The following is a 54,709-nucleotide window of genomic DNA, read 5'->3' on the forward strand; positions in this document are numbered from 1 at the left end:
CATCGCGTGGCCCGGGCGTCCACCACAGCGCTGACGGTCCTCCGTCCAGCCAGATCCTCAGGGGGACGGATGCCCCGCGTCCATGTGTCCCTGTTCGCGGCTGTGGCTGTGCTGCGGACCGGCCCGGGCGCCGGAGCGGCCGTGACGTGGAACAGTGGAGAGGGAGGAGACACCGCGCCCTGGAGGGTGCGGGCCGGACGAAGGAGGCCCGGATGCGTCCCCCTGTTCTGGCGGGCATCGACGGATCCGAGGGCGCGGCGGCAGCGGCCGAGTGGGCGGCGCGGGAGGCCGCTCTGCGCGGTGTTCCGCTACGGCTGCTGCAGGTGGCTCCGCGGCTCTCCGGACCCACTGTTCCGGACCCGGCGCTGAAACGCCTGCACCTGATGGGCGCCCGGGTGGTTCAGCGGACGATCGAGGACCTCGCCGCCCGCTACCCGGCCCTCGAAGTGACGGGCGAGCAGGCGGACGAGCCGCCCGCCGTCGCTCTCCTCGGCGCGGCACGCGATGCCGGACTCCTCGTCGTGGGCACGCGCGGAACAGGCGGTTTCCAGGATCTGGTGGTCGGCTCGGTCGCCCTGCGGACGGCGGCAGCGGCCCCCTGCCCCGTCGTGCTGGTCCCCCGCCCTGCCGGCGCCTTCACCGACGGAGCGGCTGCGCCTCGCGGTACCGGAAGCGTCGTGCTGGGCTTCGACGCTCACCGGCCGGCCGGTGAGGCGGCCGACTTCGCCTTCAGGGCCGCCGACGCCCGCACGGCCCGCCTGCGCGTGGTGCAGGCCTGGGCCCTCCCCGCGGAATCGGTCTCCCCGCGCACCTTCGTGGTGACCGAGGAGGACCGCGCCACCTGGGAAGACCAGGAGGTCCTTGGGCTCTCCGACGCACTGCGTCCATGGCAGGAGAAGTACCCGCGGGTGACCGTGTCCACCGATCTCATGCTGCTGCACGCCGCGGAAGCGCTCCTGAACGCCTCCCGGCGATCGGACCTGCTCGTTGTGGGGCGCCGGACCGACCCGAGGGCGGCCGAGGGCCGGCTGGGCCCGGTCGCACACGCCGTGCTGCACCATGCCCGCTGTCCGGTCGCGGTCGTACCGCACGGAGACTGACGGCTCAGCCGAAGAACACCTCGAACTCGTCGTACAGCGACGGCTCCACCACCTTGTTCTCCGCCGTGGCGTCCGCCAGGGGCACACGGACGATGCGTGTGCTCTCGAGAGCGACCATGCAGCCGAAGTCCCCGTCCTTGACGGCCTCGATCGCGTGCAGCCCGAAGCGGGTGGCCAGCCATCGGTCGAAGGCACTCGGGGTGCCACCGCGCTGGATGTGCCCCAGCACGGTGGTACGGGCGTCCTTCTCGGTGCGTGCCGAGATCTCCTGGGCCAGCCATTCACCGATGCCGGAGAGGCGTACATGACCGAACTCGTCCAGCGACTGGTCCTTGAGGATCATCTGCCCTTCCTTCGGGACGGCGCCTTCGGCCACGACGACGATCGGCGCGTAGTTGATCTGGAACCGGCTCTTCACCTGCTCACAGACCTGTTCGATGTCGAAGGGCCGCTCCGGGATGAGGATCACGTTGGCGCCGCCTGCGATGCCGGCGTGCAGGGCGATCCAACCGGAGTGCCGTCCCATCACTTCCACGACAAGGGCTCGCATGTGCGACTCGGCGGTGGTGTGGAGGCGGTCGATGGCCTCGGTCGCGATGCCGACGGCGGTGTCGAAGCCGAAGGTGTAGTCGGTGCCCGTGACGTCGTTGTCGATGGTCTTCGGCACGCCGACCAGATCGATCCCCTGTCGGCTGAGCTCCATGGCCGCCCCCAGCGTGTCCTCTCCGCCGATGACGACGAGTGCGTCCACTTCGTGCGCGGCGAGAGTCTCCCGCACACGCTGCATCCCGTTCTCGTGCTTGAACGGGTTCGTTCGGGACGAGCCGAGGATGGTCCCGCCGCGGGGAAGGATCCCCCGGACGCTGGAGATGTCCAGGGGGACCACATTGTTCTTGAGCAGACCGAGCCAGCCGTCGCGCACCCCGACGAAGTCGAACGAGTAGTCCTGGACGCCCTTGCGCACGACACTGCGGATCACCGCATTGAGGCCGGGGCAGTCACCGCCACCGGTCAGCACTCCGACCTTCATGGGTCTTCTTCCCTCCGCCGCGCACCCCTGTGTGCCGGCAGCCCTCGTGCCGACCGAGACGCGCAGCCGGGCACAGGAACCGCCGCTTCGCTTACAGCGTCCCTCTGTTCCGTCCACGATGGCCACTCGAAGGCCGACCGTCCGGAAGGCGAGGCTGCACTTGCCCTTCCCGGCCTCGTGAACCGGGACGTCCCGATGTCGCGAAGTCGCGGTGCGGTGAGGGGCGTGCTGTCCTGATGTAGTACGCAGGGAGTGCACCGATGCGGCATCTCCGGACTTCCGTCCTCGTCTCCGCGCGGTCGCCCGCACCCACCGGGTCGGGCGGTGGGTTGCTGCCGGTGCGGGAGCTCGCGGTCGCCTGGTCGCTGGTCGTCCTGGTCACGGTGCCCGCCTGGGTGCTGACAGTGGGGCAGGCCCGGGGCATGGGCGTCGAGCCGGGCACGATGGGGCTGGCGCTGCCACTGTTCCTTCTGCTCTGGGTGGCGATGATGGCGGCCATGATGCTGCCGTCCATCGCGCCGGTGGCCCTCACCTGGGTCCGGGGGCTCGGGCGCCGGTCGTCCGGGTGGAGCCGGGCGGGGCATACCGTTGAGTTCATGGGCGGGTATCTGCTGGTGTGGACGGCCTTCGGGCTGCTCGCCTACGTCGCTCTGGACTTCACCGGTGACGTGGTGGCCGATCATCCGACGGCGGGACGCTGGATCGGAGCGGTGGCCTTTGTGCTGGCGGGCCTGTACCAGCTGGGTCCTCTCAAGAACGTCTGTCTGCGGCACTGCCGCGACCCCATGAGCCAGCTGGTGCGCTACGCCGGGTTCCGGCAGCCGGCCCGCGATCTGCGGGTGGGCCTCCACCACGGCGGCTACTGCGTCGGTTGCTGCGCGGGGCTGATGGTCGTCCTCGTACCGCTCGGCGTGATGAACGTGGCGGCGATGGCCGGGCTGGCGGTGGTGATCTTCGTGGAGAAGCTGTGGTCGCGGGGGCCCTTGCTCGCAGGAGTGGTGGGTGTGGTCTTCCTGGTTCTCGCCGTGCTTGCGCCGTTCCAGGACTGGCTGCTGCCCGGGCTGCAGGAATCCATCCCGTCGATGAGCGACATGTGAGCACCTGCGGCAAGCTGGAGGAGAGGCCGTCTCGCGATCCGCGTGCGGGCTCGGGACGTGCGCTCTCGCCACTCCGATGGAGCTCCCTCGGGCTCGACGGGAGGGATGCGAGATGACGGAACAGGTCAGCGACGGGACCGGCTGGCATCTGGTGGGCGACTGGTTCGACGTGTGCAAGTGCGCCATACCGTGCCCGTGCACGTTCGCGCAGCCTCCGACCTACGGTGACTGCGAAGGGGTGCTGGTCTGGCACATTCGTGAGGGCACCTACGGCGACGTACGCCTGGACGATCTCAACGTCCTGATGCTGGGCGTCTTCGTGGGCAACGTCTGGGCCGGCGAGCACAGCGAGGCGTACGCCGCGGTCTTCCTCGACGAACGCGCCGACGACCGGCAGCGCGCCGCACTCGGGGCCGTCTTCGGCGGCGAGGCAGGAGGCTGGCCGGCACGGTTCGGGGAGATGCTCCGGCCCGAGATGCGCGGCATGGACTTCGCACCGATCCATGTGGAGATCGACGAGGACCTCGCCACGTGGAGAGCCGAGATCCCGGGCCGGGTCACGGCCACCGCCGAGGCACTCGCCGGCCCGACGACACCGGAGGGCGCCCGCGTCCAGGTCCACAACGCCCCGGGAGCCGAGGTGGGGCCTGGCCAGGTCGCCACCTGGGGACGGGCCACCGCGGACCGCGCCGACGCATTCGGCTTCTCCTGGGAACGCTCTGGCAAGTCGAGCAAGTACTTCCCGTTCGACTGGACGGGGCCCGACTGAGCGCGAATGCGGCGGGAAGCCCGGTTCACGGTTCACCCCACCAGCTTCCCGACGAGGCGTGATCATCCGGTCTGAGCACTGGTCCCACGCACGACCAGGAGTTCATCGAGTCCCAGGAGGCAGTGGGCGCGACCGTCATGGGACAGTTCCGGGAACTGGACGACCCGGACCGCTTCGTCTGGCTTCGCGGCTTCGACGACATGGCGCGCCGAGCCGAAGCGCTGGAGAGCTTCTACGGCGGACCGGTCTGGCGGGCACACCGCGACGAGGCGAACGCGACGATGATCGACTCCGACGACGTGCTGCTGCTGCGGCCGGCTTCGGCGCGCGGCGGTTTCCCCGTGCCGGAAGGTGCCCGGCCGGCTTCCGGTGAGCCGGCGTCATCGCCACCCTCGCTCGTCCTCGCGACGATCTGGTACGGCCACGGCCCGTTCGACGCACCCTTCGTCGAGTTCTTCGAGCAGCGCGTATTCCCCGTGCTGGCCGAGACCGGCGGCGCGCCACTGGCGTACCTGCGGTCGGAACACGCCCCGAACACCTTCCCGGCGCTGCCCGTGCGGACCGGCGAGGAGGCCTTCGTATGGTTTGCGCGTTTCACCGACGAAGGCCACATCGACGACTACCGGAATCGCTTGCAGCACGCGGAACCTTGGCGCGAGGAGGTGCTGCCGGCTCTTTCGAAACGGTGGGCAAGGGCCCCGCAACAGCTGCGGCTGGCACCCACCGAGCGGTCGATGCTGCGGTGAGTGCTAGGGCACCAGGCGCGGTGTTGATCAGGCCGCCGACCCTGAGGACGGTCACTTCGAGCACGGGGCGGTGTGTGCCCCGTACAGTTGAGTGGCGGGAGCATCTCCCCCAGGTGAGTGACGGGAGCCTCTCCCTCCGCGCGCCCATCCTTTCGGGAGCACTCATGCACCACCCGTCGGGCAGCCCGGACGACGACCCCGACGCGCTGTTCGGGCTCGACGCCCTCTCCCCCGGCCCCGCCGTCCCCGACCGGCCCTCCGCGTTCCAGGCGTCGGCCGCGGTCCGCCGGCTGCTGCCCGTGCGGGAGATCTACGCCGAGCCCGCGGCTGCCGCGTCCCCGCGCGGGAGGCAGATCAGCGCCCGGTTCCCCGACGCCCGGATGACCATGGTCGACTCGCACTGGCGCATCCCCGGGCTGCACGGCAACCGGGGCAACATCGAGCGCTGGGTGCGCATCAAGGGCGAGACCCTGGTCCTGGGTGAGAAGAAGAGCCTCACCACTCGCCCCAACGGCCGGTCCGCGGACTGGATCGCTCCCGGTACCTCCAACGGTTGCGCCATGGCCTGCGCCTACTGCTACGTGCCGCGGCGCAAGGGATACGCCAACCCCATCACCGTCTTCACCAACATCGACAGGATCATCGCCCACCTCGCCCGGCACGTGGCACGGCAAGGGCCCAAGCCCGAGCCGAACCAGTGCGACCCCGAGGCCTGGGTGTACGACATCGGGGAGAACGGCGACTGCTCCGTGGATGCGCTGATCTGCGGCAACACGGCGGACCTGGTGCAAGCCTTCCGGCAGTGGCCCACGGCGAAGGCGTCCTTCGCCACCAAGTTCGTCAACCCCGACCTGCTGTCCCTCGACCCGCGTGGCCGCACGCGCATCCGGTTCTCACTGATGCCGCCGGACGACGCCCGGCTGCTCGATGTGCGCACCTCACCCGTCGCCGAGCGGATCGGCGCCGCCGCGGACTTCCTGGACGCGGGGTACGAGGTGCACTTCAACCTCTCCCCCGTGGTCGTCCGCCCCGGGTGGCAGGACGCCTGGGCCGAGCTGCTCACCCACCTCGACGACGTCCTGCCCCGGCGGGTGAAACAGCAGGCCGCCGCGGAGGTGATCATGCTGACCCACAACCAGGAGCTGCACGAGGTCAACCTCGGCTGGCACCCCCGCGCCGAGGAGTCCCTGTGGCGGCCGGAACTCCAGCAGGCCAAGCGCTCCGAGAACGGCGCACTGAACGTGCGCTACCGCAACAGCGTCAAGAGCGAGGCCGTACGCACACTGCGTACCCTGATCGACCACCACGCGCCGTGGCTGCGGGTGCGGTACGCCTTCTGAGCGGCGAGCCGGGCCCGCCTCGGCCGGCTGTCACCGGCCTTTCCCCTCGTTCGACTGTCCGAGCTCGGCCACGAGAGCCGCAGCATGGTCCGGCCTCAAGGACACCGACGCAGTGGAGGTCCTGGTCGTTCGGTCGATGTCCGGGCGCCTCGGGGGGCCGGGGCCTGTGCGGACGGCCCCGGCCCCGCGCGGTCGGGCTCACACGCGGTCGGCCGCGATCAGGACGTACTGGAAGGAGCCGTCCCGGTAGGACTCGATGAACGCCTCCTCGATCCCGGTGACCAGCGAGGACGTGGCCCGCAGCTCCCAGTAGGGCAGCGTGTCCGGGGTGAGGTCGACGATGGTCTGCGGCACGAGCCGGTTGTCGGCCATGGCGCGCAGATACTCACGGCGGGAGTGGATGTTGCACTCGAAGTGGGCGTTGATCTGGGAGACCCACTTCGACGGCTGGCCGTAGCGGGGGTTCCAGCAGCCGGTGATCGTCACGTACCGGCCGCCCACCTTGAGGAAGCGGGAGTGCTCGGCGAAGAGGTCGTGCAGGTCGACGTACATCGTCGACTCGTTGTTCCAGGAGGCGGTGACGCTGCCCTTGTCGAAGGGCGTGTCGAGCATGTTGCACACGCGGGAGCGGACGTGGTCCTCGATCCGCAGTTCGCGCGCGCGCCGGTTGCCGAAGTCGGCCTGGGTGGCGGACAGGGTGACGCCCTCCACCTTGCAGCCGAAGCGGCGGTGGGCCATGACCATGGACCCGCCGCGCCCGCAGCCGGCGTCGACGAGGGTGTCCTCGGGCCCGACCGTGCCGAGGTGGTCCATGAGGAACTCTGCCTGTGCCGACTCCAGCCGGTGCAGCTCCGCGATGAGCTTCTTCTCGTACTCGCTGTGGGCCGGGTCGCCGAGCGCGGCGTGGTCCACGGCGCCGATGCCGTAGTGGTGGTGGTAGAGCCCGTCCACGTCACCGAGACGGAGGTTGACCGGCCGCGCCTCGTTGTTCCAGTAGCGGGCGATGTCCCCTTGGTACGGCGTCGCCGGGGCCGGGATCTTCGCGGAGAGGGTGGGGGTCGTTTCAGTGGTCACAGAGGTGTCCGTTCCTTACCAGAAGTCGGGCAGGGTGTAGCGGTAGGTGTTGGTGCGGTGCCAGTCGTGGTTGCCGTCGACCCACGCGGCCACGCCCTTGAGGAAACGCAGCACGGGGGGCAGGGGGCAGGCCTCCGCGAGGTCGGCCGCGGCGGCCTCGAAGGCGTGCTGGAGTTCGTTGTGAACCTCGACGGCCTTCAGGTAGGCGTCGCGTTCGGAGAGCTGCTCGCGTTCGGCGATCACCACGGGCAGGTTCAGGTGTCGCCCAGGGCTGTTGAGTTCCTTCGTGTACGAGTAGAGGTCGTTGACGATGGTGGTCGCGTTGCCGGCGAGGGCGATGACCCGCTGCAGGTCCGGCCGGGCATGCAGGTCCGCGGGCAGTTCGTAGCCACCGACGGTGTCGGTGATCGTGGGGCAGGGGCGGAAGTTGTTGAACTGGCGCATCGCCAGGTACTCCCACACCTCCGGGACGTGCTCGGTCTGTGCCCAGGCGGCCTCGGCGAGGTAACCCATGTGCAGCCGGGCCATGTCGTGCCGGAAGCGGTCGGCCTGGGAGTCCGTGGCCGCGCGGACGAAGTAGTCCATCGCGCTGCGGTAGGCCCGGCGCGGGGCGTCCGAGGTGAGCGACTCGTGCCACGCCGGCGTGTACTCCGCGGTGGTGTGGAAGTGGTCGAGCGCAGTGTGCGCGAGCAGGAGGCGCCCGCCGAGTCCGACGGGTGACCCGCCGTGGTCCTCGCAGTAGCAGTCGTCCACCGCGTTCTCCGCGACCATCAGCCGCGTGGCGAGCATCAGGTGGTCGACCGTCGGTGCGTCGGGGTGGCAGGCGACCATGTACCTGCCGACCGAGAAGCCGTCGAACTGCCCCTCCCACTCCTCGGGGTAGAGCTGGACCTCGTCCTCGGCCCAGGCCTTGATCCGGCGGCTCACCTCCTCGACGCGTGCGGGGTCCGGCTCCGGGACGGGGTGGTAGTAGAGGCCTGGCACGGCTTGCCCCGCGGCGGGCTCGGCGGCGGCCGGGGGCACCGGATCCGGGCGCGTGCGGGTGTACCTGCTCGCCGAGGAGAGCGAGCTCGTGCCCGGTCCGGTCGGGCCGTGCAGGACTTGCCGGAGTGCGGATCCGACCGCGGCCGCGTCGGGCGTGTCCGGTACGGCGGAGGGGGCCGTCGAGGTCGGTGGCGCCGGCGGGCCGGGGATCGTCACCGGCGGATGCAGCGCGGCCAGGAAGTGCCGGGCGCTCGGCGTGATCCGACGGTCGGGCTCCGTCGCGGTGGGAGCGTTGGGCAGGGCGGTGGGCGATGTCGGATGGTGCTCAGGTGGGGGTGTTCCGAGGGGCCCGGAGTCGGGCATGGGCGGCTCCTTGCTGCGGTGGGGTGGGCGCTCCATGGCAGGCGGGGGCGACAGGCGTGCCCCTGCCGCGGACGCGGACGCGGACGCGGACTTGGACTCAGCGTGGCCTGGGCGCGATCTGCACGTTCTCCATCACACCGAGGGCGTCGGGCAGGAGCACCGCGGCGGAGTAGTAGGTGCTGACGAGGTAGGAGATGATCGCCTGTTCGTTGATGCCCATGAACCGTACGGACAGGCCCGGTTCGTACTCGTCCGGCAGTCCGGTCTGCCACAGGCCGATGACGCCCTGGTTCTTCTCGCCCGTGCGCATCGCGATGATGGAGCTGGTCTGCTCCTTGCTGATCGGGATCTTGTTGCACGGCAGGATGGGGACACCACGCCAGGCGGGGACGGATTGCCCGCCGAGGTCGACGTGGTCGGGGTAGAGACCGCAGGCGTTGAAGCCGCGTCCGATGGCGGCGATGGTCCTGGGGTGGGCGAGGAACATCTTGGTGCCACGCCGGCGGCAGAGCAGATCGTCCATGTCGTCCGGGGTCGGCGGGCCGGAGCGGGGCTGGATGCGCTGCTTGAAGTCGGCGTTGTGCAGAAGCCCGAAGTCGCGGTTGTTGATCAGCTCGTGTTCCTGGCGTTCGCGCAACGCCTCGACGGTGAGCCGGAGTTGCTCCTCGCTCTGGTTCATCGGGCCGTTGTAGAGGTCGGCGACCCGGGTGTGGATCCTCAGGACGGTCTGTGCGACGGAGAGCTCGTACTCGCGCGGCTGCAGTTCGTAGTCGACGAAGGTGCCGGGCAGTTCGGCTTCGCCGACGTGGCCGGCCGACAGGGCGATCTCGGCCTCGCCGTGCTTGTTCTGCCGCAGTCGCTTGCGGGAGCTGAACTCGTCGATGTGGGCCTGGAGGCTCGGGGCGGAGGCGAGAACGGCGCTGAAGTCGGAGCGGGTGAGGGTGAGGAGGGTGCCGGAGGTCTCGGCGGTGGCCGTGCAGTCGTGACGGGCGTCGGAGTCCAGCAGGGCGCTCTCACCGAAGTGGTCGCCGTCGGCGAGCACCCCGTCGGCGATCTCTCCGCCGTACATGCCCTCGGAGGTCCGGCTGACCCTGCCGTGGGCGATGAGGTGGAGCCGGTCTGCGGGGCTGCCGCGTTCGGCGAGGACTTCCCCCGCCTCGAAGTCGCGCTGCGTGCAGCGGTCGGCGAGGGCCCTGAGGACGCCTGTGTCCTCGAAGCCGCGCAGCAGGGCCAGTTCCCCGAGCTCCCTGGGGATCACCCGGACCGTGGCGCCTTCCTGGACGAACTCGATGTGCCCGTCACCGAGGGTGTGGCGCAGCCGCCGGTTGACCCGGTAGGCGCCGCCGCCGGCCTCGACCCAGGGCAGCATCCGCAGCAGCCAGCGGGAGGTGATCTCCTGCATCTGCGGGGCGGACTTGGTGGTGGTGGCGAGGTTGCGGGCGGCGGCCGTACTCAGGGACTGCTGCGGCGGGTCGGACGTGGTCCGGGCTTCCGGGATGCTGTCGACGGTCATCGAGGGGAGGTGCTCCTTGCACGACGGGTCGTCCGGTGCACACGGGTGCGCCGACCGGGAGACGGGGAGGGGTGGGCAACGAGCGGGAAGGATCACGGGAATCCGTCCACCTGCAGAAAGCTAGCCGCTGAGGGGCTCACAGCCACCGGCGAGAGGAGATGCTTACCTCGAAGCAGTGACAATCACTTGAATGCGGTTTATCGGTCCGCCACGTGATATCACCCGGTACCGCTCGGGATGTTCATTCCGTCCCGGGCAGCCGAACCATGACGAGGAGGCCACCGGCGGGGCGGGCGACGAGGTCGAGGGTCCCGTCGTGAGCGCGGACGACGCTGTGCACGATGGCGAGGCCGAGGCCGACACCGGCATGCTCGTCGGTGCGCCGGCGTTGCGTTCCGCGCTGGAAGGGCTCGGTGAGCGTCGGCAGTAGTTCCGCCGGCACCTTGGGGCCCGTGTTCTCGACCCGCAGCAGGCTCGTGTCCTGCCGGGTCTCGGTGTGGACCGTCACGGTGCCTCCCGTGGGGAGGTTGTGGACGATCGCGTTCTGGAGGAGATTCGTCGCCATCCTCAGCAGGAGCTCGGCGGAGCCGCTGGTGCGTGCCGCCCGGCCGGTGACGTCGAGCGTGATGCCGCGCTGTTCGGCGAGGCCGAGCAGGGTTTCCGCGGCCTCTTCGGCGACCAGGGAGAGGTCGACGCTCTCGCGGGCGAGGTTCCCGCGGTCGCTGCGGCTGAGCAGCAGGAGGGCTTCGGTGAGGGCGATCGCACGGGTGTTGACGGCCTGCAGGCGGTCGAAGAGTTCGTTCCCCTTCCGCCGCGCCGGGTCCTTACGGGCGAGGTCGAGCAGCGTTTGTGAGATGGCCAGTGGGGTGCGCAGTTCGTGGGAGGCGTTCGCGGCGAACCTCCGCTGCTCGGCGACGTGCGACTCGAGTTGTCCGAGCATGGTGTCGAACGCGTCGGCGAGTTCGCGGAACTCGTCCTGGCGGCCTTCCATGCGGATCCGGTGGGACAGCGATCCACTCCCGGCCGTCCGTGCGGCGGTCGTGATCCGGGTGAGCGGTGCGAGCATCCGGCCGGCGAGGATCCATCCCCCGACGAGCCCGAACACCAGCAGGAAGCACATGGCGAGGGCCGCGGCGGGGGCGAAGGTACGCACCAGGAGGTAGCGGTTGGGCGAGATGCCCAGCAGACCTCGGGAGTTGTCGGGGACGTAGCGCAGGATGAACCCCCACACCACGGCCAGCAGGAGCGCCCCGGCGACGGCGAGGAATCCGGCGTAGCTGAGGGTGAGTTTCAGTCGGACGCTGAGGCCCGGACGTCTAGGCATGCGGACTGTCCGGGCGTGCGTTGGGTGTGTCGGTACCGGTGTCGATGCGGTAGCCCACGCCGGGCACCGTGGCGATGAGCCATGGTTCGCCGAGCCGCTTGCGCAGGGCGGAGACGGTGATGCGGACGGCGTTCGTGAAGGGGTCGGCGTTCTCGTCCCAGGCCCGCTCCAGGAGTTCTTCGCTGCTGACGACACCGCCCTCGGCGGAGACGAGGACCTCGAGTACGGCGAACTGTTTGCGGGTGAGGGCGACGTAGCGTCCGTCGCGGAAGACCTCCCGGCGGAAGGGGTCCAGACGCAGGCCCGCGATCTCGCGCACCGGGGGCCGGACGTACGCGCGCCTGCGGTCGAGCGCCCGCAGCCGCAGGACCAGCTCCCGCAGTTCGAACGGCTTGGTGAGGTAGTCGTCGGCGCCGAGTTCGAACCCGGACGCCTTGTCGTCGATCCGGTCGGCGGCGGTGAGCATGAGGATCGGGATGCCGCTGCCGGAGGCGACGATGCACCGGGCGACCTCGTCGCCCGAGGGGCCGGGGACGTCGCGATCGAGGATCGCGAGGTCGTACGTGTTGACGCTCAGCAGGTGCAGCGCCGAGTCACCGTCGCCGGCGATGTCGGCGGCGATCGCCTCGAGCCGCAGGCCGTCCCGGACGGCTTCGGCCAGGTACGGCTCGTCCTCCACGATCAGTACGCGCATGTCCGAAGCCTAGGCAGCACCGCATACCGCCGGCGTATGCAAAGACGTCCACGCACCGGGACGGGCGGGCCGCATCTCAGCCGACCGGTGCCGGGGCCGGGCCGGGCCGGGCCGACCGCGCTTGTGCTCTGGTGCGCCACCAGCGGCGCGACGCCAGGGCGGCCAACGCGGCACCGACGGCGTTGACCAGTACGTCGTCCACGGAGGACACCCGGTCCAGCCGCAGTACGTACTGCGCCGTTTCGACCAGGACCGAACAGCCCGCTCCGAGCGCCAGCACCCGCGGCACGGATGCCAGGGCCGCGCAGCGCATCGGGCCGAAGAAGCCCAACGCCGCGAAGACCAGCAGATTGCCGGCGATCCCGAAGGGGCCCATGGTGATCAGGTCCCGCAGCGGTATCAGGCTCACCCGGCCGGGGACGGTTCCGGCCCCTGCACCCGGCATGAGGACCATCCAGACGAACGGCACCGTCCCGTGGACCATGCCCACCTCGGCCAGCGACATCCGCCATGCGCCCTCGACGCCGGCGGCACGCCGGTGCCGTGCCAGAGCCCACGCCACCAGTGCGGCGGGCGGCAGCGTGACCAGAGTCATGAGCACGACGCCGTTGAAGGTGTCGAGGCAGCCGTGCCACCGACCCGCCATACATGTCGGAGCAGCCATCATGAGCGGCCGCCGCACGACGTCCACGGCACCCGCCAAGGCGAGAATCCCGAGGACGGACAACGCGATCCCGCCAGTGCGGCGGGGCGGTGGGGGCGGGAATGCGTTTCGGGTCATGTCCCCATTGCAGAAGGAGGGTCGTTGCGGTGGCGTATCCGCTTTTCGATACGTCGGCGATACCACCATGGCGCGAGGAGCCCGCCTCTCTCCCAGTGACCGGGAACTGTGCCGTCGCGGCAGGCGGAACGCCAGTGTCGGACGGTGAGCGTATGGCTCAACGGCACTCATGGCGCAGGCAAGACGACGACCAGTGCACTCGTGCAGAAGCTGATCCCGGACTCACGGGTGTTCGATGCCGAAAAGGTCGGCGAGACGTATATGGACATCACGCCGACGCTGCCCGGACCCGGCACGGACAACCGCGCCCTACGCCGAGGCGGCCCGCACGTGGCTGCACAACGCGGCCGAGGTCGTCGACACCACGCACCTCACGCCCGCACAGGCCGCCCTGCGCATCGCAGAGGCCGTCGGGACGCAACGCCCCTGATCGATTGTCCCTGTTCGTCGGCCAGTAGCCTGCGTCACCATGATGCGCGTGTGGATCCTGCCCATGCTGCTCGTACTCTGCGGCTCGGCCGCCGCGACCGGACTGGTCTTCGCGGGGAGCCCGGGCACGGCGGCCGCGCTGCTGGTGGTGTTCCTGCTGCTCGCCGGCGTGAACTCGCCACTGGTCTTCCCCAGATCGATCGGTGCGCGCGAGGCACGACAACGCAGTACGGTCGACGGCCGGCCGGTCGTCTTCTGGCGGCCGGGCTGCGCGTACTGCCTGCGCCTGCGTATCCGGTTGGGGTGGAGCGCTCGCCGGTTGTACTGGGTGAACATCTGGCGTGACCCGGCCGGAGCCGCGGCGGTCAGGGAGGTCAACGACGGCAACGAGACCGTGCCGACTGTCGTCGTGGACGGCCGCTCACACACCAATCCCGATCCGGCGTGGGTCCGCGGCCGGCTCTCCCCGTCCCGGTGACGCGGAGTCACGGTCATCGCCGGCGACCGTGACCGGACAACGACCGCGCCGCTCGACCGCATCGCCTTGCCCAGCGCTGCCATGAGCCCGTCAGGCTTCTCCGGCCGGTGCACCGCCTGGTAGGTGCCGCTGGGGCGAGTCGTCCGAGGGCGTGGTGGCCGGCCGGGGAGACGCCGCTACGTCGTGCGCCGTGCGAGGCGGGCGCAGATCCGGGTCGATTCGCCCTGTGGGAGCCGTCGTCATGGCAGGTTCGGAGGCAGCGGAGGCCGTCGAGGCGCTGCGGGCACCGGAGGGTTCGGTCAGGGCGATGCGGGCCGTGATGCGCTTGCCGACCGCCTCCCGTTCGACGGACAGGCCCTCCGAAACGGCCTTGACGATCTCCAGGCCGTGGCCGCCGATCCTGCCCGGATCCGCGGCCCGGGCGGCCGGGACCTCGGGGTGGCTGTCCCAAACGGACACTTCCACGGCGCCGGCGGTCAGCCCCAGCTCCACCAGGACGGGGCCCGGTGCGTACTTGCAGGCGTTGGTGACCAGTTCGCTCACCACGAGCTGGGTGAGGTCCCTCGCGCGCGCGGTCACCAGCAGGCCGTACTCCTCGCCCGCCTGATCGAGAAACGCCGCCGCATGCTGGCGTGCGTCCGCGATACAGCCGTGGTCGCCGCCCAGGGCGAAGCCGACGCGCACCAAGTGCTCGTCGCGTGCTGCACAGCCGTCACCGTCGGTATCATCTGCCACTGGCCTCGCCTCACTCCCCCGTTTCGCGCGCGACTACCCCCCTGGCCGGCATGCATGCCGCTCGGGTGATGTTCGAAACAATCCCGTGGGTGCATCCGGGCGGTCGGTGGGGCAGAATCAACCGCGCACGTCCTGAACCGGTGACAAGCCTAAATCGCAGTCGAGGAGACCGTGGCCCACATCGAACCAGCGGACCGGCCAGAACGGCTCTCCGTCGAACACCGCATGGTCGAGGGCATCCGTGTCGTGACACTGCGGGGCGAAATCGACCATGACGTCCAGGATGTGCTGAGGCAGGCCCTGCAGGCCGAGGGCGAGGCGGGGCCGCCGCGGATAGTCGCCGATCTCAACGCGGTGACGTTCATGGACTCCAGCGGCATCAACGTCTTCGTCGCGGCCTACCAGCAGCTGAGCGAGGCAGACGGTTGGGTGCGCATCGCCGGGGCCCAGGACTCCGTCCTGCGCGTCCTGCAACTGGTCGGCGTCGACACGCTCATCCCCTGCCACCCCACGACCGAGCAAGCCCTGACCGCCTGACCGCTTCCTGCGGACGGGCCGCCGGGCGGCCCGGTGAGGCGCAAGGCACTGGCACGGCCGTGCCGGGCCCTGCTGCCGGTTCCGGCTCAGGCGAGTACCTGCGCTGCGTAGAGTGCGCCGATCGTGGCGGCGAGGGTGCCCGGCAGGAGGCGGAGAAATCGTTCCGGCGGGGCTTCATCAGCGGCGCCCAGGCCCAAGGCGTCACCTCGGGCGGCTGGGGCAACTGCGCCGACGGCGGCGAGACGTGGCATCAGCCGGTCAACGAGATCCTCAACCGCACGGGCTACGCTGCATACGGCCCTGACCCTCATCAGCACGCCGAGCGGGACCCGGCCCCGAGCGGTCACCGCAGCCCGCTCGGACCGCCCGGCGTCGTCCAGCGGTCTGCGGCTCGGTCAAAGGCGTTCGATGACGGTCACATTGGCCTGGCCGCCGCCTTCGCACATCGTCTGCAGCCCGTAGCGGCCGCCGGTGCGTTCCAGCTCGTGCAGCAGGGTGGTCGTCAGCCGGGTTCCGGTGGCTCCGAGCGGGTGGCCGAGAGCGATGGCACCGCCGTTGGCGTTGACCTTCTCCGGGTCGGCGCCGGTCTCCTTCAGCCAGGCCAGCACCACCGAGGCGAAGGCCTCGTTGATCTCGACCAGGTCGATCTCGTCGAGCGTCATCCCGGATTTCTTCAGGGCGTACGCGGTGGCCGGGATGGGAGCGGTCAGCATGCGGATCGGGTCCTCGCCGCGCACCGAGAGGTGGTGGACGCGGGCCCTGGGGGTCAGGCCGTGCTCCCGCACGGCCCGCTCCGACGCGATGAGCACGGCCGAGGCACCGTCGGAGATCTGGGACGACAGGGCGGCCGTGAGCCGGCCGCCCTCCACCAGTGGCTGCAGGCCCGCCATCTTCTCCCGGCTGGTGTCGCGGCGCGGTCCCTCGTCGTGGACGACATCGCCGTACACGACGGTCTCGCGGTCGAAGCGGCCCTCGTCGATGGCGCGGATCGCCCGCTGGTGGGAGCGGAACGCGAACTCCTCCATGGCCTCCCGGGTGATGTCCCACTTGCGGGCGATCTCCTCGGCGCCGAGGAACTGGTTGACCGGGCGGTCGCCGTAGCGGGCCCGCCAGCCCGCCGAGCCGGCGAACGGGCCCTCGGTCAGGCCCAGCGGGGCGGCGGCCTGCCGGGTGGCGAAGGCGATGGGGATCTGCGACATGTTCTGCACGCCGCCGGCGACGACCAGGTCCTGGGTACCGGAGAGGACGCCCTGCGCGGCGAAGTGCAGGGCCTGCTGCGAGGAGCCGCACTGGCGGTCGACCGTCACGCCGGGTACCTCTTCGGGCAGTCCCGCGGCCAGCCAGCAGGTGCGTGCTATGTCACCGGCCTGCGGGCCGACGGTGTCGAGGCAGCCGAACACCACGTCCTCGACGGCGGCCGGGTCGGCGCCGGAGCGCTCCATCAGCGTGGTCAGCACGTGTGCACCGAGGTCGGCCGGGTGGACGGCGGACAGCCCGCCGCCCCTTCGGCCGACCGGGGTCCGCACCGCTTCGACGATGTAGGCCTCGGCCATGGCGTCTCCTTGTCTGGGCCTGCGGATGCAGGACTGCCTATGAGTCGTGCAGGGCGATGCCCTCCAGCACCATCGACAGGTACTGGCGGGCGATCTCCTCGGGGCTGTGCCGGCCGCCCGGCCGGTACCAGGACGCGGCGACCCAGACCGTGTCGCGGACGAAGCGGTAGGTGAGCCGTACGTCCAGGTCGGGTCGGAAGACCTTGGCGGCCACTCCGCGCTCCAGCGTGCCCAGCCACGCCTTCTCGAACTTCTGCTGCGACTCGACGAGGTAGGCGAAGTGCGGCCGGGTCCCGAGGTGCCTGGACTCCTTCTGGTAGATGGCGACCGCGTCCAGGTGCCGGTCGATCTCCCGGAAGGACTCGGTGACGAGGGCCTCCAGGGTTTCCCTCGGGCCGAGCCCGGCGCCGAGCACGGCGTCGTACCGCGCCCAGAGCTCGTCCAGGAAGCCGGAGAGGATCTCGTCCAGCATCGACTCCTTGGAGTCGAAGTGGTAGTAGAGGCTGCCCGCCAGCATCCCCGCCGCGTCCGCGATCTTGCGGACGGTCGTGGCGTTGTAGCCCTGCGCGGCGAACACCCGAGCCGCGATGGCCAGGAGTTCCTCGCGCCGCTCGGGCGGGCTCACCGTGGACTTCTTGTGGTCGCTGTTGCTGCTTTTCGGCACGGGCCCATTCTCGCCTCATGGGTGCTGGCTGCTGACCGACAGGACCTCGCCGGTCAGGTACGACGAGTAGCCGGAGGCCAGGAACACGATCACGTTGGCCACCTCCCACGGTTCGGCGCAGCGCCCGAAGGCCTCCCGGCCGGTCAGTTCCTCCAGCAGTTCGGGGGTGGTGACCTTGGCGAGGTGCGGGTGCATGGCCAGGCTCGGGGAGACGGCGTTCACCCGCACTCCGTAGGCGGCGGCCTCGACCGCGGCACAGCGGGTGAGGGCCATGACACCGGCTTTCGCAGTGGCGTAGTGGGCCTGACCCCGCTGTGCGCGCCAGCCGACCACGGAGGCGTTGTTGACGACCGCGCCGCCGGTGCCCGCTGCCTTCATCCGGCGCAGTGCGGCGCGGGTGCAGCGGAACGTGCCGTTGAGGGTGACGTCGAGGACTCTGTTCCACTGTTCGTCGGTCATGTCGACGACGTCGGCGGTGCCGCCGAGGCCCGCGTTGTTGACCAGGATGTCGAGGCTGCCGTGGTGTTGCTCGGCGTGGTCGAACAGCGCGGTGACCTGGTCCTCGTCCGTGACGTCGCAGCGCAGTGCGCTGACGCGGTCGGCGCCGAACTCGGCGGCCAGTACCGCCTCAAACTCCTTCAGGCGGCGGCCGTGGGCGTCGGAGATCACGACCCGGGCGCCCTCCTCCAGCAGCCGGCGGGCGGTCGCGCCGCCGATGCCTGCGCCCGCGGCGGCGGTGACGACGGCCGTGCGGCCGGTGAGCAGGTGATGGCCGGGCAGGTACGGCGGTGGGGTCGCGGTCATGGCCTACCTCCTCGGGCAGCGTGCCTCCGACGCCGCTGTCCGTTTCCTCGGCTGTGGCGCTGGGGCGACTCTCGACGGCCGAAGACCCGTACGTTAACCTACCAAACACTTGTTAGGGAAGGAGGAGGCGATGTCCGCTGCCCGCACCGCACCCCCGGACCCCGTCCGCTACGAGCGCCGCGGCGCCGTCGCCCTGGTGACGATGGACCGGCCCGAGTACCGCAACGCCCAGAACTCCGCGATGACCTACGCCCTGGATCGGGCTTTCTACCGAGCGGCGGACGACGACGCGGTGAAGGTCGTGGTCCTCGCCGGAGCGGGGCGGCACTTCTCCGCCGGCCATGACATCGGCACCCCCGAGCGGGACGCGCACCTGCCGTTCGACCGCACAGCGGGACTGTGGTGGGACCACTCGCAGAAGGCGGGGGCCGAGAGCCGCTTCGCCCGCGAGTCCGAGGTGTACCTGGGCATGTGCCGGCGCTGGCGCGAACTGCCCAAGCCGGTCATCGCCGCCGTGCAGGGCGCGTGCGTGGCCGGCGGGCTGATGCTGGCATGGGTGTGCGATCTGATCGTCGCCTCCGAGGACGCCTTCTTCGCCGACCCGGTGGTACGCATGGGGATCCCGGGCGTCGAGTACTTCGCCCACCCGTGGGTGATGCCGCCGCGGATCGCCAAGGAGTTCCTCTACACCGGCGACCGGATGAGCGCGCGGCGCGCCTACGAGGTCGGCATGGTCAACCGGGTCGTGCCCCGCGAGGAACTGACCGAGCACACCATGGAACTGGCCGAGCGGATCGGGGCGATGCCCCGGATGGGGCTGGCACTGACGAAGCGGGCGGTCAACCAGGCCGAGGACCTCCAAGGACTGCACGCGGGGCTGGACTCCGTCTTCGGGCTGCACCACCTCGCCCACGCGCACAACGCCGAGACCGGCGGCGACTCGCTCGGCGGGATGGACGTGCGCGCGATGAAGGAGACGCGCCCCTGATGGATCTCGACTTCACCGCCGCCGAGGACGCCTTCCGGGCCCGGGCGCGGGACTGGCTCGCCGCCCGTGTGCCGTCCGTCCCGCTGCCGTCGCTGGAGACCGCCGAGGGCTTCGCCGCCCACCGGGACTGGGAGGGCACGCTGTTCGCCGACCGGTGGTCGGTGGTCTCCTGGCCCGAGGAGTTCGGCGGCCGCGGGTCCTCCCTGCTGGAGTGGCTGATCTTCGAGGAGGAGTACTACCGGGCCGGCGCGCCCGGCCGGGTCTCCCAGAACGGCATCAGCCTCCTCGCCCCCACCCTCTTCGACCACGGCACCGCAGAGCAGCGTGCGCGGGTGCTGCCGTCCATGGCGAGCGGCGAGGTGATCTGGGCGCAGGCCTGGTCCGAGCCGGAGGCGGGGTCCGACCTGGCCGCGCTGCGGTCCACCGCCGAGCGGACGGAGGGCGGCTGGCGCATCAGCGGGCAGAAGACGTGGTCGTCCCGGGCGGCCTTCGCCGATCGCGCGTTCGGCCTGTTCCGCAGCCATCCGGACGCGGACCGGCCGCACCGGGGTCTGACGTATCTCATGTTTCCACTGGACGCGGACGGTGTGACCGTACGGCCCATCGGGCGGCTGGACGGCAAGCCCGCCTTCGCCGAGTTGTTCCTCGACGACGTCTTCGTGCCGGACGAGGACGTCATCGGGGAGCCGGGACAGGGCTGGCGGGTCGCGATGAGTACCAGCGGCAACGAGCGCGGGCTGACCCTGCGCAGCCCCGGCCGTTTCACCGCCGCGGCCGACCGGCTGGCGGCGCTGTGGCGCTCCACCACGGAGCGCGACTCCACAGCGGTCCTCACCTGCTCCGGCTCCGGCTCCGGCTCCGGCTCCGGCTCCGGCTCCGGCTCCGGCCATGGACCCGGCCTCAGCTCCTGCTCCCACGACCTCGCGTTGCGCGACCGGGTCGCCGACGCGGTGATCGGCGCTCGGGCCTACCAGTTGTTCACCTATGCCCATGCGTCACGCATCGCCGCCGGTGGATCCATCGGTGCCGAGTCCAGCCTCAACAAGGTCTTCTGGTCCGAGCTGGACATCGCCCTGCACGAGACCGCCCTCGACCTGCTCGGTCCCTGGGGCGAGTTGACCGACGGGTCCACCGAGGCTCCCGCGCACGGCTGTTGGGCCGAGGGGTACACCTTCTCCCTGGCCGGGCCGATCTACGCCGGCACCAACGAGATCCAGCGCGACATCATCGCCGAGCGGCTGCTCGGCCTGCCGAAGGGACGCCGGTGATGCGGTGATGCGGTTCCTCCTCGACGACGAGCAGCGGGAGTTCGCCCGCACGCTGGACCGCATGCTGGGCTCCGCCGGAACACCCGGCGTCGTACGGTCCTGGGCGGCAGGCGACCACGGGCCCGGACGCGCCCTGTGGGCCAGGCTCGCGGAGGCCGGCGTCTTCGCCCTCGCCGTTCCGCAGGAGCACGAGGGTCTGGGACCGCTGCCCGTCGAACTGACCGCCGCCTTCGGTGAACTGGGCGGTCACGCCGTGCCCGGTCCGCTGGCCGAGACGGTCGCCGCGAGTGCCCTGCTGGGCCGGCTCGGGGGCGACGCGGCGCATGCCTGGCTCCCACAGTTCGCGTCGGGCACGGCAATGGCGTCCCTGTGCGTCCTGTCGCCCGGGGGCAGCCCGTACGCGCTGGACGCCGACGCCGCCGACACGGTGCTCGTCGTGGACGGCGACACCCTGCGGCTCGCGGCCGCGCACGGTCCGGTGCAGTCGTCGGCCGACCCGGCGCGGCGGCTGGCCCGACCGCGGGGTGGAGTCGTGCTCGCGCAGGGCCCCGAGGTGACGGCGGCGGCCGCGTACGCCACCGATGTCGCGGCGCTGGTCACGGCAGCGCAGGCCCTCGGGCTGGGAAGGTCGCTGCTGGACCGCACGGTGGGGTACGTGCGGCAGCGCACCCAGTTCGGGGTGACCGTCGGCTCGTTCCAGGCGGTCAAGCACCGCCTGGCCGACACTCTCATCGCCCTGGAGTTCGCGCAGCCTCTGGTCCACGCCGCCGCCGTGGCCCTGGCGGCGGATGATCCGGCGGCAGGCCGGGAGGTCGCCGCCGCGAAGGTGTCGGCCTGCGAGGCGGCGTACGGGGCGGCGCGTACCGCCCTGCAACTCCACGGCGCCGTCGGCTACACCGAGGAACTGGACCTGTCCCTGTGGATCCGCAAGGCCCGCCCGTTGCGCACCGCCTGGGGTACTCCGGCCGCATGCCGAGCACGGGTGCTGGCGGACGGGCCGGTGGGGTGAGACCGGAGCGAATCGGGCTCGGCTGAAGGGTCGCTGTCCGTCTCCCTCATACGACGGCCGACAGCCTGCCGAGCGTGGCCTGTGCCTCCGCCATGATCCTGTCGACGAGTTCGGCGCAGGACGGCAGGTCCTCTATCAGACCCCCGACCTGGCCGCAGGCCATCACGCCGAGGTCCGTGCGGCCGTCGACCATCGCGGCCTTGAGGAGCATCGGGGTGTTGGCGGCCAGGAGGACCTGGCTCCAGGTCAGGTCCTTGCCGTGTTTCAGGGCCAGGCCGTCGCGTACCAGGCCGGCCCAGCTCATACCGGAGTCCCGTTTGAAGGCGGCGGCGTGCCGCAGGGCGCGCAGCAGGGAGGTCGTACGGCCGGAGCGCTCCAGCGCGTCCACCAGGTCGGTGCGCAGCATCCGGTGGGGAAGGCCGTCGATCTTGTCGGTGACGGTGACGTCCTGGACGCCCGCCGCGAGGTAGCGGGCCTTGACCGCGTCGGGGACGGTGCTGTCGGAGGTGAGCAGGAAGCGCGTGCCCATGGCGATGCCGGCGGCGCCGTAGGCCAGGGCCGCGACCAGTCCGCGTCCGTCCCGGAAGCCGCCGGCGGCGATCACGGGGATGTCGACGGCGTCCACGACCTGCGGCAGCAGCACGCTGGTGGCGACGCTGCCGGTGTGTCCGCCGCCCTCGCCGCCCTGCACGAGCACGGCGTCGGCGCCCCAGTCCGCGACCTTCTCGGCGTGCCGCCGGGCGCCCACGGAGGGGATGACGACCACCCCCGCGTCCTTCAGACGGGCGATCAGTTCCGGCCGGGGCGCGAGAGCGAACGAGGCGACCTTCACGCCCTCGTCGAGGATGATCCGCACCCTCTCCCCCGCGTCCGAGGCGTCGGCCCGCAGGTTGACCCCGAAGGGCGCGTCGGTGCGGGACCTGACCTCGCGCACGGCCGAGCGGAGCTGTTGTGGGGTCATGGTGGCGGACGCGAGGATGCCCAGGGCTCCCGCGTCGGCGGCGGCGGAGACCAGGCGGGGTCCGGCCACCCACCCCATGCCGGTCTGGACGATGGGGGTGCGCACTCCGACGAGTTCGGTGAGGGCCGTGGCGATCGCGGTGTCGCTCATGCGGGCACCTCACGGCCACGGGCGCCCTCCGGGTCGATGACCTCGCGGACGAGGCGCAGTTCTTCGGTGGTGGGCTCCCGGGTGTATGGCACTTCGTCCGGGACGGTGAGGGCGAAACCGGTGGCCGCGAGGACCTGTTCGACCGTCACCCCCGGGTGCAGCGAGCGCAGCCGCATCGAGTGGTCCGGGGTGGCGAAGTCGAAGACGCCCAGGTTGCTGACCACTTCCGGTAGGTGGTGGAAGCGGGTGGCCGACGGGCCGGCCTCGGCCGCACGGTCGTAGCCGACTCCGCACACCATGTCGACCTGCTCCACGAAGACGCGCCGGGAGTGGTTCGGCACCCAGTAACTGGTCGGGTTGTTCAGGGTGTTGACGGGGGCGCCCCGGACGCCCAGCAACTGCCGGGCAGGGCGGGCCCAGTCGCCGATGCAGGAGATGTTCTGGTTGCCGTGGCGGTCGATCTGGGCGGCGCCCATCATCACGTGCCGCCGTCCCGTGGCCACGAGAGCCAGGTGCTGCCGGTACGGCAGCCAGCCCTCCACCACCTGCGCCCGGGCACCGAGCGCCGGGACGTCGCCGATCAGCAGCGCCTCGCCGTCGGTGAGCATCAGGTCGGGCGCGAACGTCAGCTTCGCCAGCCGGGCGCCGATGGTGGGGACGGTGCCCATGGGGCTGGCCAGGACCTCCCCCGCGTGACGCCAGGCCTCCGCGCAGGCCACCACGCAGTACTCGGCGCGCGTCGCCTTCGTCGTCGTGGGACTGCTCACGCCCGCTCCTCGTGGAATGCGGCGACCGCGGTTTGGTACGTCTCCTCGTCCGCCGACAGAAAGCGATCCGTGAAGGCCTGCCAGGCCTCCGGGTCGCGGGCGGCCTCGGCATAGGCGCGTTGGAAGGCCTCGTCGCGGCCGTGGTCGGGGGCGCAGGAAGTGAAGTGCGCGCCGTGGGGTGTCTGGACGACCCCGGTCACGAATGCCCGCTTGACGAGCAGCGTCTGCGGGGCCGCGTCCTTGAGCAGGTCGGCCGTGTCGACGAGCTGCTCGCAGGAGACGTACGCGGCGTCGGCCGCCTGGCAGAAGAGGTCGTCGAAGTAAGGGTCGGGCCCCAGGTACTGGGCGTTGCCCTGTGCGTCCGCCCGGTTGAGGTGCACCAGCGCCGCGTCCAGGCGCAGCGCCGGGACCGCGACGAACTCCTCGCCGTCCGCGTAGGGCGATACCACCGTGCGCAGGTGCGGGTTGACCTTCATCACGTCGGAGCCGAGAGCGGCCCGGACGGGCAGGAAGGGCAGCCGCTGCGCTGCGGCGGTCAGACCCCACATGAACATCGCCTCGTCCAGTTCCACCAGGTCGAAGGCCCCGCGCTGCCGGGCGGCGGTGAAGTGCGGCTCCAGCGGGACGGAGTCCAGGGTGGCGAACGGGGCCACCAGGGTGCGGATCCGGTCGGCCGCGGCGAGCAGGCCGACGTCGGGACCGCCGTAGGACACCACCGTCAGGTCGGTGATGTCGGAGCGCAGCAGGGCCCGGATCAGGGCCATCGGCTTGCGGCGCGACCCCCAGCCGCCGATGCCCAGGGTCATGCCGGTGCGGAGTCGGCCGACCACCTGCTCGGCGGTCATCGTCTTGTCGCTCAACGCGCCTCCCCTTCTGACGACTTGGATGCCTTCGACGGCGACCGGGACGAGACGAAGGCCTCGCGGTACCGGTCCGACACGCCGCTGAGGTTGGCCTCGAACGTGAAGCCCTGCTCGAAGCGGTAGCTGCGGCGGACGTCCACGGGGTCGATACCGTTGATCGAGGCCTTGGCGAAGCGGATGAGGAGCCCGTCCTTGGCGGCGATCTGTCTGGCCAGTTCCATGGCCGCGGGGTGCAGCTGTGCGCGTGGGACGACCCGCCACACCGAGCCGTGGCGGTGGAGTTCCTCGGCCGTCACGGTGCGCGAGGTGTAGTAGAGCGTCCGCATCAGGTGCTGAGGAACCAGCCGGGCCAGGTGGGTGGCGGCGCCGAGCGCGCCCCGGTCCAGCTCGGGCAGCCCGAAGGTCGCGTCGTCGCTGGCCACGATCGAGTCGGCGTTGCCGACCAGGCCGATACCGCCGCCCATGCAGAAGCCCTGCACCGCGGCGATCACGGGGACCTCGCAGTCGTAGACCGCGTTGAACGCCTCGTAGCAGCCGCGGTTGGTGCCGACGAGCGCCGTGTGTCCCTCGGTGCGCTGCATCTCCTTGATGTCGGCGCCGGCGTTGAACCCGCGCCCTGTCGCGGTGAGGACGACGCAGCGCACGGCGGGGTCGGAACCGGCCTCACGCACCGCGGCGGCCAGGTCGTACCAGCCCTGCACGGGGACGGCGTTGACCGGTGGGAAGTCGACGGTGATGACGGCGATGCCCTCTTCGGGGCTTGTGGTGGAGACACCCATGGGCGGATCAGCTACCTTTCCACCAAACGTTTGTTAGGTGTGAAGGTAGCAGCGGAGTACGCCTCGCGGGAGGTTCCCCATGGCAACGATCACCGATCTGAGCGGACGGGTGGCGGTGGTCACCGGCGGAACCAGGGGCGTGGGCGCGGGCATCACCGGGGCCCTGCTGGAGGCCGGGGCCGAGGTGGTGACCTGCGCCCGGCGCCCCGCGGACCGGCCTGTCGAGGCGGCCGGGCGCAGGGCCCGGTTCCTCCCTCTCGACCTGCGCGACGCGGACGCCGTCGGTGCCTTCTTCGCCCAGGTGAGGGGCGAGTACGGCGGACTGGACGTCCTCGTCAACAACGCAGGGGGCACGCCGTACCGGATGCTCGAGGAGGGCGGCGCCGAACGGCACTGCCGGGTCGTCGAGTTGAATCTGCTCGCTCCCCTGACCGCCTCCCTCGCCGCGTACGAGCAGATGCGCGCCCAGCCCGGCGGCGGGTCGATCGTCATGATCGGCAGTGTCAGCGGCAGCCGTCCGTCACCGGGCTCGGCGGCCTACGGCGCGGCCAAGGCGGGGCTGGAGCAGCTGGCCCGCAGCATGGCCGTGGAGTGGGGCCCGAAGGTACGGGTCAACACCCTGGTCCTCGGCATGGTGCGCACCGAACTGTCGTATCTGCACTACGGCGACGAGGACGGCGTCGCGGCCGTCGGCCGCACCGTGCCCCTCGGCCGGCTCGCCGACCCGGCGGAGGTGGGCGACGCCTGTGTCTTCCTCGCCTCCGAGCGCGCCGCGTACATCAGCGGTGCGAGTCTGCTCGTCCACGGTGGGGGCGAACGCCCGGCCTACCTCGACGCCGCCACCGCCGGCAACTGACCCACCGAGCACCCGTTCCCGACCTTCCAGACCTCTCAGTGAAGGAACCCGCAGCATGTCCGGACTGTGCAGCGAACGTGTCGCGATCGTCACCGGGGCGGGGCGCGGACTCGGCCGGGCGCATGCCCTCGCGCTCGCCGCCGAGGGCGCGAAGGTCGTGGTGAACGACCTCGGTGTCGGCCCCGACGGGTTGGGTACCGAGGCGGGGCCCGCCCGGCTCGTCGTGGACGAGATCGTCGCCCGCGGGGGGCAGGCGGTCGCCCACGGCGGGGACATCGCCACGACGGAGGGCGCGGCCTCATTGATCCGCACCGCAGTCGAGACCTACGGCCGCCTCGACACGCTGGTGAACAACGCCGGATTCCTGCGCGACCGCATGCTGGTGAACCTCGACGAGGACGACTGGGACGCCGTCATGCGCGTCCATCTCAAGGGGCACTTCCTGCCGCTGAAGTTCGCGGCGGCCCACTGGCGCGCGGAGGCCAAGGCGGGCCGTGTCCCGGCGGCCCGGGTCGTCAACACCAGCAGCGGCGCTGGGCTGTCGGGCAGCGTCGGCCAGGGAAACTACTCCGCGGCCAAGGCCGGGATCGTCGGGCTGACCCTGGTCGCCGCCGCCGAGATGGGCCGCTACGGCGTCCTGGTCAACGCCATCGCCCCCGCGGCCCGCACCCGGATGACCGAGGCCACGTTCGCCGCGACGATGGCGGCCCCCGACAGCGGCTTCGACGCCATGGCCCCGGAGAACGTCTCCCCGCTCGTCGTGTGGCTGGGCTCCGCGGCCTGCGCCGGGGTGACGGGGCGGGTCTTCGAGGCGGCGGGCGGTCGCATCACGGTCATGGAGGGGTGGCGCCCCGGCCCTACGGCGGACAAGGGCGCCCGTTGGTCCCCGTCCGAGGCCGGGGAGGCCGCACTGAAACTCCTTGCGGAAGCGGCGACCCCCCAACCGGTGTACGGAGCGGGGTGAATACCGGGCGGTGTGTGTGGGTTCTGCCCGGGCAGAGCGGCCACTCGGGGAAGGGGTGGACCTCAGCAGCCGGACCTCGGCGATGTCGGCCCTGCCCTCTTGCTCGTCGAGCACCCTGAATGCCTTCACCCGGCCGTCTTGGGCAGGGCGAAGGTCGTGAACGTGGACTGACAGCTCACCGACACAGGTGGGTCCGGAAACTGAAGGAGCCGAGGAACCCTGCGGGGCGGAGCCGGCGGAGCAGCAGGCTCCGCCCCACAGGCATCCGAGGACCGTCAGCAGGTCGTCCGGGCTTCGCAGCGGCTGGTGGAGGCCATGGCGAGGGTGGCGTTGCCGGTGGCCGCGATCAATCCCGGTGGAGGGCCACGTCGTGGTCGTTGAGCCGTTCCACGTCGTCACGAGGGACTGGGGGACATCGTCAGCGGCCATCAGTGCCCGCGCTGTTCAGGCCCCGTCCCGGGACGAGTCGAAGGAGAAGGAGGAGAGGCGGAAGTCGCCGTGCAGGATCAGGCGCAGGTCGTGGACGCCGTCGACGGGTGCCGTCACGTCGGCCGCCACGGTGGTCCAGATGTAGGGGCCCCCGGTGACCGGTACGGCGAGTTCGGCCACCGGCCGGTCTGCGGCCAGGATCTCCAGCCGTGCCTCTCCCCCGCCGGCGTCCACCCGCGCGACCTGTGCCTCGAACCGGGCCGCGCCGGTCAGATCGGCGCGACGGAACAACAGGGTGGCGGGTCGGGTGGGGCCGGCCGGGGCGACGGCGTCGCCCTCGGCGCGGTCGGCGTCGACCAGGGCGAGGGCGGTGTAATCGTCGAAGTCGACCGCCAGGCTGCGCCGGCCGACCACCGTGCGGGGTGCGGGGGGCGCGCCGGTCACCGTCAACGGCGCGGTCAGGACAACGTCTTCGGCGGACCGTGCGACGAGGACCTCGTAGGCGCCGGGGTCCACGGCGAAGGCGCCGGTGGCGACGTCCCAGTGCGCGAACCGGTCCGCGGGCAGCCGGAAGACCAGCTCCCGCCTCGCCCCGGGTTCGAGCCTTACCTTGCGGAAGTCGGCGAGCCGCAGCCTCGGCGCCTCGTAGCGTGCGTCGAGCGCCCGGACGTAGAGCTGCACCACCTCGCTTCCGGCGCGGTCGCCGGTGTTCGTCAGGGTCAGCGAGACGTCGAGCGCTCCGTCCCCCGCCATTTCCGCGGCGGACAGTCGCAGGTCGCTGGGGGTGAACTCCGTGTAGGACAGGCCGTGTCCGAAGGCGTAGCGGGGTGCGGCCCGGTGGTACTGGTAGGTCCAGCCCGCCTTGATGATGTCGTAGTCGAGGGGGTGGGGGAGCTCGTCGTCGCCCCGGTACCAGGTCTGCGGCAGGCGCCCGGCGGGATCGGCCTCTCCCTGCAGGACGGCGGCCAGTGCCGTGCCTGTTTCCTGCCCGCCGTGAGACGTCCACATCACGGCGGGCAGGTGTTCGTCGGCCCAGTCGAGGGCGTAGGGGTAGCTGCTCATGACGACCAGCGCGGTCTCGGGGCGGACTTCGGCGACCGCGCGCAAGAGCGCCTCTTGACCCGCGGGCAGTGCGATGCCCGCGCGGTCCTCGGTCTCGCGGCCGCCGATGAGCGGGTGGTTGCCGAGGACGACGATCGCCACGTCGGCCGCCTCGGCGGCGGCTCGGGCCTCGGCCGTGCCGTCCCGCAGCAGCTCGCGCTGCCAGCGCTCGGCCTGGTGAGGGGTCTCGGCGGTGGCGGCGACGTGGCCGTCCGCGGGGTCGACCGCGGCGTAGCGGCCGGTGTGGATGTTGCGCAGGAGAACGGTGTCGGCGTCGCCGAGCGGATCGGGCTCCAGTTGGAACGTTTCGTTGACGAACCAGCTCTTGATGACCGTGGGCCCCGGAAGGAGTGCGTCGTCGTCCTTGCGGGTGAGGTAGCGGCCGGTGCCGGTATCGCGCAGCGTGAGCGCGCCGCCGCCCCAGTCCTGGACGTCGAACGTGGTCCCGCCGAGCGGTGCGCCCGTGGTGTGCGAGCGCAGGGCGATGCGGTCGGCTCCCTCGACGGTGACGACGTCCGCCGCGGCGGCACGCAGCCCGGACGCGATGCCTGCCCGGTAGGGCAGGGTGCCGCTGTACCAGTCCTCGTACACGCTGTCGGCGTGCGGGCCGATGACGGCGATGCGGGGGGACCGCTCCGTCCGGAGGGGCAGCAGACCGTCGTTCTTGAGCAGTACCACCGACTCGGTGGCGGCGCGCCGGGCGAGGGCGCGGTGGTCGGGGCAGTCGATCACCTCCGGGCCGATGTGGGCGTACGGGTCCAGGTCGGGGTCGAACTCGCCCAGACGGAAGCGGAGTTGCAGGTGGCGGCGGGCTGCGCGATCGATGTCCGTCTCGTCGATCAGGCCGCGTTCCAGGGCCTCCCGCAAGCGGCCGGTCACGGTGGAACTGTCCTGGTTCTGGTCGGTGAAGCTGTCGATGCCGGCCTTCAGCGCCGCGGCGTGCCCCTCGGGGTGGTCGGCGAAGTAGTGCTCCGGGTCGACGAGGTTGGACGGCGCCTCGGCGTCGCTGACCACGAAGAGCTCGTGTCCGGTCGGCACGGCCCACTCGCGCAGCTGTGTCCTCAGGAGTGGACTGACGTGGCAGGGGCGGCCGTTGACGAGGTTGTACGCGGCCATCGCGCCGGTGGCCGCGCCCGAGGCGACAGCGGGCCGGAAGGCGGCCAGGTCGTACTCCTGGAGCACGCGGGGGCGCACGCCGGAGGAGGTGACGCAGCGGTCGTCCTCGTTGTTGTAGGCGAGGAAGTGTTTGAGCACCGGAGCGGCTCGCAGGTATGTGGGGTGGTCGCCGGCGAGCCCCCGGCAGTAGGCCGTGCCGAGCCGTGCGGTGTGTTCCGGGTCCTCTGAATAGCCCTCCTCGTTGCGGCCCCAGCGCGGGTCCCGCAGCAGGTTCAGCACGGGTGCCCATGCCTGGAGGCTGTTGGTGCCGACGCCGTTGGCGGTCGGGCGGTGCCGGTGGAAGGCGCGCAGTTCGACCGATACGGCCTGGGCCACCTCGCCCACCAGGTCCTCGTCCCAGGTCGCGCCGAGCCCGACCGCCTGCGGAAAGACGGTCGCTTCGCCGAGCCAGGACACGCCGTGCAGCGCCTCCGTGCCGGTGCGGAACGCGGCGACGCCGAGGCGCTCGACAGCCGGGGTGAACTGATGCAGGAGCCCGATCCGCTCATCGAGTGTGAGCCGCCCGAGCAAGTCGTCGACGCGCTTCGACACTGGCAGCGCGGGGTCGCGGAACGGGAGCCGTTCGGCGGCGGTCAGGTACGGAGAACTCACGAGATGAACCCCTAGAAGCAGTCCGCTTTTGGATTGTTGAAGCGCTTCGACGCTGCCACCGGCTTCGCGGGCTGTCAATGCGCCGGAGGAAAGTAACTTCCTTGGGGATCGGCCTCTTGTTTCGCGAGAAACCTGTCATTAACGTTCGCCGCCAAGTGAAGCGCTTCGACACTGCGAGGGGGAAGGGCCGCTCATGAGTGACGAGTGGAACCGCAGAAGATCTCGACCACCACGCGGCACTCGGCCGCGCCCACCGCGCTCTGTGGGACGCCGGCGTCACGGTCGGACGGCCGACGCCGGCGCTTCCTGATCAACCACCGCACCGAACCCGTGCCACTGCCAGAGCCCGCCCACGGCCTGCTCACGGACGCTCCGGTGTCCGAACTGCCGCCCGGCGGCTGCGTCGTGCTCCGCATCGCCTGAACCCTGCCGAGCTGTCGGAAAGGCAACCATGACCAGCGCACCGAAGATCCTCCGGTGGGGCCATCGGTCCCTGGAGGTCGAGATCGGCGTCGCCGAGGACGGCATCGCACGCCTCACGCGGATCGGCCGCCCCGGCGGCACGCCTCCCGGGCGGCGCAACTGGCCTTCACTGCCCCTGGTGGAGGTGACGGCCGCGGGCCACGGCCGCACCTGGTCGGGCGGACGCCTCATCGACACCTCCCTCGGCGCGCGTCTGCGGTACCGCGAGCACCGCGTGACCCGCGACGGCGAGTGGCTCGTGCTCACGGTCAAACTGCACGACCCCGAGTCCGGTCTCGCCGCGGAGGTCACCTACCGCTCACCGGAGGGCGTGCCCGTGCTGCGCGCCGAAGTGGCCCTGCGCAACGACGGGGAGGCCACCCTCCACCTGGAGTCGGTCTCCTCCCTCGTCGTGGGCAGCCTCGCCGACGGGCCGGAGGCCATCGAGGCGGCGGACCTGCTGTGGGCCGAGAACGACTGGGTCGCCGAATGCCGGTGGCAGCGACGACCGATGCGGGTGACCTCACCGGCCCTGGGCGATCGCGTCGTCTACGACAACGGCAAGGGCGAGTTCACGCTGACCGGGCGGGGGGTGTGGTCCAGCTGCGGCCGCCTGCCCATGGGCGGCCTGGCGGACCGCCGGACCGGGCGCACCTGGGTGTGGCAGATCGAGCACAACGGCGGCGGCTGGCACTGGGAGTGCGGCGAACGCGACACGCTGGCCTATCTGGCCCTGTTCGGCCCGAACGACACCCACCACGGCTGGCGGCACCCGCTGGAGCCGGGGGCCGGGTTCTCCACCGTACCGGTGGCCCTCGCCTTCAGCGACGACGGCGGCCCGGACGAGGCCTTCGCCGCTCTCACCCGCTACCGCCGCGCGATCCGCCGCCCGCACCCGGACCACGAGCAACTCCCCGTCATCTTCAACGACTACATGAACTGCCTCATGGGCGACCCCACCACGGAGAAGCTGCTGCCGCTGATCGACGCGGCCGCCGAGGCGGGCGCGGAGTACTTCGTCATCGACGCCGGCTGGTACGACGGCGACGACGGCGGTTGGTGGGACAGCGTCGGCGCCTGGGAGCCCGCCGCCTCGCGTTTCCCCGGCGAGCGCGGGATCCACGAGGTCCTGGACCGCATCCGGGAGCGGGGCATGGTGCCCGGTCTGTGGCTCGAGCCGGAGGTGATCGGGGTCCGTAGCGCCATGGCCACGTCCCTCCCGGACGAGGCGTTCTTCCGCCGCGACGGCGTACGCGTCACCGAGACCGGCCGCCATCACCTGGATCTGCGTCATCCCGCCGCCCGCGCCCACCTGGACCAGGTCGTGGACCGACTGGTCGGCGAGTGGGGCGTCGGCTACCTCAAACTCGACCACAACATCGACCCGGGCTCCGGCACCAGTGCCCACCCCGGGGAGACCCCGGGCGCCGGTCTGCTCGGGCACAACCGCGCGCACCTCGACTGGCTCGACGGCATCCTGGACCGCCATCCGCACCTGGTGGTGGAGAACTGCTCGTCCGGCGGCATGCGCTGGGACTACGCACTGCTGTCCCGGATGCAGGTGCAGTCCACCAGCGACCAGCAGAACCTCCGACTGTACGCGCCGATCGCCGCCTCCGCGCCCACGGCCGTCACCCCGGAACAGGGCGCCGTCTGGGCCTACCCGCTGCCGACGGACTCCCAGGACGAGGTGGCGTTCACCATGGCCAACGCACTCCTCGGCCGTATCCATCTCTCCGGTCTGCTGCCTGACCTGCGCCCGGATGCCCGCGCCCTGGTCCACGAGGCCGTCGGCACGTACAAAGCCATCCGCGCCGACCTCGCCCACGCCGTCCCCGCCTGGCCGCTCGGGCTGCCGGCCTGGGACGACCCATGGCTCGCGCTGGCCCTGCACACCCCCGACACCACCTACGTCACCGTCTGGCGCCGCCCCGGCGCGCAGACCACCACCTCGCTCGCCCTGCCGCACCTGCGAAGCCGCACGACCCGCCTCGACGTGCTGTATCCCGCCTCGAGCCGGGCCGAAGCCACCTGGAACCCGGGCACCGCCGATCTCACGCTGACGCTGCCCACGGCTCCGTCGGCGGTGCTGCTCCGCCTCGACCACGCAACGACAACCCGCCGATGAACAGGATCCGACCACGTGACAGAGAATCAGGGAGCCGCCGTGCGCAACCCCGTGATCCCCGGTTTCCACCCCGACCCCAGCATCTGCCGGGTCGGCGGCGACTACTACGTAGTTTGCTCCAGCTTCGAGTACTTTCCCGGCATCCCCGTCTTCCACAGCCGCGACCTGGTGCACTGGACCCAGATCGGCAACGCCCTGGACCGGCCGAGCCAGTTGTGGCTGCCGCCGGAGCTGCCGTCCTCGGCAGGTATCTACGCGCCCACCCTGCGCCATCACGACGGCCGCTTCTGGTTGATCGTCACCAACGTCGCCGGGGGCGGCAACATGCTCTTCACGGCGACCGACGCGGCGGGCCCCTGGTCCGATCCGATACCGCTGCCCGGCGTCCCCGGCATCGACCCGGACCTCGCCTGGGACGAGGACGGCACCTGCTGGTGCACGGTCGCCGGAGTCTCCCAGGTGCGCATCGACCCCTCCACGGGAGCAACGCTCGGAGAGCCGCACAAGGTCTGGTCGGGCACTCCCGGCGCGATGGCCCCCGAGGCACCGCACCTGTACCGCATCGGTGACTACTGGTACCTCCTCATCGCCGAGGGCGGCACCGAGCGCGGCCACGCAGTCGCGATCGCCCGCGGCACGTCTCCCTCGGGACCGTTCGAGCCCTGTCCGCACAACCCGGTGCTGACCCACCGGGGTACCCATCGCCCGATCCAGAACACCGGGCACGCGGACCTCGTCCAGGCGCCCGACGGCTCGTGGTGGATGGTGCTGCTGGCCGTCCGGCCGCGCGGCGGAACGCCGGGCTGGCACGTGCTGGGCCGGGAGACCTTCCTGGTGCCGGTGGAGTGGGTGGACGGCTGGCCCGTGGTCGGCGAGGTGCCGTCCGAACTGCCCACACTCGCGTGGCCGTTGGTCCCGGGACCGGCCGAGCCCGTCAGGGACGACTTCGACCTCAGCGATCTGAGGCCGCAGTGGGTCTCCCCGCGTGACCGCTCGCCGGAGCACTGCACCACCAAGGAGCGCTCCGGCTGGCTGACCCTGCGTGCCCGCGGTGACTCCCTGGACGAGCCGGATGCCGTGTTCGTCGGCCGCCGCCAGCAGCACCTGGCGTGCGAGGCACGCACCCGCGTCGACGCGGAGCAGGGACGCGGCGGGCTCGCCGTCCGCCTGGACGACACGCACCACTACGAGATCGAAGCGTCCGCGGGACAGGTCCGGGTGCTCGCCCGGGTAGGGCCCCTGCGCTCGGTGCTGGCCTCCCGGCCGACGCCGGCCGGCCCCGTGGTGCTGGGCGTCCGTGTCGCCAAGGCCCCCGACCTGGGCCCCCGCACCGGTCCCGACGCCCTCACCTTCGGCGTCGAGGAAACGGACGGCACCTTCGCCGAACTCGGCACGCTGGACGGCCGTTACCTGTCGACCGAGGTGGCCGGCGGTTTCACCGGACGGGTCATCGGCATGTACGCCGCCTCCGGCACGGTCCACTTCGACTGGTTCGACTACACCCCCCAGGGCTCCTGACCGGCGCCGCTCGCCGCCGGTCGCCGTCCCGCGGCGATCCGACACCCTCCCCGAAGGACGGGTCCCCGCCCGGTCGACGGAGAAGGGTGAAAGATGCAGAGAAACGCAGCACCTCACCGGTCCCCGCAGCCGCGGCCCCGGCCGCCTGCCTCTCGTGCGGAACCCGTCAGCTGACCACCGCTGCCCACGCCAGGCGCGGAGCGCCCCTCATGGCGACTTCTGCGACGGCCTGCCCGCGGGGGTCGGCGTGTCCGGGGCCAGCAGTCCCTCGGCGCGCAGTTCGTCCCAGAGCGCGGGCGGGACCGGGTGCCGCAGCTGGTCCACGGTGTCGCGCACCTCCTCGGCGGAGCGGGCCCCGGTCAGGACGCTCGCGACAGCGGGATGGCCGTAGGGGAAGTGCAGGGCTGCGCTGCGCAGCGGCACGCCGTGACGTTCGGCGACGGCCTTCAGCCGCAGGGCACGGTCGAGCACCGGCTGCGGCACAGGTGCGTAGTCGTACATCGCGCCGGGCTCGGGGGCGATCAGCAGCCCCGAGTTGAGCACCCCACCGATGATGACGCTCCTGCCGCGAGCGGCGGCCTCAGGCAGCACCTCGGCGAGGCCCTCCTGTTCGAGCAGCGTGTAGCGGCCGGCGAGCAGGACGACGTCGATGCCGGTCTCCCGCAGGAAGCGTGCGGGCAGCGCGCACTGGTTCATCCCGACGCCGATCGCCCCGATCACACCTTCGGCGCGCAGCCGCTCCAACGCCGGATACGCCTCGCGCAACGCCTGGTCGGCGTGGTCGTCGGGGTCGTGGAGCAGGGCCACGTCGACGCGGTCGAGACCCAGACGTTCCAGGCTCGCCTCCAGGGAGCGCAGCACCCCGTCGGCGCTGAAGTCCCAGATGCGCCGGTGGGTGTCGGACACGGCGAAACCGTGCGCCAGGTCGTCTCCCCTGCCTCCCTGCGGGGCCGGCTCCAGCAGGCGGCCGACCTTGGTGGACACGGTGTACGTGTCCCGGGGGCGGTCACGCAGCGCCGCGCCCATTCGGCGCTCGGACAGGCCCAGCCCGTAGTGGGGCGCGGTGTCGAAGGTGCGGATGCCCGCGTCCCAGGCCGCGTCCACCGCTGCGAGGGCCGCCTCGTCGGTGATCGGGCGGTAGAGGTTGCCGATCCCCGCGCCCCCGAACGACAGCTCGGTGACCCGGACACCGGTGCTGCCCAGGGTCGCCGTCTTCATGAGCCGGCCGCCGGGCGGAGCCTGAGCCCCTGCATGCCGCCGTCGACGGCGAGGGCCGTACCGGTCACGGAAGCGGCGGCCGGAGACGCCAGGTAGACGATGGCGGCGGCGACCTCGTCGGCGGTGATCAGGCGCCCCATCGGCTGACGGGCGTTCAGCGCGGTTCGTTCGGCGTGGGGATCGTCTGCGGCGTCCAGGAGCCGCGCCACCCAGGGGGTGTCGGTGGTGCCGGGGTTGACGCAGTTGACGCGGATGCCTTCGCGGACGTGGTCGGCGGCCATGGCGAGGGTCAGCGACAGGACCGCGCCCTTGCTGGCGCAGTAGAGGGCGCGCTGCGGGAGGCCCGCGGTGGCGCCGATCGAACAGGTGTTGACGATCGCCGCGTGCGCCGAGCCTCGCAGATGCGGCAGGGCGGCGCGGGTGGTGCGCACGATGCCGAGGACGTTGACGTCCATGACGCGGTGCCACTCTTCGTCGGGGTTGTCCTCGATGGTGCCGATGGCTCCGGCGCCGGCGTTGTTGACGAGGATGTCGAGGCCGCCGAGGTGCGCGGCCGCTTCGTCCACGGCGAGGCGTACCGACGTGTCGTCCCGGACGTCGGCCTTGACGGGGTACAGCGGTTCGGGCACCCCGGACGGTTCGAGGTCGAGCACGGCCACCGTCGCGCCCCGCTCGGCCAGGGCGCGTGCGGTGGCGAGTCCGATGCCGGACGCGCCGCCGGTGACGAGGGCGCTGAGTCCTGACAGTTCGCTCATGTGTCACTCTCCTGCCGGTCGCGGTCGGCGACCCAGAAGGTTCCGTCCGGGAAGTGGTAGGCGGCGATGGACTCCTCGCGCATGGTGGCGGAGAAGCCCGGGTCGAGGGGTGCTGTGTAGTGCCCGTCCCGCATGACGACGGGCGCGTCGAAGTGCTGGTGGAGGTGGTCGACGTACTCGATGACCCGGTCGTCGGTGGTGCCGGACAGGGCGAGGTAATCGAACATGGACAGGTGCTGCACCAGCTCGCACAGTCCCACGCCGCCGGCGTGCGGACACACCGGCACCCCGAACTTCGCGGCGAGCAGCAGGATCGCCAGGTTCTCGTTCACCCCGCCGACCCGGGCCGCGTCGATCTGCAGCACGTCGATGGCACCGGCCTGGAGGAGCTGCTTGAAGACGACTCGGTTGTGCACGTGTTCGCCGGTGGCGACCTTGACGGGGCCGACCGCCCGGCGTACGGCGGCATGCCCGAGGATGTCGTCGGGGCTGGTGGGCTCCTCGATCCAGTACGGCTGGAACTCGGCGAGCGCGCTGACCCATTGGATCGCCTCGTCCACTCCCCACCGCTGGTTGGCGTCGACGGCGATGCGGATGCCGTCGCCGACGGCCGCGCGGGCGGCGCGCAGGCGCCGGATGTCGTCGCCGAGGTCCGCGCCGACCTTGAGCTTGATCTGGGTGAACCCGTCGTCGACCGCCTGCCGGGCCAGCCGGGTGAGCTTGTCGTCCGGGTATCCGAGCCAGCCCGGGGACGTGGTGTAGCCCGGGTAGCCGCGCTCCAGCAGGGTCACCTCGCGGTCGGCGAGCCCCGCACGGCCCTGGCGCAGGAGGGCGAGGGCCTCGTCGGGGGTGAGGGCGTCGGTGAGGTACCGGAAGTCGACCTGGGAGACGAGCCACTCGGGTTCGGCGTGGGCGAGCAGGCGCCACAGCGGCTGTCCGGCGCGCTTGGCGGTCAGGTCCCACACGGCGTTGACCACGGCGCCGATGGCCATGTGCATCACGCCCTTCTCGGGGCCGAGCCAGCGGAGTTGGCTGTCGCCGATCAGGTCGCGGCTGAGTGAGCCCGGGTCGTCGCAGAGCTCCGCGACGGAACGTCCCACGACATGGTGCCGCAGGGCGTTGATCGCGGCGACCTGCACGTCGTTGCCGCGTCCGATGGTGAAGGTGAAACCGTGGCCTTCCGGAGCGTCTGCGGTGTCGGTGCGCAGCACCACGTAGGCGGCGGAGTAGTCGGGATCCGGGTTCATCGCGTCGGAGCCGTCCAGTTCCCGCGAGGTGGGGAAGCGGATGTCGTACGTGTCGAGGGCGGTGATCCGGGCTGCGGTGGAGGTCACGGGCGTCCCTTCACGCTTGGCCGGAGGTCTGGCCCTGGCTGCCGAGCCGGTCGACGGAGAGTGCGACGGTGTCGCCCGGGCGGCGGATCGCCGACCTCGTCCGCGGTGACCGGACACGGGCCGAGCGGGTTGAAGGTGTCGCAGGACTTGCCGAGGTCCCACTGCGAGGAGTACTCCAGCTGGAACTCCCGCGCCGAGACGTCATGGCTGACGGCTGGGCGCACTTCGCCGGTGGCGCCGACTCTCAGCAGTTTCACTGCGGTTTTCCCCTGCCCTGGGCGGTTCGTGGACGGAGACGACGGCCTGGTCCGCGCTCTCCCAGTGATCGGACGTGTGGCTACAACGGGACTGTAGGTGCAAGGGAAACCCGCTGGCAACGGACGCCTCGGATGTTTTTCCTCCGCACCGGTGGCCAGCTTGATCGAGGCGGAACACCTGGACGGGGCTCGTACAGGCCTGACGGGCCTGGACCGGAGCGGGGGGGCAGACCTTGTTCATGCCCCGCATCGGGGTGGCCTGCGGGTGGGCCGGAGTCCTGTCAGCGTCGGCAACCCCGGCGTGACGTCTTCGACGCCCCGCCATACATCGGAGGAATGCTCCTCCGCCTCCCAGCTGCTCCCAGTACCGCTGTGGGCCGTACCGGTCGTCCGGCCACATGAGTGAAGGCGGGTTCCCCGCCTCCGTGGACACCGGGAACCCGCCGTTGGGGCCTGTCGACGTCAGTCGCCGGTTGCGGCCCGTGCCCCCGCCTGCACGTCGAAGATCCACGGGGTGTGCATGGCGCCGTGGACCAGCCCGACGGCCGGGTTCAGCGCAAGGTCCTCACGAGATCATGGCATCGCGGACGAGCGCGGTGTCGGTGAACTGTTCGAAGCGGACGATCAGGCCGCCGCGCACCACGAAGTGATGAGCCACCCGGACGTCGATCGGCTTTCCCGTGCCCTTGTGGGTCGCGGTGTAGCGGGCGAGAACGACGACGTTCTCGCCGTCGACGACGTAGGTGTCGTCGTGGGCCGCCCAACCGTCCCAGTCCTGGCCGAGTTTCTCCATCACGTTGGCGGTGACACCCTCGGGGGTGCGGTAGGTGCCGGCGAGGGGGAAGCCGGCCATCTCCGTCCACTCCACGTCGGGGGCGAGCGTGGCACGCAGTGCGGCCAGGTCACCGGCCGCGGAGGCCAGGTACTGGCGGCGTACGACGTCCGCGGGGGCGGTGGAGGTGGTGAACGCGCTCATCGTCAGCCCCACTTCATTTCACCCTTGGCGACCTTCGCGCCGATCTGGGCGGCGATCAGCATGCCGTTGTCGGGGTAGCGCTTGACGAGGGCGTCGGTCAGCGCGGCGCCGTCGGCCGCCTTGCCGAGCTCGTCCTCGAAGGCCACGAGGTACTCGCGGGTGGCGGTGATGGCCGTGGCGTCGACGGGAGCGCCGGGCAGGCGGTGTCCGGGGACGACGAGCTCCGGCTGCAGGGCGGCCATCTCGTCGAGGAGGCCGATCCACGCGGTTCGGTCACCGGGGGTGGGGGTGTCGGCGACCCAGACGTGCTCCTGCTGGAAGAGCAGCACGCCACCCAGGATCGCGCGGTGCTCTGCCTGCCACAGGTAGTGCCGGTCGGGGAGATCGGCGGGGCCGCCCTTGAGCTCGAAACGGTTTCCTTCGAGGGTGAGGTCGCCGGTCAGGGGCTCCAGGTCGACGAGGCGGGTCGGCAGGTTCTCGCCCACGGCCGCCCATGCCTCGAGCTTGCCCTCGTAGGAGTGCCGGATGTGCGCGATGACGATCGGGGTGGCGACGAACCTCGCCTCCGGGAAGGCGTCGGCGAGGACCTCGGCGCCGAAGTAGAAGTCGGGGTCGCCGTGGCTGACGAAGACGGTGGTCAGCTTCTTGCCGGAGTCGAGGATCTCGGCGGCCAGGCGGTGACCGTCGGCGCGGGTGAACGCGGCGTCCACGAGGAGCGCCTCGTTCTCGCCGGTGACGAGGGTGGCGGTCTTGTTCTTGCTGCCGACGGGGAAGTCGAGGTCGAGGACCTTGAAGGAGAGAGCGCTCATTGCGGGTTCCTTGCGGTGTGGGCCGGTTGGGGACGGGGGGGAAGCTCAGTGGGCGGTGAGGGACGAGAGCCGCTGTTCGACCTCGGTCGCGGTGGCGTTCCCGTAGGCCAGCGGGGTGGTTCGGTCACCGTCGACGGCGAGGAGCGTGGGAAAGCCGGTGACTCCCAGGGCGGCGGCCCGGCGGAAGTCGGCCTGGGCCGCCTCCTGGGCCCGTGGTGCCTCGAGGGCGGCGATCACGGCGTCGGCGTCCAGGCCGGTCTCCTCGGCGACCTTCCGGTACGTCGCCGGGTCGGAGAGGCTGAGGCCGTCGACGTAGAAGGCTCGCTGGAGTGCGATGGCCGGCTCGACGTCCCCCGTGGGTGCGACATGGCGCAGGGCGGCGATGCCTCGTGCGGCGGCCTCGGAGTCCATCACGAACGAACCGTCGGCGATCAGCCGGTCGTACGCCTCGCCGAACTCGGCGCCGGTCAGCTCGGCGATCTTGGCGTTCGTGCCCTGGACGTATCCGAACTCACGGATCGGCACGCGGCGGGGGCCGGTGAACAGGCCGCCGGAGACGACGTCCACGTCGAGCTCCGGATGCCACGAGACCACCTGCCGGAGGGTCCGGGAGAACCCGTGGGACCAGCCGCAGTAGGCGTCGAAAACGTAGATGAGCTTCATCGAGGACCTCGGCAGAACGGTGGGGCACCCGCCTGGTGCGGGCGATTCACCTGACTCAACAGTATCTGATACGTCAGATATTTCCAGGACGACGTGTCGCTCACCACACGGGCCGGCACCCGAGCCGAGCGACTCGGTCATCACCGATCTCGCCCCGGTCCGCGATGAGCCCGGGCGTCACGCAGGACCGTCACGCCCGGCGGGCCCAGCTCGCGGGCCAGCGCCCGGACGAAGCCGAGAAGTCCGGCCTTGGCCGCGGAGTAGGCCACCCTGCCGAAGACCCCTCCCCCGTGTTCCGCGGAGACGAAGGAGAGGATGCCCCTGCGCCCGAACCCTCGTTCCGCGGCCGCTTCCTCCGCGGATTCCTTGCCGGGGTCAGGAGCGGAAGGACTGTCACCTGTCGGCAGTCGGCACTGACGCCCGACACGGCCCACCGCCTGGTCCGGACCCGTCGGTCAAGATTCGGTCTCGGTTAACCGAGTGGTCGGCAACGGTGCGTGTTACCAACGGTAAGTTCCCCCTCCCCACTCCCCGTTGTCAGGAGCCCCGGTTTTCATGCGCCGACTTGCAGCCTCCATCGCGGTGGCGTCGATGGCCATCGGCGGGTTCATCACGAACACGTCCCCCGCCGCTGCCGCCGACCCCGCGTCCGGTTCCTTCAGCGTCCTCGCCTACAACGTCGCGGGCCTGCCGGAGAGCATCTCCAGCGCTCCCACCCCGCGCGAACCCGCGACCACGGAGATCGGCCGGCGGATAGCGCCGTACGACATCGTCAACGTCCAGGAGGACTTCAACTACCACGCCTCTCTCTACGCCGGCGACACCGCGCACGCCTACCGCACCCCGACCAGCGGCGGTGCGGGGATCGGCAGCGGCCTCAACACCCTGGCGAAACTCCCCTACGACACCGACGACTTCGAGCGGGTGCGCTGGAAGTCCTGCCAGTTCGACTCGGGTGACTGTCTCACGCCCAAGGGGTTCACCTTCATCCGCCAGCGTCTCGCCGAGGGCGTGTACGTGGACTTCTACAACCTGCACACCAACGCCGGCACGAACCCCGGAGACCTGGCCTCGCGGGCGGACAACCTCGACCAGCTGACGGCCTTCATCAAGAGCCATTCGGCCGGGAACGCCGTCGTCGTCATGGGCGACACCAACACCCGCTACACGCGTTCCGGCGACACCATCGCCGAGTTCGCCGCCGCGAACGGCCTGACGGATCCCTGGGTCGAGCTCATCCGCGGCGGCACCCCGCCCGCCAAGGGCAGCGACGCCCTGGTCTGCGACCAGACGGGCCCCACCGTGCCCAACACGTGCGAGGTCGTGGACAAGGTCCTGTACCGCGACAGCAAACTCGTCTCGCTCAACGCCACTTCGTACAACAACGAGCACTCGAAGTTTCTCACCGACGGCGGGCTCATGCTGTCCGACCACGACCCGATCAAGGTGGACTTCTCCTGGTCGCGCGCCGCGGACTTCCAGCTCAGCGACCAGTTCGGCGGGCCGCACGGCGACTACTACAACGACATCGACGCCGTGCCCGCGGGCGCGCGCCCGGTCAGCCTCTCGCTGCGCAGTGGCACCCGCGTCGACGGTGTCGGCTTGACGCTCGGCAACGGCAAGGCCGTCGGTCACGGCGGAACCGGTGGCACGGTGTCGACACTGAACCTGGGCAGCGGGGAGTTCCTCAGCTCCGCCCAGCTGTGCCGGGGTGAGAAGGACGGCCGCACCCGGATCTTCTCCGCCACGTTCACCACGAACCTCGGCAGGAGCCTGTCCGGCGGAACCACCACGTCCGACTGCGTGACGCGCAGCGCGCCGACGGGATGGCAGATCGCCGGGTTCCACGGGCGTGCCGGTGCCGAGGTGGACAAGCTCGGCTTCATCTACACCAAGCGCTGACGCGCTTTACTGCCGGCGGCCCCGGCCCCGGCATGCCGGCAGCGGCGACGGCCTCCCCCGGCTGTCGCCGCAGTCAGGGCAGGCGGGGCAGCATGTCCCGCGCACTGTGGCTGAGGACGCGGAGGTTCTCGGCGAACCGCTCCCGGTCCTCGACCGGCAGGGGCGCCAGGAAGTAGCGCTTGATGTTCTCCACGTGCGCCCGGGCCGCGGCGACCGTGGTCTCCTCCCCTCGCGCGGTCAGGCACACCAGGCGCGCACGCCGGTCACCGGGGTCCTCCACCCGCTCGACCAGACCGGCCGCCACCATGCGGTCCACCAGGCGGGTGGCCCCTCCCGTGGTCAGCACCTGTTCCTGGGCGATGGCGCCCATCGACAGTCCGGGCTCCCCCGCCCGCCCCAGGATGAGCAACACCTCGAACATCAGGTGGCTGATGCCGCACTCCGTCTCCAGCGCCCGGCCCAGGATGTACTCCAGCCGGTTCGCAGCCCCTTGCAACCGGCCGAAGGCCAGCACCAGGGCGTCGTTCGCCGCTTCCCCCGGCGTCGTGATCTCCGGCTGTTCGTTCACGGCTCCCACACCCCTCTTCTTTTCGCACCCGTCCTCCCGATCATGCCGCACCCTCGCCGGGCGTCCCCTGCCGGTTTCGATGGACCTGCCGGAACGTGCCCGGCGGCATGGGCCGTCTCCGGCGGTGAGGCCGCCTACGAACTGCTCGTCAAGCGCCCGAGCAGGGCGTCCTGGTCGCGCAGGACCTCGTGTACGACGACGTCCACCTCTACCTGGGCAACAACGACATCACCCGCCGGCGGCACGCGGTCGACGCGCTGGACGCCGAGTCCGGTCACGACACGATCCTGGCGGGCCACGGCCTGCCCACCGGGCCCGAGGTCTGCACGGACGTGCGCCGCTACCTCGCCGATGCCCGCGAGCTGCTCGGCGAAGACGGCGACGCGTACAAGAAGGCGATCGTGGACCGCTACCCCGCCCACGCCGACCCGTTCATCACGCGGCACGGCCTTTGTCCTGCGCCCCTTTCACCCAGTGGCCCATCGCCGGTGGAGGCGACCAGAAATGGCAGATCGTCAGCGTCTGACCGGCGGCCCAGGGGCCGGGCGGGATCGCTCGCGGATGCGCAGCGGTCGTCCTGGCCCCGCGGTCGGCCGGTGGTCGCTGTGGGTGCTTCAGAAGGTGCGGTCGGCCGGGGATCAGAGCGGGGTCCTTCCAGGTCCTCGAAGGTGTCGAACACGTCATTCCGTGGTGCAGTCATGTCATGGCCTCACCGCTCACGGATGACCAGGACGCTCTCGCGCCCTCCCGGCACGAGCGTCCGTCACGGCTGGTGGACGTCGCCGTCGCCCTGCTGCTCCTGGTCGCGGACGTGATCATCGTCGTCGTCGCCGCGCTGCTGCTCGTCGCCGTCGGCTTGGGCACGACGCATCCACCGTCCTCCCCTTCCACCGCGCGTTCCTCCGGCACCCCGGTCCTGGCGTGGTTCGTCATCTGGGGCGTCCCGGCGGTGGCGGCAGCCGGCGCCGTCGTGCACGCCCGTCTGAGGATGCCCGTCACGGCTGTTGTGCAGAGCCTGTTCGCCCTCACCTGCACCTTCCTTGCCATCGCGTGGACGCGCATGCTGCTGTCGTGAGGAAGGCACACCCCGCCTGCACCGGGCAGACGGGCCGGAACCGGATCCGTCGCCCGGTTGTGGTCTCACCACGTCACGGGCAGCTCCAACGGGAAGCGCCGGATGGTCCGGGTGTCCCAGCGCACGGCGTCGGCCGGAACCGCCAGGCGCAGGCCGGGCAGGCGGCCGAACAGGACCCCGATCGCGGTGCTGAGTTCGGCGATCGCGAGCGTGCTGGCGATGCAGTGGTGGTTGCCCCAGCCGAACGTCATGTGGGGACGGGGCGAACGGCCGACGTCCAGCGCGTCGGGGTCCGCGAACACCGCCGGGTCCCGATTGGCCGCCAGATAGGAGACGTGGACGAACTCACCCGCGCGGATCAGCACTCCCTCCACCTCCACGTCCTCCAGGGCGATACGCGGGATGCCGACGCCCTTGCGGAAGGGGATGTGCCGCAGGAGTTCGTCCAGCAGCCGGGGCAGCTGCTCGGGCCTGCGCCTCAGCAGGTCCAGCAGCTCGGGGCGGGTGAGCAGGGTGAAGGCGATGTTGCTGATCTGACAGGTCGCCGTGTCGTTGCCGCTGAGGATGAGGGTCAGCGCCAGGACGGCCAGCTCGTCGTCGCTCAGGGGCTCCTCTCCCTGCTCGCAGGCCGCCATGGTGTTGATGAGGTCCTCGCCCCCTTCCGCCCGGCGCTTCGCGACGAGCGCGGTGAAGTACGCGCGCAGGAACTGCTTGGCCTCGGCCGCCGCCTGCCTGGCCTCGGGGGCGGTCGTGAGCATCTGCTGGGTGTGGCGCAGCATGAGGGGCCGGTCCGCGGCGGGTACGTCCAGCAAGGCGCAGATGGTGTGGTTGGGCAGCTGCGCGGACAGACCCTGGGCCAGGTCGGCCGGGGGGCCGTGCTCGATCATCTCGTCCACGAGTCGGTGCGCCACTTGTTCGATGGCCGGCGTCATGCGCTTCACGCCGCTCTGCGTGAAGGCCCGGGCGGCGGCATGCCGGAGTCGGGTGCTGCGCGGCGGGTCCATGACGTTGAGCGACTCCGGGGAGACGATCGGCTCGGGAGTCATCCGGGGGTAGTCACGGCCGACGATGCCGGCCCGGCTGAACCTCGGGTCGGTCGTCACCTGGCGTACGCCGTCGAAGCTGGTGACCAGCCACGCGTCGGCTTCGCCGTAGGGCAGTCGGATACGGCTGACCGGGCCGCCGGCCATGAGCTGTACGAGTGACGGGTCGAAGACCAGTTGCTCGCTGAAGTCGAAGGGGCAGGCGGCGACGGGGGCCATGTGTACTCCTGAGCGCGTGCGGTCGGTGCGGCCATGTGGGCGGAAGCGGCGGGGTCCGGGGCGCGGCCGCCCGGCCCTCGGGGGACATTTCGCATAGTGCGGCAGAGCGCCGCTCCATGCACCCAGTGCCGGTCAAACGGCAGAAAGCGGGGAGACATGTCCGATTCCACCCCTCCGACACTCCAGCAGCCGGCCGTGGACGTGCTGGTCGTCGGCGGCGGCCCCACCGGTCTCACTCTCGCCTGCGACCTGGCCAGGCGTGGTGTGCGCACCCATGTCATCGAGGCCGGCGACCAGCTCTTCGCCGGCTCGCGCGGCAAGAGCCTGCAGTCACGCACGCTGGAGACCTTCGACGACCTCGGCGTCGCCGAGGCGATCACGGCCGCCGGCTCCCCCTTCCCGCCCATGCAGACCTGGCGCGACGGCGAGCGTCAGGGCGAGTGGCAGCTGATCCGGCCTGCCCCCGAGGCTCCGGCGTCACGGCACCCGCGGCCGTGGCTGGTCCCTCAGTGGCGCACACAGGAGATCCTGCGCGATCGGCTGCTCGACCTGGGCGGGACGCTGGCGTACGGCGCCCGGCTCACGTCCCTCACCCAGACGGACACCCATGTGACGGCCGAGGTGACGCACTCGGACGGTGGCCGTCACCTGATGTCGGCGCTCTACCTGGTGGGCGCCGACGGCAGCCACAGCACGGTGCGTGAGTCCCTGGGCATCGCCATGAAGGGTGAGGAGAGCGGGCTGCGCTCGGCCGTGGTGGCGGACGTACGCATCGAGGGACTGGATCGCGATCACTGGCACATCTGGCCCGACCCGGCAGGCGAACTGCTGTTGTGCCCGCTGCCCGGAACCACCGACTTCCAGCTGAACGCCAAGATCACCGGTGAGGAGTTCACCGCGACGCCCGAGACCGTGCGCCGTGTGGTCGCCGCCCGTACCCATCTGCCCGCCGGCGCCGTCACGGAGGTGCGGTGGCTCTCGTTCTACCGGCCTCGTACCGCGATGGCCGAACGCTTCCGTCAGGGTCGCGTCCTCCTCGCGGGGGACGCCGCGCACGTGCACCCGCCCGGCGGTGGTCAGGGGCTGAACATCGGCGTGCAGGACGCCTACAACCTGGGCTGGAAGCTCGGCCAGGTCGTCGGCCACCGTGCCCCGGACACGCTGCTGGACAGTTACGAAGCCGAGCGCCGGGCCGCCGCGGCGGACACGCTGGACCTCAGCACGCGCCTGTACCGGGCCGGCCGCAGACCTCAGGACACCGACGAACAGGCACGCTACCGGGGGCGGGTCTGCCACCTGCTGTCGGTGCACTACCGCGACAGTGAGCTCTCGACCGACGTGCGGGAGCGCCGTTCCCCGACCGGTTTCCAGGCCGGGGACCGCGCACCCGACCTCCCGTGCGTCACCACCGAGGGCGCCTGCGGGAACCTCTTCGACCTGCTGAGAGGCCCGGACTTCACCCTGCTCGCGGTGAACTGTGTTCCACCACCCGAGGCAGTGGGCCTGCGCACCCACCAGGTGACGGGCGGTCCGCTCGCTCAGGAGCTGGGCACCGGGCTGTTCCTCATCCGCCCGGATCAGCACATCGGTCTGGCTGCCGACAGCCCTGAGCACCTCGGCCGCTACCTGGCGGGGGTCGGGCTGGGGGGCACCGGGATGTAGCAGGCACATGCACCTCGAGTACCGAGCCCCTCCAGCCGGCTTCAGGTCCGGCGCAGGTCCGGTGGCGAGAGGTCACCGGACCTGCTGGAGCGTGGTCAGCGTCGGCGGGCCCAGCCGGCACCGACGCCTGCCACCTGCAGAGCCAGGCACATCAATCCCAGCAACATGACGTTCGTCGAAGAGAACACATCGTTGGTGCTGATCTCAGCCGCGTTGATCAGGAACGCCAGGAAGAACAACACTGCCGCGACTATGCCGAGCATGACGAGCTCCTCTCGAAGGGGATGCAGCCCGTATGCCCCGCCTGCACGCGCGCAGACACCGGGATGTTCGCCCGCCTGTGCGGGCGCCGATGAAGTCTTCTGGCGGCTGCAACTCCCAGCGCATGTGTCAACTCGTGGCGTCCACAGCCCCGTTGACACCTGATATCGCAAACCGGGTGCTGACGTCGAGCAAAAGGACGCTGCTCGTCGGGAACAAGGCCCTGCTCTTGTCCGTACCATCTCCCACCAAGACGACGTGCGGTACACAGTGAAGGATCAGCGCCATGCCCGAGACAACAACTCCCGCCACCGAACTGGCATCGCAGTACATCGCCCAGGTGACGGGCGACCTTGAGGCAAACCTGAAGGAACAGGAACGCATCACCGCCGACATCGCCTCCCTGCAGGAGCAGCTCGCCGCTCTCCAACATGACCACAGCGTGCTGGTCAGCATGCAGCAGGCACTCGGCATCACTCAGGCCCAGACCCAGACCCAGACCGGGTCCGCAGTCGAGTCCAAGAGCGCCACTGTGCCCTCTCCGCGACGGAAGAAGGCCGCCGCCGCGACCGGCGGGAAGCAGAAGGCACGCAAGTCGACCGCCGCCCCCGCGAAGAAGACAGCCCGGAAGTCCGCGGCCAGGAAGGCGGACACCGCACAGACCGCCGAGCTGACCCTGGTCGAGCTCATCCGCCGCCACCTCGCCGAGCAGAAGGAGCCGCGCTCCGCCGCCGAGATCTCCACATCGCTCGGCCAGGCCCACCCCGGCCGTGACATCTCGCCCAAGGTCGTACGCGTCACCCTCGAAGGCCTCGTGGCCAAGAGCGGGGCCGAGCGCTCCAAGCAGGGCAGGTCCGTCTTCTACAGCGCGCCGGCACAGAGCGGGAAGCCCGCCCCGGAAACCGGGGCACAGCCCGAACCCACGGACGGCTGACGGCAGGACGGCCCCTGGAGGGGTGCGGTTCGGCGTGACGGCTGCCGGGTCTGCCCATGGGGCTGCCTCGTCGAACGCCCTGAGGCCCCCCGCGGGCCGGTGGCCACCTCCTTGAGGACCACATGGCCGGCCAACTGCCCGCGGGGCGAATCGGGTTGCGCATCGATGACCGCGAACCCGAACCGGTCCCCGGTGGACGGCGTCGCGACCGCATACAACGTGACGGTGCCGTTCACCCTGCCGAACCGTGGCTCGGCCCGAAGGAGTGGGCAACAGGCGTGCACCGGCTCTCGACGCGAGAACGTGCGATCCGTGTTCAGAGGATCTCTTCGTCGGACTGCCACAGCCAGCGCAGAGCGTCCGGCAGCAGGACGCCTCCGTGGTTGGGGCTGTGCCCGCCGTCCCCCAGGACGAGACGGAAGTCGTAACCTGCTTCAGCGAGAGCGGCCGCCACGCGCAGGTTCTCGGCCAGCCAGTTCCCCTGCGGCTCATTCCAGCGCAGGTCGCGGTGACCGCCCTGCATGAAGATGCGCAGCGGCTTGCGGGGAACGCGGGAGATCAGGTCGGGGTAGGGATTGCCACCCGGCATCTGCGCGAAGCTGGACAGGTATCCGATGACGCGACGGAACGTGTCCGGACGCAGCCACGCGGCGGTGAACGCGCAGTTGCCGCCGCTGCTGCCGCCGCAGATGCCCCACTGTTCGGGCGACTGGGCGATGGCATAGCGCTCCGCGACCCGCGGGATGATCTCGGTGAGGAGGAAGGTGACGTATCGGTCGTCGAAGGCGTCGTACTCGTTGTTCCGGTTCTTCGAGTTCTCGACGTCGGGGAACACCCCGGGATCGACGAACACCCCGATGGTGACGGGTATGTCACCGCGGTGGACGAGGTTGTCCAGGACGATCGCTCCACGTACCTCCCCTTCGGGGTCCAGGTACCACCATCCGTCCTGGAACACCATCAACGATGCCGGTGCCGCAGGGTCGTACTGTGCAGGCACATGGACCCAGAACTTCCGGGACGTTCCCGGGTAGACCTCACTGTCCTTCCAGTCGAACGCGATCGTCTCGCCGGCAGGCACGCCCGGTTGTGCAGTGGAATCGGGTCCGTGGACGTATCGCACGTCCGACTGGTCGATCGGAAGCGGCTGATAGGGCACCTCGATGGTCATGGGGAGCAACCGTACGACGTTCGCCACCGCTGCCCGCAAAGGGATTTACCCCGAAGCGATGGCTCATTGCGATAGCTTGCCCGCCATGACTGGACTCGGGCCCCCCGACTGGCCGCCCGCCCCCTTACGGACCGAACGACTCGTGCTTCGCGCGTCTGAGGCACGGGACCGTGCGGCGTTCATCGAGCTGTTCGCGTCGCCGGAGGTGGGCACGTACGTGGGTGGAGCCCGGCCGCGTGACGAGCTCGAGCGTACGGTTCCCGAGGTGCCCGGGCGTCGCGCCGGACTTTTCGTGATCGATCTCGACGGGGCGATGATCGGCATGGTCACGCTTGACCGGCGTGGCGCGGAGCGTCCAGGTCACGTCCGGCCGGAGGCCGGTGAGGCCGAACTCGGTTACATGCTGCTGCCGGAAGCCTGGGGATGCGGCTACGCCGCCGAGGCGTGCGCGGCTGCGCTCGGCTGGTTCGCCGGCGCGCATCCCGGCGAGCCGGTGGTGCTCTGCACCCAGACCGCCAACGAGCGGGCGATGCGCCTCGCGGTGAAGCAGGGGTTCACCGAGGTGCAGCGGTTCGAGGAGTACGGCGCCGAGCAGTGGTTCGGCGTGCGGGCCCCGGGCACGCCCTCCGGTTGAGCGGCCCGCGTGGTGCGTGCCGGACTTGACGAGGGGCAGGGCAGACACCGCCCGGCCGCGCGGCTCCTCACCACAGGTGCAGGAAGCTCCTGACGTCGTCGTACCCGTCGACGGCCCGGCCGTCCACGTCCGACGGGTCGGCCTCGGCGCGCTCCGCCAATGACTTCACGAGCTCGAGCGCTTCATCACTGAGACGCCCGAAGCGTCGAGCGGTGTGTCCCAGGCACAGACCGGCCAGCCCGAGCAACGGGCTTCCCGGCACCGCCCGTGTCCCGACCTGCACACACCAGTGCTCGACGAACTCCACGTCGTCATCGTTCAACGCGCTCCCGACCAGGACGCTCGCGGCCTCACCTTCGGCCGCGCGGTCACGCAGAGCCCGCTCCAACGTCTCGGCCACGACCTCGTGGGGCAGCGCCGGAGGGTTCTCGAAGGTCAGATGAGAGTGCACGAGGCGAGACTACGTGCCCGCGTCGTTCGCACTCCACCGACCAGAGCGAGACGAGCCTTGCCCGAGGCTGCACTAGTGGGCGGAGGCCTCCGCGGCGGCCGGGGCATCAGTCGACTGCGCGTGCCGGGTGGGGGCCGGCTCCCGGTGGGTGTCCGGACCGTCCAGGCGGAGCATGGCTGCCTCGTCCGGGGTGCCGGGGGCTGCCTGGTAGACGACCATGCGCTGGCCGCCCGTCCTGGCCAGCCGCATGACCTCGTAGGTCAGGGTCATCGGGCCCACCTTGGGGTGCCGGAACGCCTTCTGGCCACCGCCGCGTTCGCAGACGTCGTACCGCTCCCAGAGGGCGGCGAACTGCGGCGACTTCAGCATCAGTTCGCCGACGAGTGCCGTGAGCTCGGGGCTGTCCGGGTCGGCCCCGCCGACCGCCCGCAGGTGCGCCACCGACAGGGCGACGGTCTCCTCCCACGGCTCGTAGAGCGTCCGGCCCACCGGGTGGAGGAAGACGTAGCGCGTCAGGTTCCGCTGGTCCTCGGGCCAGTCCCACAGCCCGGGCAGCAGCCGTCGGCCGGGCCGGTTCGCGGCCAGGACGCGGTTGTACCGGCTCACCACGTAGGCGGGCAGCGGACGCACCGACTCCAGCATCCGCAGCACCGAGTCGCGCACGGCGTGGTCCGCACAGGCCGGCAGCTCGGAGGCGCGCCCGGAGGCCAGCTCCGCGAGTTCGTGCAGGCGCTCGAAGCCGTCACCACGCAGCCGGAGGGTACGGCCGAGGGCGTCCACGACGGCCGGAGAGGGGTTGGTCTCCCGGCCGCGCTCCAGGCGGATGTAGTAGTCGACGCTCACTCCGGCTAGAGCGGCCAGCTCCTCGCGGCGCAGTCCGGGAGTGCGGCGCAGGCCCGCGCCGGCCGGGAGACCGACATCCTCCGGGCGTACCTGCGCTCTGCGGGCCTTCAGGTATCGGCCCAGCTCCGTGCCCCTCGCATCCGATGCTGCTGTCATCCGGTCATTGTCGCAGGCGGTCAAGAGGCGTGGGGGGCCGTGTCAGGGCCAGGAACACCGCACCCCGGGCAGATTGCGGTCTGCCGGCGACCGCGGGTCGGGCGGAGAGTCGTTGGTGGAGCGGGCGGCCCGGCCGCCGGAGCCCAGGGGGTGCACGACACCGGACCGCGGCCCCGGTATGCCGCTGCCGCCCGCCCGGTCGTCCCGTCCACCGTCCCCTCCCCCGCCGTTTCCTCGGACTTCAGGAGCTCACCATGCCGGCCACCCCTCCCCCGGCCTCCTCCACCACCCCCGGTCCCGGGCACCGGGCAGAGCCGCCGGCACCCGGGCCGGGGCAACGCGCGCCGGACCGGGCCCGACCGGGCGTGCCACCCTCCGAGACGGTCACCGCGCCGCGGCGAGGCGGCGCCGCGCTGGTCGCCTCGCTTCTCGGCTTCACGGTGATCACCATCGACGTCTCGGCCGTGAACATCGCACTGCCCTCGATCCGGAGCTCCCTCGACAGCGGGATGTCCGGACTGCAATGGGTCGTTGACGCCTACACCCTGATGTTCGCGGCGCTGATGCTCTCGGCAGGCGCACTCGCCGACCGCACCGGCGCCCGGCGCGCCTACACTTGGGGCGTCGGCCTGTTCACCCTCGCGTCGCTCGCCTGCGCGCTGGCACCCGGCATCGGGGTGCTGATCGCCTCGCGCGTGGCGCAGGGCGCTGCCGCCGCGATCGTCATGCCGGCCTCGCTGGCACTGATCCGGCAGGCCTACGAGGACGCGCGGGCGCGCGCCCGGGCCATCGCCCTGTGGACGGTCGGCGGCTCGGTGGCGATGGCCGCGGGGCCCGTGCTGGGCGGCCTGCTCACCGACACGGCCGGCTGGCGGGCGGTCTTCCTGCTCAACCTTCCCGTGGGCGCGGTCGTCCTGGGCCTGCTGCTGCGGGTGCCGCGTTCTCCGCGCCGGCCCGCCGCGCTGGACCTCGCCGGCCAGCTCACCGCCCTGGTGGCCCTGGCGGGGCTGGCGTTCGCCGTGATCGAGGGCGGCCACCTGGGCTGGACCAGCGGGCCCGTCCTGGGCGCTGCCGCGCTCGCGCTCGTCTCCGGGTGCGCCTTCCGCGTGGTGGAGGCCCGGCACCCCCGGCCGATGGTTCCGCCGGCCATGCTGAGGGACCGCCGGGTGGCCGTCCCACTCGCCGTCGGTTTCGCCGTCAACGCCGCCTTCTACGGCGGGATCTTCCTGCTCGGGCTGTACTACCAGCAGCTGCGCGGCATGTCGGCCATCGCGGCCGGTTTGATGTTCGTGCCGATGTCGGCGGTCGTCACGGCGACCAACCTGATGTCCCCTCGCCTTGCCGAGCGGGTCGGGCGACGCCCGGTCATCGTCACCGGGCAGCTCGTCTTCACCGGTGCGATGCTCGCCATGCTGCCGCTCGCCGCGCAGACCCCGCTGTGGCTCGTGCTCGTCCTGCTGCTGCCGCTCAGCGTGGGCGGGGCGCTCGCGGTGCCCGCCGTGACCGCGCTGCTGATGGACGTCGTCCCGCAGGAGCGGGCGGGGACCGCGTCCGGGCTCCTCAACTCCCTTCGGCAGACCGGCGGTGCGCTAGCCGTCGCCCTCTTCGGGGGCCTGCTCTCCGGGCCCGGCGGAGGCTTCTCCCTTCCGGGCATGCGCGTCGGCCTCCTCGCGGTCGCCGCCCTCCTCCTCGCCACCGCCGCTCTCGCCCGACTCCTCCTTCCCCGAAGGTGATGTGACGTCCCGGCACAGGTCCGGAAGCGGCTGTCCGTGATGGTCGGCCTCAGGGCCGGCACGGTGACATTGCTCCGGCGGCTCGGGGCACGATGGGGCCCTCGACGAGGAGGGCACTGACATGAGTTACGACCTGCGGGCGGTGATCGCGGCCGGGGAGGCACTGCGTGTGGCGACGCGGGGTCTGGCAGCGGCCCGGACGACATCGATCGGACAGGGTCTGGCGCTGCTGCCGATGACGGACGCGCTGTGCGAAAGCCTCGCAGACGGGGATCGGGGAGGCGCGTTGGGCCTGCCCCGGCTCCCGGGCGGGTTCGAGAAGATTCTGGCCGACTGGTCGACCGGTGGGCCCGTGGCGTACGTGGCGGCGGAGTACTTCGACGGTGTGGGCGAACAGGGGGCTGCCGTGTGGGACGGCGGTGGCGTCGTGCTCGGACCGCTCCGCATGGAGGAAGGCGAGCCCTTCGCGCCGGCGGGCAGCCCTGTCTCTCAAGCGCTACGGCGGCTGGGAGTCGTGAGGAGCGCCGGCCAGGACGAGTTCTCGGTGGTCGGCCTGGACCGGCATCGGCACACCGAGGCGTGGTGTGCCGGACACTCCCCGGGCCACGCCGCCGGATGGAGCAAGCAGCCGGTTTGGGGCGCAAGGGACATAATCTGCGCGATATGAAGAAATGCCATATCGCACCTCTGGCGTGTCTGGCGGCGCTGGTCGGGACGGGGCTCGGTGCCGCTCCGCCCACCGCCGCCCACACGGTCCATGTCGTACGACCGGGAGAATCGATCCAGAAGGCGGTGGACGCCGCCCGGCCGGGCGACACCGTGCTGCTCGCGACCGGCACCCACCACGGGAGCGTCGACGTGACCACGCCCGGCCTCACCCTGCAGGGCATGGGCCGCGGCACGGTGCTCCGGCCGGCCAAGGGCACGAGCACCGCCCCGAGCACCGCAGCGCCCCTCGCGAAGGCCGCCGACAGCTGCGCCGCGGCCGGCAACGGCATCTGTGTGGTGGGCACGAAGGACCACGGCGCCGACGACGTCACCATCTCCTCCCTGACGGTGACCGGCTTCGCCAAGACCGGCATCTACGCCCGTGAGGCCGACGGACTGACCGTGCAGGACGTCACCGCCGTCAGCAACGGGGTGTGGGGCATCGCCACCGAGTATTCGCTCCGTGGCGTGTTCCGCGGCAACACGGCCCGGAACAACGGCGACGCGGGTCTGCTCCTCGCCAACACGGTGAAGGAGGAGCAGGGGGCCGTGGACACCGAGGGCACCGTGGTGGAGCACAACCGGCTGGAGGGCAACCGGATCGGCGTCACCGTCCGCCGGCTGCGCAACCTGACCGTCGAGGGCAACCACCTGACGGGCAACTGCGCGGCGGTTTTCGTCGTCGGAGACGAGAACAAGCCCAAGGCCGGCTTCGTGACCGTGCGCACCAACCGCATCGAGCGCAACAACAAGTTCTGCCCGAAGACCGCCCGGCTGGACGCCCTGCAGGGATCCGGCGTCGTGGTGACGGGCGCGGACGACAACCTGATCACGCACAACGTGATCAAGGACAACGTCGGCAACTCCTCCCTGTCGGGAGGCATCGTCCTGTTCAAGAGCCTGGTGGGCACGCCCAGCGAGCGGAACCGGATCAGCGACAACCTGCTGCAGGGCAACTCCCCCGCGGACCTGGTCAACACGGACACCGGTCAGGGCAACACGTTCCAGGACAACTCCTGCGGGTCGTCGCGGCCCACGGGTCTGTGCTGACCGCCGTCACCGCTCTTCGTGAATTCGGGGCTCGCACGAACGCCCCGTGATCGTCGTGCTTCACATGACCCAAGAAGGAAGGAAGGCGGCACATGACGACCGCTCAGTCTGCCCCCGCGCCGTCCATGCGCCTGCGGGAACTCGCATTCGGGGCGGCATGTGCCGCCGCCCTGCGCGCGGCCGCCCGGCTGGGCGTCGCCGACGCCCTCGGTGACACACCCATGGCCGTGGAGGACATCGCGACCGCGGTGAAGACCGAACC

General features: G+C 71.1%; 53 protein-coding genes and 5 pseudogenes (2 of these 58 running past the window's edge). 27 read left to right on the forward strand and 31 right to left on the reverse strand.

The genetic code is table 11. From position 1 onward, the window contains the following. Positions 1-34: pseudogene (locus AB0B29_RS34940) on the forward strand (helix-turn-helix domain-containing protein); its annotated part reaches 188 nt to the left of the window's first position; the annotation flags it as partial. 178 nt (positions 35-212) lie between these two features. After that, positions 213-1,100, forward strand: coding sequence for a universal stress protein (locus tag AB0B29_RS34945; RefSeq protein ID WP_362246277.1), 888 nt, complete (start codon positions 213-215; stop codon positions 1,098-1,100). Between the two features lie 4 nt (positions 1,101-1,104). On the opposite strand, the gene AB0B29_RS34950 is transcribed toward AB0B29_RS34945, so the two are convergent. Next, positions 1,105-2,130, reverse strand: coding sequence for a 6-phosphofructokinase (locus AB0B29_RS34950; protein WP_362246279.1), 1,026 nt, complete (start codon positions 2,128-2,130; stop codon positions 1,105-1,107). A 260-nt stretch (positions 2,131-2,390) separates the two neighbouring features. Here AB0B29_RS34950 and AB0B29_RS34955 point away from each other — a divergent pair, with 260 nt between their 5' ends. From AB0B29_RS34955 to AB0B29_RS34970, 4 genes are all read left to right on the forward strand, one after another. Beyond that, positions 2,391-3,227 carry a DUF2182 domain-containing protein gene (locus AB0B29_RS34955; RefSeq protein WP_362246281.1) on the forward strand — a complete coding sequence of 279 codons (837 nt, stop codon included), beginning with the start codon at positions 2,391-2,393 and terminating at the stop codon, positions 3,225-3,227. 112 nt (positions 3,228-3,339) lie between these two features. Next, positions 3,340-3,996 (forward strand): DUF1326 domain-containing protein, encoded by a 657-nt coding sequence (locus AB0B29_RS34960; RefSeq protein ID WP_362246283.1) that lies wholly within the window; start codon positions 3,340-3,342, stop codon positions 3,994-3,996. Positions 3,997-4,118: 122 nt separating this feature from the next. Beyond that, positions 4,119-4,742, forward strand: coding sequence for an NIPSNAP family protein (locus AB0B29_RS34965; protein ID WP_362246285.1), 624 nt, complete (start codon positions 4,119-4,121; stop codon positions 4,740-4,742). A gap of 164 nt (positions 4,743-4,906) precedes the next feature. Beyond that, positions 4,907-6,082 (forward strand): spore photoproduct lyase family protein, encoded by a 1,176-nt coding sequence (locus AB0B29_RS34970; protein ID WP_362246287.1) that lies wholly within the window; start codon positions 4,907-4,909, stop codon positions 6,080-6,082. Between the two features lie 198 nt (positions 6,083-6,280). On the opposite strand, the gene AB0B29_RS34975 is transcribed toward AB0B29_RS34970, so the two are convergent. From AB0B29_RS34975 to AB0B29_RS35000, 6 genes are all read right to left on the reverse strand, one after another. After that, positions 6,281-7,156: a geranyl diphosphate 2-C-methyltransferase gene (locus tag AB0B29_RS34975; protein ID WP_362246289.1), complete on the reverse strand. Its 876-nt coding sequence runs from the start codon at positions 7,154-7,156 to the stop codon at positions 6,281-6,283. A gap of 15 nt (positions 7,157-7,171) precedes the next feature. Then, positions 7,172-8,503, reverse strand: coding sequence for a family 2 encapsulin nanocompartment cargo protein terpene cyclase (locus AB0B29_RS34980; RefSeq protein WP_362246291.1), 1,332 nt, complete (start codon positions 8,501-8,503; stop codon positions 7,172-7,174). 97 nt (positions 8,504-8,600) lie between these two features. Further along, on the reverse strand, positions 8,601-10,016 hold the full coding sequence (locus AB0B29_RS34985) for a family 2B encapsulin nanocompartment shell protein (protein WP_362246293.1): 1,416 nt from the start codon (positions 10,014-10,016) through the stop codon (positions 8,601-8,603). A gap of 241 nt (positions 10,017-10,257) precedes the next feature. Continuing rightward, positions 10,258-11,340, reverse strand: a complete 1,083-nt coding sequence (locus AB0B29_RS34990; RefSeq protein WP_362246295.1) for a sensor histidine kinase — start codon at positions 11,338-11,340, stop codon at positions 10,258-10,260. After that, positions 11,333-12,034: a response regulator transcription factor gene (locus tag AB0B29_RS34995; protein ID WP_362246297.1), complete on the reverse strand. Its 702-nt coding sequence runs from the start codon at positions 12,032-12,034 to the stop codon at positions 11,333-11,335. Before AB0B29_RS34995 ends, AB0B29_RS34990 begins: the two co-directional genes overlap by 8 nt. 76 nt (positions 12,035-12,110) lie before the next feature. Next, the gene (locus AB0B29_RS35000; RefSeq protein ID WP_362246299.1) at positions 12,111-12,815 is read right to left on the reverse strand and encodes a VanZ family protein; all 705 of its coding nucleotides are present in this window, start codon (positions 12,813-12,815) and stop codon (positions 12,111-12,113) included. 144 nt (positions 12,816-12,959) lie between these two features. Here AB0B29_RS35000 and AB0B29_RS35005 point away from each other — a divergent pair. Then, positions 12,960-13,245 (forward strand): annotated as a pseudogene (locus AB0B29_RS35005) (hypothetical protein). Positions 13,246-13,284: 39 nt separating this feature from the next. Beyond that, positions 13,285-13,722 (forward strand): glutaredoxin domain-containing protein, encoded by a 438-nt coding sequence (locus AB0B29_RS35010; protein WP_362246301.1) that lies wholly within the window; start codon positions 13,285-13,287, stop codon positions 13,720-13,722. Positions 13,723-14,016: 294 nt separating this feature from the next. Here the strand turns inward: AB0B29_RS35010 and AB0B29_RS35015 are convergent. Beyond that, positions 14,017-14,457, reverse strand: a pseudogene (locus tag AB0B29_RS35015) (ATP-binding protein); the annotation flags it as partial. A 171-nt stretch (positions 14,458-14,628) separates the two neighbouring features. On the opposite strand from AB0B29_RS35015, the gene AB0B29_RS35020 reads away from it, so the two are divergent. Beyond that, a complete protein-coding gene (locus tag AB0B29_RS35020; RefSeq protein ID WP_362246303.1) occupies positions 14,629-14,994 on the forward strand; it encodes an STAS domain-containing protein in 366 nt (121 codons plus the stop codon). Between the two features lie 104 nt (positions 14,995-15,098). Further along, positions 15,099-15,294, forward strand: a pseudogene (locus AB0B29_RS37820) (hypothetical protein); the annotation flags it as partial. 95 nt (positions 15,295-15,389) lie between these two features. Here the strand turns inward: AB0B29_RS37820 and AB0B29_RS35025 are convergent. From AB0B29_RS35025 to AB0B29_RS35035, 3 genes are read right to left on the reverse strand one after another with little or no spacing between them, the layout of a single operon-like run. After that, complete coding sequence (locus tag AB0B29_RS35025) at positions 15,390-16,547, reverse strand: acetyl-CoA C-acetyltransferase (protein ID WP_362246305.1); 1,158 nt, start codon at positions 16,545-16,547, stop codon at positions 15,390-15,392. Positions 16,548-16,584: 37 nt separating this feature from the next. Continuing rightward, the gene (locus AB0B29_RS35030) at positions 16,585-17,211 is read right to left on the reverse strand and encodes a TetR family transcriptional regulator (RefSeq protein ID WP_436845951.1); all 627 of its coding nucleotides are present in this window, start codon (positions 17,209-17,211) and stop codon (positions 16,585-16,587) included. Between the two features lie 15 nt (positions 17,212-17,226). Beyond that, a complete protein-coding gene (locus tag AB0B29_RS35035) occupies positions 17,227-18,015 on the reverse strand; it encodes an SDR family oxidoreductase (protein WP_362246307.1) in 789 nt (262 codons plus the stop codon). A 130-nt stretch (positions 18,016-18,145) separates the two neighbouring features. On the opposite strand from AB0B29_RS35035, the gene AB0B29_RS35040 reads away from it, so the two are divergent. Genes AB0B29_RS35040 through AB0B29_RS35050 form a run of 3 tightly spaced genes read left to right on the forward strand, consistent with a single transcriptional unit; the run spans position 18,146 to position 21,280 of the window. Beyond that, entirely contained in the window at positions 18,146-19,003 is an 858-nt protein-coding gene (locus tag AB0B29_RS35040; RefSeq protein ID WP_362246309.1) for an enoyl-CoA hydratase, read from the forward strand. Further along, a complete protein-coding gene (locus AB0B29_RS35045; protein ID WP_362246311.1) occupies positions 19,003-20,271 on the forward strand; it encodes an acyl-CoA dehydrogenase family protein in 1,269 nt (422 codons plus the stop codon). Before AB0B29_RS35040 ends, AB0B29_RS35045 begins: the two co-directional genes overlap by 1 nt. Before the next feature lie 7 nt (positions 20,272-20,278). Continuing rightward, the gene (locus AB0B29_RS35050) at positions 20,279-21,280 is read left to right on the forward strand and encodes an acyl-CoA dehydrogenase family protein (protein WP_362246313.1); all 1,002 of its coding nucleotides are present in this window, start codon (positions 20,279-20,281) and stop codon (positions 21,278-21,280) included. A 46-nt stretch (positions 21,281-21,326) separates the two neighbouring features. On the opposite strand, the gene AB0B29_RS35055 is transcribed toward AB0B29_RS35050, so the two are convergent. The 4 genes from AB0B29_RS35055 to AB0B29_RS35070 are packed head-to-tail and all read right to left on the reverse strand — an operon-like array spanning position 21,327 to position 24,800. Beyond that, positions 21,327-22,391 carry an NAD(P)H-dependent flavin oxidoreductase gene (locus AB0B29_RS35055; protein WP_436845952.1) on the reverse strand — a complete coding sequence of 355 codons (1,065 nt, stop codon included), beginning with the start codon at positions 22,389-22,391 and terminating at the stop codon, positions 21,327-21,329. Beyond that, complete coding sequence (locus tag AB0B29_RS35060) at positions 22,388-23,158, reverse strand: CoA-transferase subunit beta (RefSeq protein ID WP_362246315.1); 771 nt, start codon at positions 23,156-23,158, stop codon at positions 22,388-22,390. The genes AB0B29_RS35055 and AB0B29_RS35060 overlap by 4 nt, the downstream gene beginning before the upstream one ends. Beyond that, the gene (locus AB0B29_RS35065) at positions 23,155-24,018 is read right to left on the reverse strand and encodes a CoA transferase subunit A (protein WP_362246317.1); all 864 of its coding nucleotides are present in this window, start codon (positions 24,016-24,018) and stop codon (positions 23,155-23,157) included. Before AB0B29_RS35065 ends, AB0B29_RS35060 begins: the two co-directional genes overlap by 4 nt. Beyond that, positions 24,015-24,800: an enoyl-CoA hydratase family protein gene (locus AB0B29_RS35070; protein ID WP_362246319.1), complete on the reverse strand. Its 786-nt coding sequence runs from the start codon at positions 24,798-24,800 to the stop codon at positions 24,015-24,017. The genes AB0B29_RS35065 and AB0B29_RS35070 overlap by 4 nt, the downstream gene beginning before the upstream one ends. 79 nt (positions 24,801-24,879) lie before the next feature. On the opposite strand from AB0B29_RS35070, the gene AB0B29_RS35075 reads away from it, so the two are divergent. Further along, positions 24,880-25,656 (forward strand): SDR family oxidoreductase, encoded by a 777-nt coding sequence (locus AB0B29_RS35075; RefSeq protein WP_362246320.1) that lies wholly within the window; start codon positions 24,880-24,882, stop codon positions 25,654-25,656. A 55-nt stretch (positions 25,657-25,711) separates the two neighbouring features. Next, on the forward strand, positions 25,712-26,620 hold the full coding sequence (locus AB0B29_RS35080) for an SDR family oxidoreductase (protein ID WP_362246322.1): 909 nt from the start codon (positions 25,712-25,714) through the stop codon (positions 26,618-26,620). 444 nt (positions 26,621-27,064) lie between these two features. Here AB0B29_RS35080 and AB0B29_RS35085 read toward each other — a convergent pair whose 3' ends face one another. Beyond that, the gene (locus AB0B29_RS35085; protein WP_362246324.1) at positions 27,065-29,917 is read right to left on the reverse strand and encodes a glycoside hydrolase family 3 C-terminal domain-containing protein; all 2,853 of its coding nucleotides are present in this window, start codon (positions 29,915-29,917) and stop codon (positions 27,065-27,067) included. Positions 29,918-30,121: 204 nt separating this feature from the next. On the opposite strand from AB0B29_RS35085, the gene AB0B29_RS35090 reads away from it, so the two are divergent. Genes AB0B29_RS35090 through AB0B29_RS35100 form a run of 3 tightly spaced genes read left to right on the forward strand, consistent with a single transcriptional unit; the run spans position 30,122 to position 34,025 of the window. Then, positions 30,122-30,340, forward strand: coding sequence for a hypothetical protein (locus AB0B29_RS35090; protein ID WP_362246326.1), 219 nt, complete (start codon positions 30,122-30,124; stop codon positions 30,338-30,340). Between the two features lie 28 nt (positions 30,341-30,368). Further along, entirely contained in the window at positions 30,369-32,507 is a 2,139-nt protein-coding gene (locus tag AB0B29_RS35095; protein ID WP_362246328.1) for an alpha-galactosidase, read from the forward strand. Positions 32,508-32,522: 15 nt separating this feature from the next. Beyond that, positions 32,523-34,025 (forward strand): glycoside hydrolase family 43 protein, encoded by a 1,503-nt coding sequence (locus AB0B29_RS35100; RefSeq protein ID WP_362246330.1) that lies wholly within the window; start codon positions 32,523-32,525, stop codon positions 34,023-34,025. A 207-nt stretch (positions 34,026-34,232) separates the two neighbouring features. Here the strand turns inward: AB0B29_RS35100 and AB0B29_RS35105 are convergent, their stop codons facing one another. The 8 genes and pseudogenes from AB0B29_RS35105 to AB0B29_RS35140 form a co-directional block, all read right to left on the reverse strand. After that, entirely contained in the window at positions 34,233-35,243 is a 1,011-nt protein-coding gene (locus AB0B29_RS35105; RefSeq protein ID WP_362246332.1) for an aldo/keto reductase, read from the reverse strand. Further along, on the reverse strand, positions 35,240-35,998 hold the full coding sequence (locus AB0B29_RS35110) for an SDR family NAD(P)-dependent oxidoreductase (protein ID WP_362246334.1): 759 nt from the start codon (positions 35,996-35,998) through the stop codon (positions 35,240-35,242). Before AB0B29_RS35110 ends, AB0B29_RS35105 begins: the two co-directional genes overlap by 4 nt. After that, positions 35,995-37,332, reverse strand: coding sequence for an enolase C-terminal domain-like protein (locus AB0B29_RS35115; protein WP_362246336.1), 1,338 nt, complete (start codon positions 37,330-37,332; stop codon positions 35,995-35,997). The genes AB0B29_RS35110 and AB0B29_RS35115 overlap by 4 nt, the downstream gene beginning before the upstream one ends. A gap of 83 nt (positions 37,333-37,415) precedes the next feature. Beyond that, a pseudogene (locus tag AB0B29_RS37825) lies at positions 37,416-37,547 on the reverse strand (fumarylacetoacetate hydrolase family protein); the annotation flags it as partial. Between the two features lie 607 nt (positions 37,548-38,154). Further along, entirely contained in the window at positions 38,155-38,565 is a 411-nt protein-coding gene (locus AB0B29_RS35125; protein ID WP_362246338.1) for a nuclear transport factor 2 family protein, read from the reverse strand. Between the two features lie 2 nt (positions 38,566-38,567). After that, positions 38,568-39,374, reverse strand: coding sequence for an MBL fold metallo-hydrolase (locus AB0B29_RS35130; protein WP_362246340.1), 807 nt, complete (start codon positions 39,372-39,374; stop codon positions 38,568-38,570). Between the two features lie 45 nt (positions 39,375-39,419). Beyond that, positions 39,420-40,037, reverse strand: coding sequence for a DsbA family protein (locus AB0B29_RS35135; RefSeq protein ID WP_362246342.1), 618 nt, complete (start codon positions 40,035-40,037; stop codon positions 39,420-39,422). 140 nt (positions 40,038-40,177) lie between these two features. Beyond that, on the reverse strand, positions 40,178-40,471 hold the full coding sequence (locus AB0B29_RS35140) for an SDR family NAD(P)-dependent oxidoreductase (protein ID WP_362246344.1): 294 nt from the start codon (positions 40,469-40,471) through the stop codon (positions 40,178-40,180). Positions 40,472-40,592: 121 nt separating this feature from the next. Between AB0B29_RS35140 and AB0B29_RS35145 the strand changes: the two genes are divergently transcribed. Continuing rightward, positions 40,593-41,939, forward strand: coding sequence for a jacalin-like lectin (locus AB0B29_RS35145; RefSeq protein WP_362246346.1), 1,347 nt, complete (start codon positions 40,593-40,595; stop codon positions 41,937-41,939). A 73-nt stretch (positions 41,940-42,012) separates the two neighbouring features. Here the strand turns inward: AB0B29_RS35145 and AB0B29_RS35150 are convergent, their stop codons facing one another. Further along, complete coding sequence (locus AB0B29_RS35150; RefSeq protein ID WP_362246384.1) at positions 42,013-42,507, reverse strand: MarR family winged helix-turn-helix transcriptional regulator; 495 nt, start codon at positions 42,505-42,507, stop codon at positions 42,013-42,015. A gap of 134 nt (positions 42,508-42,641) precedes the next feature. Beyond that, positions 42,642-42,953: a hypothetical protein gene (locus tag AB0B29_RS37830; RefSeq protein WP_436845955.1), complete on the reverse strand. Its 312-nt coding sequence runs from the start codon at positions 42,951-42,953 to the stop codon at positions 42,642-42,644. Positions 42,954-43,210: 257 nt separating this feature from the next. Between AB0B29_RS37830 and AB0B29_RS35160 the strand changes: the two genes are divergently transcribed. After that, positions 43,211-43,582 (forward strand): hypothetical protein, encoded by a 372-nt coding sequence (locus tag AB0B29_RS35160; protein ID WP_362246386.1) that lies wholly within the window; start codon positions 43,211-43,213, stop codon positions 43,580-43,582. A gap of 65 nt (positions 43,583-43,647) precedes the next feature. Here AB0B29_RS35160 and AB0B29_RS35165 read toward each other — a convergent pair whose 3' ends face one another. Then, on the reverse strand, positions 43,648-44,844 hold the full coding sequence (locus tag AB0B29_RS35165) for a cytochrome P450 (protein WP_362246348.1): 1,197 nt from the start codon (positions 44,842-44,844) through the stop codon (positions 43,648-43,650). A gap of 156 nt (positions 44,845-45,000) precedes the next feature. Between AB0B29_RS35165 and AB0B29_RS35170 the strand changes: the two genes are divergently transcribed. After that, positions 45,001-46,506 (forward strand): FAD-dependent oxidoreductase, encoded by a 1,506-nt coding sequence (locus tag AB0B29_RS35170; protein WP_362246350.1) that lies wholly within the window; start codon positions 45,001-45,003, stop codon positions 46,504-46,506. 95 nt (positions 46,507-46,601) lie between these two features. Here the strand turns inward: AB0B29_RS35170 and AB0B29_RS35175 are convergent, their stop codons facing one another. Next, positions 46,602-46,769 carry a hypothetical protein gene (locus AB0B29_RS35175; RefSeq protein WP_167526659.1) on the reverse strand — a complete coding sequence of 56 codons (168 nt, stop codon included), beginning with the start codon at positions 46,767-46,769 and terminating at the stop codon, positions 46,602-46,604. 284 nt (positions 46,770-47,053) lie between these two features. Here AB0B29_RS35175 and AB0B29_RS35180 point away from each other — a divergent pair, with 284 nt between their 5' ends. Beyond that, positions 47,054-47,701, forward strand: coding sequence for a hypothetical protein (locus AB0B29_RS35180; RefSeq protein ID WP_362246352.1), 648 nt, complete (start codon positions 47,054-47,056; stop codon positions 47,699-47,701). Between the two features lie 316 nt (positions 47,702-48,017). Here the strand turns inward: AB0B29_RS35180 and AB0B29_RS35185 are convergent, their stop codons facing one another. Next, entirely contained in the window at positions 48,018-48,872 is an 855-nt protein-coding gene (locus AB0B29_RS35185) for an alpha/beta hydrolase (RefSeq protein ID WP_362246354.1), read from the reverse strand. Positions 48,873-48,957: 85 nt separating this feature from the next. Here AB0B29_RS35185 and AB0B29_RS35190 point away from each other — a divergent pair, with 85 nt between their 5' ends. Further along, on the forward strand, positions 48,958-49,506 hold the full coding sequence (locus tag AB0B29_RS35190; RefSeq protein ID WP_362246356.1) for a GNAT family N-acetyltransferase: 549 nt from the start codon (positions 48,958-48,960) through the stop codon (positions 49,504-49,506). Between the two features lie 67 nt (positions 49,507-49,573). On the opposite strand, the gene AB0B29_RS35195 is transcribed toward AB0B29_RS35190, so the two are convergent. Together AB0B29_RS35195 and AB0B29_RS35200 are read right to left on the reverse strand one after the other, a co-directional pair. Then, a complete protein-coding gene (locus tag AB0B29_RS35195; RefSeq protein WP_362246358.1) occupies positions 49,574-49,957 on the reverse strand; it encodes a hypothetical protein in 384 nt (127 codons plus the stop codon). Between the two features lie 72 nt (positions 49,958-50,029). Next, a complete protein-coding gene (locus tag AB0B29_RS35200; protein WP_362246360.1) occupies positions 50,030-50,956 on the reverse strand; it encodes a helix-turn-helix domain-containing protein in 927 nt (308 codons plus the stop codon). A gap of 254 nt (positions 50,957-51,210) precedes the next feature. Between AB0B29_RS35200 and AB0B29_RS35205 the strand changes: the two genes are divergently transcribed. From AB0B29_RS35205 to AB0B29_RS35220, 4 genes are all read left to right on the forward strand, one after another. Then, entirely contained in the window at positions 51,211-52,689 is a 1,479-nt protein-coding gene (locus AB0B29_RS35205; RefSeq protein WP_362246362.1) for an MFS transporter, read from the forward strand. Between the two features lie 121 nt (positions 52,690-52,810). After that, positions 52,811-53,356, forward strand: coding sequence for a hypothetical protein (locus AB0B29_RS35210; RefSeq protein ID WP_362246364.1), 546 nt, complete (start codon positions 52,811-52,813; stop codon positions 53,354-53,356). Next, positions 53,353-54,447 (forward strand): right-handed parallel beta-helix repeat-containing protein, encoded by a 1,095-nt coding sequence (locus AB0B29_RS35215; RefSeq protein WP_362246366.1) that lies wholly within the window; start codon positions 53,353-53,355, stop codon positions 54,445-54,447. The genes AB0B29_RS35210 and AB0B29_RS35215 overlap by 4 nt, the downstream gene beginning before the upstream one ends. Before the next feature lie 92 nt (positions 54,448-54,539). Further along, positions 54,540-54,709, forward strand: the 5' end (the start) of a protein-coding gene (locus AB0B29_RS35220; protein ID WP_362246368.1) for a methyltransferase. The gene runs 859 nt beyond the window's last position; only the first 170 of its 1,029 coding nucleotides appear in the window; the start codon lies at positions 54,540-54,542; its stop codon lies beyond the right edge, outside the window.

Origin of the sequence: Streptomyces tibetensis (assembly GCF_040647715.1) — a bacterium.
Taxonomy (GTDB): Bacteria; Actinomycetota; Actinomycetes; order Streptomycetales; family Streptomycetaceae; genus Streptomyces; species Streptomyces tibetensis_A.

Excerpts from the sequence above, each read along its gene's own strand:
- AB0B29_RS34945 (WP_362246277.1), top strand. The coding sequence starts at position 213 with ATGCGTCCCCCTGTTCTGGCGGGCATCGACGGATCCGAGGGCGCGGCG.
- AB0B29_RS34950 (WP_362246279.1), bottom strand. The coding sequence starts at position 2,130 with ATGAAGGTCGGAGTGCTGACCGGTGGCGGTGACTGCCCCGGCCTCAAT.
- AB0B29_RS34955 (WP_362246281.1), top strand. The coding sequence starts at position 2,391 with ATGCGGCATCTCCGGACTTCCGTCCTCGTCTCCGCGCGGTCGCCCGCA.
- AB0B29_RS34960 (WP_362246283.1), top strand. The coding sequence starts at position 3,340 with ATGACGGAACAGGTCAGCGACGGGACCGGCTGGCATCTGGTGGGCGAC.
- AB0B29_RS34970 (WP_362246287.1), top strand. The coding sequence starts at position 4,907 with ATGCACCACCCGTCGGGCAGCCCGGACGACGACCCCGACGCGCTGTTC.
- AB0B29_RS34980 (WP_362246291.1), bottom strand. The coding sequence starts at position 8,503 with ATGCCCGACTCCGGGCCCCTCGGAACACCCCCACCTGAGCACCATCCG.
- AB0B29_RS34985 (WP_362246293.1), bottom strand. The coding sequence starts at position 10,016 with ATGACCGTCGACAGCATCCCGGAAGCCCGGACCACGTCCGACCCGCCG.
- AB0B29_RS34990 (WP_362246295.1), bottom strand. The coding sequence starts at position 11,340 with ATGCCTAGACGTCCGGGCCTCAGCGTCCGACTGAAACTCACCCTCAGC.
- AB0B29_RS34995 (WP_362246297.1), bottom strand. The coding sequence starts at position 12,034 with ATGCGCGTACTGATCGTGGAGGACGAGCCGTACCTGGCCGAAGCCGTC.
- AB0B29_RS35000 (WP_362246299.1), bottom strand. The coding sequence starts at position 12,815 with ATGACCCGAAACGCATTCCCGCCCCCACCGCCCCGCCGCACTGGCGGG.
- AB0B29_RS35010 (WP_362246301.1), top strand. The coding sequence starts at position 13,285 with ATGATGCGCGTGTGGATCCTGCCCATGCTGCTCGTACTCTGCGGCTCG.
- AB0B29_RS35025 (WP_362246305.1), bottom strand. The coding sequence starts at position 16,547 with ATGGCCGAGGCCTACATCGTCGAAGCGGTGCGGACCCCGGTCGGCCGA.
- AB0B29_RS35035 (WP_362246307.1), bottom strand. The coding sequence starts at position 18,015 with ATGACCGCGACCCCACCGCCGTACCTGCCCGGCCATCACCTGCTCACC.
- AB0B29_RS35040 (WP_362246309.1), top strand. The coding sequence starts at position 18,146 with ATGTCCGCTGCCCGCACCGCACCCCCGGACCCCGTCCGCTACGAGCGC.
- AB0B29_RS35045 (WP_362246311.1), top strand. The coding sequence starts at position 19,003 with ATGGATCTCGACTTCACCGCCGCCGAGGACGCCTTCCGGGCCCGGGCG.
- AB0B29_RS35050 (WP_362246313.1), top strand. The coding sequence starts at position 20,279 with ATGCGGTTCCTCCTCGACGACGAGCAGCGGGAGTTCGCCCGCACGCTG.
- AB0B29_RS35055 (WP_436845952.1), bottom strand. The coding sequence starts at position 22,391 with ATGAGCGACACCGCGATCGCCACGGCCCTCACCGAACTCGTCGGAGTG.
- AB0B29_RS35070 (WP_362246319.1), bottom strand. The coding sequence starts at position 24,800 with ATGGGTGTCTCCACCACAAGCCCCGAAGAGGGCATCGCCGTCATCACC.
- AB0B29_RS35075 (WP_362246320.1), top strand. The coding sequence starts at position 24,880 with ATGGCAACGATCACCGATCTGAGCGGACGGGTGGCGGTGGTCACCGGC.
- AB0B29_RS35080 (WP_362246322.1), top strand. The coding sequence starts at position 25,712 with ATGTCCGGACTGTGCAGCGAACGTGTCGCGATCGTCACCGGGGCGGGG.
- AB0B29_RS35095 (WP_362246328.1), top strand. The coding sequence starts at position 30,369 with ATGACCAGCGCACCGAAGATCCTCCGGTGGGGCCATCGGTCCCTGGAG.
- AB0B29_RS35105 (WP_362246332.1), bottom strand. The coding sequence starts at position 35,243 with ATGAAGACGGCGACCCTGGGCAGCACCGGTGTCCGGGTCACCGAGCTG.
- AB0B29_RS35110 (WP_362246334.1), bottom strand. The coding sequence starts at position 35,998 with ATGAGCGAACTGTCAGGACTCAGCGCCCTCGTCACCGGCGGCGCGTCC.
- AB0B29_RS35125 (WP_362246338.1), bottom strand. The coding sequence starts at position 38,565 with ATGAGCGCGTTCACCACCTCCACCGCCCCCGCGGACGTCGTACGCCGC.
- AB0B29_RS35130 (WP_362246340.1), bottom strand. The coding sequence starts at position 39,374 with ATGAGCGCTCTCTCCTTCAAGGTCCTCGACCTCGACTTCCCCGTCGGC.
- AB0B29_RS35135 (WP_362246342.1), bottom strand. The coding sequence starts at position 40,037 with ATGAAGCTCATCTACGTTTTCGACGCCTACTGCGGCTGGTCCCACGGG.
- AB0B29_RS35145 (WP_362246346.1), top strand. The coding sequence starts at position 40,593 with ATGCGCCGACTTGCAGCCTCCATCGCGGTGGCGTCGATGGCCATCGGC.
- AB0B29_RS35160 (WP_362246386.1), top strand. The coding sequence starts at position 43,211 with ATGGCCTCACCGCTCACGGATGACCAGGACGCTCTCGCGCCCTCCCGG.
- AB0B29_RS35165 (WP_362246348.1), bottom strand. The coding sequence starts at position 44,844 with ATGGCCCCCGTCGCCGCCTGCCCCTTCGACTTCAGCGAGCAACTGGTC.
- AB0B29_RS35170 (WP_362246350.1), top strand. The coding sequence starts at position 45,001 with ATGTCCGATTCCACCCCTCCGACACTCCAGCAGCCGGCCGTGGACGTG.
- AB0B29_RS35175 (WP_167526659.1), bottom strand. The coding sequence starts at position 46,769 with ATGCTCGGCATAGTCGCGGCAGTGTTGTTCTTCCTGGCGTTCCTGATC.
- AB0B29_RS35180 (WP_362246352.1), top strand. The coding sequence starts at position 47,054 with ATGCCCGAGACAACAACTCCCGCCACCGAACTGGCATCGCAGTACATC.
- AB0B29_RS35185 (WP_362246354.1), bottom strand. The coding sequence starts at position 48,872 with ATGACCATCGAGGTGCCCTATCAGCCGCTTCCGATCGACCAGTCGGAC.
- AB0B29_RS35190 (WP_362246356.1), top strand. The coding sequence starts at position 48,958 with ATGACTGGACTCGGGCCCCCCGACTGGCCGCCCGCCCCCTTACGGACC.
- AB0B29_RS35200 (WP_362246360.1), bottom strand. The coding sequence starts at position 50,956 with ATGACAGCAGCATCGGATGCGAGGGGCACGGAGCTGGGCCGATACCTG.
- AB0B29_RS35205 (WP_362246362.1), top strand. The coding sequence starts at position 51,211 with ATGCCGGCCACCCCTCCCCCGGCCTCCTCCACCACCCCCGGTCCCGGG.
- AB0B29_RS35210 (WP_362246364.1), top strand. The coding sequence starts at position 52,811 with ATGAGTTACGACCTGCGGGCGGTGATCGCGGCCGGGGAGGCACTGCGT.
- AB0B29_RS35215 (WP_362246366.1), top strand. The coding sequence starts at position 53,353 with ATGAAGAAATGCCATATCGCACCTCTGGCGTGTCTGGCGGCGCTGGTC.